The organism is Oceanospirillum sp., assembly GCF_048265165.1.
Lineage (GTDB): Bacteria > Pseudomonadota > Gammaproteobacteria > Pseudomonadales > Halomonadaceae > Oceanospirillum.
Genome location: NZ_JBLXCD010000006.1, coordinates 170,925 through 216,108, shown reverse-complemented (window position 1 = coordinate 216,108; position 45,184 = coordinate 170,925). Strand labels below are relative to the sequence as shown.

39 protein-coding genes (1 of these 39 running past the window's edge) are annotated in these 45,184 nt (G+C 47.2%); 14 read left to right on the top strand and 25 right to left on the bottom strand.

Annotated elements, in window-relative coordinates; genetic code table 11:
* Positions 1-189: 189 nt before the first annotated feature.
* Positions 190-801 (bottom strand): FKBP-type peptidyl-prolyl cis-trans isomerase, encoded by a 612-nt coding sequence (locus ACN0R8_RS12995; protein WP_417598080.1) that lies wholly within the window; start codon positions 799-801, stop codon positions 190-192.
* A gap of 400 nt (positions 802-1,201) precedes the next feature.
* Between ACN0R8_RS12995 and ACN0R8_RS12990 the strand changes: the two genes are divergently transcribed.
* From ACN0R8_RS12990 to ACN0R8_RS12975, 4 genes are all read left to right on the top strand, one after another.
* Positions 1,202-2,404, top strand: a complete 1,203-nt coding sequence (locus ACN0R8_RS12990; protein WP_417598078.1) for a thiamine pyrophosphate-dependent dehydrogenase E1 component subunit alpha — start codon at positions 1,202-1,204, stop codon at positions 2,402-2,404.
* A complete protein-coding gene (locus ACN0R8_RS12985; protein WP_417598076.1) occupies positions 2,397-3,374 on the top strand; it encodes an alpha-ketoacid dehydrogenase subunit beta in 978 nt (325 codons plus the stop codon). Before ACN0R8_RS12990 ends, ACN0R8_RS12985 begins: the two co-directional genes overlap by 8 nt.
* An 18-nt stretch (positions 3,375-3,392) precedes the next feature.
* Positions 3,393-4,961, top strand: coding sequence for a dihydrolipoyllysine-residue acetyltransferase (locus ACN0R8_RS12980; RefSeq protein ID WP_417598074.1), 1,569 nt, complete (start codon positions 3,393-3,395; stop codon positions 4,959-4,961).
* A 175-nt stretch (positions 4,962-5,136) separates the two neighbouring features.
* The gene (locus tag ACN0R8_RS12975) at positions 5,137-7,014 is read left to right on the top strand and encodes a protein kinase domain-containing protein (protein WP_417598072.1); all 1,878 of its coding nucleotides are present in this window, start codon (positions 5,137-5,139) and stop codon (positions 7,012-7,014) included.
* Positions 7,015-7,173: 159 nt separating this feature from the next.
* Here ACN0R8_RS12975 and ACN0R8_RS12970 read toward each other — a convergent pair whose 3' ends face one another.
* The 7 genes from ACN0R8_RS12970 to ACN0R8_RS12940 all read right to left on the bottom strand — a co-directional run bounded on the left by ACN0R8_RS12970 (position 7,174) and on the right by ACN0R8_RS12940 (position 11,755).
* Entirely contained in the window at positions 7,174-8,352 is a 1,179-nt protein-coding gene (locus ACN0R8_RS12970) for a hypothetical protein (RefSeq protein ID WP_417598070.1), read from the bottom strand.
* Positions 8,353-8,522: 170 nt separating this feature from the next.
* Complete coding sequence (locus ACN0R8_RS12965; RefSeq protein ID WP_417598068.1) at positions 8,523-8,708, bottom strand: hypothetical protein; 186 nt, start codon at positions 8,706-8,708, stop codon at positions 8,523-8,525.
* Positions 8,709-8,812: 104 nt separating this feature from the next.
* Positions 8,813-9,043 (bottom strand): hypothetical protein, encoded by a 231-nt coding sequence (locus tag ACN0R8_RS12960; RefSeq protein WP_417598066.1) that lies wholly within the window; start codon positions 9,041-9,043, stop codon positions 8,813-8,815.
* Between the two features lie 312 nt (positions 9,044-9,355).
* Positions 9,356-9,925 carry an NAD(P)H-dependent oxidoreductase gene (locus tag ACN0R8_RS12955; protein ID WP_417598064.1) on the bottom strand — a complete coding sequence of 190 codons (570 nt, stop codon included), beginning with the start codon at positions 9,923-9,925 and terminating at the stop codon, positions 9,356-9,358.
* Positions 9,926-10,002: 77 nt separating this feature from the next.
* Positions 10,003-10,824: a helix-turn-helix domain-containing protein gene (locus ACN0R8_RS12950; protein WP_417598062.1), complete on the bottom strand. Its 822-nt coding sequence runs from the start codon at positions 10,822-10,824 to the stop codon at positions 10,003-10,005.
* Between the two features lie 270 nt (positions 10,825-11,094).
* Positions 11,095-11,307: a hypothetical protein gene (locus ACN0R8_RS12945; RefSeq protein WP_417598060.1), complete on the bottom strand. Its 213-nt coding sequence runs from the start codon at positions 11,305-11,307 to the stop codon at positions 11,095-11,097.
* 73 nt (positions 11,308-11,380) lie between these two features.
* The gene (locus tag ACN0R8_RS12940; RefSeq protein ID WP_417598057.1) at positions 11,381-11,755 is read right to left on the bottom strand and encodes a YybH family protein; all 375 of its coding nucleotides are present in this window, start codon (positions 11,753-11,755) and stop codon (positions 11,381-11,383) included.
* Between the two features lie 193 nt (positions 11,756-11,948).
* On the opposite strand from ACN0R8_RS12940, the gene ACN0R8_RS12935 reads away from it, so the two are divergent.
* The gene (locus tag ACN0R8_RS12935) at positions 11,949-12,848 is read left to right on the top strand and encodes a LysR family transcriptional regulator (protein ID WP_417598055.1); all 900 of its coding nucleotides are present in this window, start codon (positions 11,949-11,951) and stop codon (positions 12,846-12,848) included.
* 159 nt (positions 12,849-13,007) lie between these two features.
* Here the strand turns inward: ACN0R8_RS12935 and ACN0R8_RS12930 are convergent, their stop codons facing one another.
* Complete coding sequence (locus tag ACN0R8_RS12930) at positions 13,008-13,415, bottom strand: RidA family protein (RefSeq protein WP_417598053.1); 408 nt, start codon at positions 13,413-13,415, stop codon at positions 13,008-13,010.
* A 260-nt stretch (positions 13,416-13,675) separates the two neighbouring features.
* Between ACN0R8_RS12930 and ACN0R8_RS12925 the strand changes: the two genes are divergently transcribed.
* Complete coding sequence (locus tag ACN0R8_RS12925; RefSeq protein WP_417598051.1) at positions 13,676-14,614, top strand: LysR family transcriptional regulator; 939 nt, start codon at positions 13,676-13,678, stop codon at positions 14,612-14,614.
* A 701-nt stretch (positions 14,615-15,315) separates the two neighbouring features.
* On the opposite strand, the gene ACN0R8_RS12920 is transcribed toward ACN0R8_RS12925, so the two are convergent.
* The 5 genes from ACN0R8_RS12920 to ugpB are packed head-to-tail and all read right to left on the bottom strand — an operon-like array spanning position 15,316 to position 20,319.
* Positions 15,316-16,128, bottom strand: coding sequence for an HAD family hydrolase (locus ACN0R8_RS12920; protein ID WP_417598049.1), 813 nt, complete (start codon positions 16,126-16,128; stop codon positions 15,316-15,318).
* A complete protein-coding gene (locus tag ACN0R8_RS12915) occupies positions 16,121-17,221 on the bottom strand; it encodes a sn-glycerol-3-phosphate import ATP-binding protein UgpC (protein ID WP_417598047.1) in 1,101 nt (366 codons plus the stop codon). Before ACN0R8_RS12915 ends, ACN0R8_RS12920 begins: the two co-directional genes overlap by 8 nt.
* On the bottom strand, positions 17,222-18,070 hold the full coding sequence (gene ugpE / locus ACN0R8_RS12910) for a sn-glycerol-3-phosphate ABC transporter permease UgpE (RefSeq protein ID WP_417598045.1): 849 nt from the start codon (positions 18,068-18,070) through the stop codon (positions 17,222-17,224). It lies immediately after the preceding gene.
* Entirely contained in the window at positions 18,070-18,951 is an 882-nt protein-coding gene (gene ugpA, locus ACN0R8_RS12905) for a sn-glycerol-3-phosphate ABC transporter permease UgpA (RefSeq protein ID WP_417598043.1), read from the bottom strand. Before ugpA ends, ugpE begins: the two co-directional genes overlap by 1 nt.
* 60 nt (positions 18,952-19,011) lie before the next feature.
* A complete protein-coding gene (gene ugpB / locus ACN0R8_RS12900) occupies positions 19,012-20,319 on the bottom strand; it encodes a sn-glycerol-3-phosphate ABC transporter substrate-binding protein UgpB (protein WP_417598041.1) in 1,308 nt (435 codons plus the stop codon).
* Positions 20,320-20,552: 233 nt separating this feature from the next.
* Here ugpB and ACN0R8_RS12895 point away from each other — a divergent pair, with 233 nt between their 5' ends.
* Positions 20,553-21,272 (top strand): glycerophosphoryl diester phosphodiesterase, encoded by a 720-nt coding sequence (locus ACN0R8_RS12895; RefSeq protein ID WP_417598039.1) that lies wholly within the window; start codon positions 20,553-20,555, stop codon positions 21,270-21,272.
* An 86-nt stretch (positions 21,273-21,358) separates the two neighbouring features.
* Positions 21,359-22,120, top strand: a complete 762-nt coding sequence (locus tag ACN0R8_RS12890; RefSeq protein WP_417598037.1) for a DeoR/GlpR family DNA-binding transcription regulator — start codon at positions 21,359-21,361, stop codon at positions 22,118-22,120.
* A gap of 392 nt (positions 22,121-22,512) precedes the next feature.
* Here ACN0R8_RS12890 and ACN0R8_RS12885 read toward each other — a convergent pair whose 3' ends face one another.
* From ACN0R8_RS12885 to ACN0R8_RS12860, 6 genes are all read right to left on the bottom strand, one after another.
* Positions 22,513-23,685, bottom strand: coding sequence for a DUF262 domain-containing protein (locus ACN0R8_RS12885; RefSeq protein ID WP_417598035.1), 1,173 nt, complete (start codon positions 23,683-23,685; stop codon positions 22,513-22,515).
* Positions 23,682-24,425, bottom strand: coding sequence for an FRG domain-containing protein (locus ACN0R8_RS12880; protein ID WP_417598033.1), 744 nt, complete (start codon positions 24,423-24,425; stop codon positions 23,682-23,684). Before ACN0R8_RS12880 ends, ACN0R8_RS12885 begins: the two co-directional genes overlap by 4 nt.
* 312 nt (positions 24,426-24,737) lie before the next feature.
* Positions 24,738-25,358: a hypothetical protein gene (locus ACN0R8_RS12875; protein WP_417598031.1), complete on the bottom strand. Its 621-nt coding sequence runs from the start codon at positions 25,356-25,358 to the stop codon at positions 24,738-24,740.
* A 941-nt stretch (positions 25,359-26,299) separates the two neighbouring features.
* Positions 26,300-26,770, bottom strand: a complete 471-nt coding sequence (locus tag ACN0R8_RS12870) for a hypothetical protein (RefSeq protein WP_417598029.1) — start codon at positions 26,768-26,770, stop codon at positions 26,300-26,302.
* A gap of 120 nt (positions 26,771-26,890) precedes the next feature.
* Entirely contained in the window at positions 26,891-27,121 is a 231-nt protein-coding gene (locus tag ACN0R8_RS12865) for a hypothetical protein (protein WP_417598027.1), read from the bottom strand.
* A gap of 508 nt (positions 27,122-27,629) precedes the next feature.
* On the bottom strand, positions 27,630-28,697 hold the full coding sequence (locus tag ACN0R8_RS12860; RefSeq protein ID WP_417598025.1) for a TRAP transporter substrate-binding protein: 1,068 nt from the start codon (positions 28,695-28,697) through the stop codon (positions 27,630-27,632).
* A gap of 197 nt (positions 28,698-28,894) precedes the next feature.
* On the opposite strand from ACN0R8_RS12860, the gene ACN0R8_RS12855 reads away from it, so the two are divergent.
* The 3 genes from ACN0R8_RS12855 to ACN0R8_RS12845 all read left to right on the top strand — a co-directional run bounded on the left by ACN0R8_RS12855 (position 28,895) and on the right by ACN0R8_RS12845 (position 32,195).
* Positions 28,895-29,986 carry a YjgN family protein gene (locus ACN0R8_RS12855; protein ID WP_417598023.1) on the top strand — a complete coding sequence of 364 codons (1,092 nt, stop codon included), beginning with the start codon at positions 28,895-28,897 and terminating at the stop codon, positions 29,984-29,986.
* Between the two features lie 28 nt (positions 29,987-30,014).
* Complete coding sequence (locus ACN0R8_RS12850) at positions 30,015-31,106, top strand: M48 family metallopeptidase (RefSeq protein WP_417598021.1); 1,092 nt, start codon at positions 30,015-30,017, stop codon at positions 31,104-31,106.
* Positions 31,107-31,187: 81 nt separating this feature from the next.
* Positions 31,188-32,195, top strand: coding sequence for an MsnO8 family LLM class oxidoreductase (locus ACN0R8_RS12845; RefSeq protein WP_417598019.1), 1,008 nt, complete (start codon positions 31,188-31,190; stop codon positions 32,193-32,195).
* 42 nt (positions 32,196-32,237) lie between these two features.
* On the opposite strand, the gene ACN0R8_RS12840 is transcribed toward ACN0R8_RS12845, so the two are convergent.
* Complete coding sequence (locus ACN0R8_RS12840; protein ID WP_417598017.1) at positions 32,238-32,927, bottom strand: substrate-binding periplasmic protein; 690 nt, start codon at positions 32,925-32,927, stop codon at positions 32,238-32,240.
* A 199-nt stretch (positions 32,928-33,126) separates the two neighbouring features.
* Between ACN0R8_RS12840 and ACN0R8_RS12835 the strand changes: the two genes are divergently transcribed.
* On the top strand, positions 33,127-36,627 hold the full coding sequence (locus ACN0R8_RS12835) for an AraC family transcriptional regulator ligand-binding domain-containing protein (protein ID WP_417598015.1): 3,501 nt from the start codon (positions 33,127-33,129) through the stop codon (positions 36,625-36,627).
* A 93-nt stretch (positions 36,628-36,720) separates the two neighbouring features.
* On the top strand, positions 36,721-37,815 hold the full coding sequence (locus tag ACN0R8_RS12830; protein ID WP_417598013.1) for a response regulator: 1,095 nt from the start codon (positions 36,721-36,723) through the stop codon (positions 37,813-37,815).
* A 154-nt stretch (positions 37,816-37,969) separates the two neighbouring features.
* Here ACN0R8_RS12830 and ACN0R8_RS12825 read toward each other — a convergent pair whose 3' ends face one another.
* From ACN0R8_RS12825 to ACN0R8_RS12815, 3 genes are all read right to left on the bottom strand, one after another.
* Positions 37,970-38,401 (bottom strand): universal stress protein, encoded by a 432-nt coding sequence (locus ACN0R8_RS12825; protein ID WP_417598012.1) that lies wholly within the window; start codon positions 38,399-38,401, stop codon positions 37,970-37,972.
* Between the two features lie 172 nt (positions 38,402-38,573).
* The gene (locus tag ACN0R8_RS12820; RefSeq protein WP_417598010.1) at positions 38,574-41,207 is read right to left on the bottom strand and encodes a TRAP transporter permease; all 2,634 of its coding nucleotides are present in this window, start codon (positions 41,205-41,207) and stop codon (positions 38,574-38,576) included.
* A 164-nt stretch (positions 41,208-41,371) separates the two neighbouring features.
* Complete coding sequence (locus ACN0R8_RS12815) at positions 41,372-42,373, bottom strand: TAXI family TRAP transporter solute-binding subunit (protein WP_417598008.1); 1,002 nt, start codon at positions 42,371-42,373, stop codon at positions 41,372-41,374.
* A 425-nt stretch (positions 42,374-42,798) separates the two neighbouring features.
* Between ACN0R8_RS12815 and ACN0R8_RS12810 the strand changes: the two genes are divergently transcribed.
* A complete protein-coding gene (locus tag ACN0R8_RS12810) occupies positions 42,799-44,448 on the top strand; it encodes an ATP-binding protein (RefSeq protein ID WP_417598006.1) in 1,650 nt (549 codons plus the stop codon).
* A 4-nt stretch (positions 44,449-44,452) separates the two neighbouring features.
* On the opposite strand, the gene ACN0R8_RS12805 is transcribed toward ACN0R8_RS12810, so the two are convergent.
* On the bottom strand, positions 44,453-45,184 hold the 3' portion of the coding sequence (locus ACN0R8_RS12805; protein WP_417598096.1) for a TAXI family TRAP transporter solute-binding subunit. Its footprint extends 240 nt past the window's final position; the window shows 732 of its 972 coding nt (coding positions 241-972); its start codon lies beyond the right edge, outside the window; the stop codon is at positions 44,453-44,455.

Genomic DNA, 45,184 nt, shown 5'->3' with positions numbered 1-45,184 from the left:
CCCTGACAACGAGGGCGAATTATACGCACAAAACGGAGCAGCACAACCCCTTTTGTAAATTAATTACAAATTAACGAAACCGGCTCAGATCTGAAAGCAAAAAGCCCCGATTCTGATTTCAGAACCGGGGCTTTCAGCAGTATATAGACGATGCAGTAACGTCTTCTATATAAGCTGAGTGTTCAGCTATTAAAGAATGGCCAACAGCTCTACTTCAAATACCAGCACGGAGTACGGAGGGATTGCACCCGCGCCGCGTTCACCGTATGCCAGGTTCTGAGGAATCGTCAGGCGCCACTTGGAGCCAACAGGCATCAGCTGCAATGCTTCAACCCAACCCGCGATAACACCATTAACAGGGAACTCAGCAGGCTGGTCACGAACAACAGAGCTATCAAAAACCTCACCGTTGATCAGCTCACCGTGATAGTGAACACGAACTTTATCTGTCGCAGCAGGCTTCTCGCCCTCACCAACTGTCAGCACTTCATACTGCAGACCGGATTCAGTGATAGTAACGCCTTCTTTCTTAGCATTATCTGCCAGATAGTTGTCGCCCGCCTCGACTGTTTCTTTATGGGCTTCTTTCTGCTTTTCTGCCAAACGCTGCTGAATAACCTCAAAAGCTTCATGCAGCTCCATATCACTCAACTGACTTTCTTTACCTTCATAGGCCTCGCGTAAACCCAGAACGACCTGATCCAGCCCTAAACCTTCAATACCACTGCTTGCCAGCTGCTCGCCCATCTGACGACCAATGCCGTAACCTACTTTTGCTTCAACTGTATTCAGTTCGCTCATTTTAAGGCTTACCCTTTGATTTTATTAAAATTCTATTCTACCACCCCTTTCAGGCATATTCACCCGCACCCTTGAAAGCGAACAAAACCAGCATTCGCATAAAACAGATGATTTTTCTGTTTTTATCTTTTCATGCAGTTCAATAAACCAATGAAGTTTACTTTTACGTAAACGTCTCTTATATTCCGATACACACGACACGGCTCCCAGACTATAAAAAGCCTATGCATTGGCTATATTAAAAACTGGAAAGCCTGTTTTGTGTACCTTACCGGGTACCGCGCAATCAGGTCACAGGCAGGCGGCTTTCGCCATACTGAGCCGTCACTGACAAAATCGGTACCGCCTGTATTTCTGACACAATCAGATGACTAATGACAAAAACAATAAAGGAAAGCTTATGGCTAATTTAAAACAGTCCGCAAAGCAGTCCGAGGCTCCGGTGGTTCACAATCCTGTCTTTATCGATGGCAGCGATCTGACAACCCCTACTCTCAAAATCCTTCGTCAGGATGGTTCTGTCTACGAAGGCGCTGAACTGCCAGATATCAACAAAGAACTGGCACTGAAGATTTACGACACCTTTCAGTTTATCCGGGCTCTTGATGAGCGTATGGTTGCGGCACAGCGCCAGGGCCGCATCAGCTTCTACATGACTGAGATTGGTGAAGAAGCAGCGGACATCGGCAGCACCGCTGCCCTGGCTGATGACGACATGATCATGGCTCAATACCGTGAGCAGGGTGCACTGGCATTCCGCGGCTTCCCCCTTGAACAATTTATGAACCAGATGTTCAGTAATGAAAAAGACCTTGGCAAAGGTCGCCAGATGCCGATCCACTATGGCTCAAAAGACCTTCATTACATGACCATATCTTCTCCTTTGGGCACCCAGTTGCCTCAGGCCGTTGGTTACGCTTACGGCTATAAGCTGGAAGAGAAAGATAACTGCGTCATCTGTTACTTTGGTGAAGGAGCAGCTTCCGAAGGCGACTTCCATGCCGCTATTAATATGGCGGGCGTGTTCAAGGTGCCTGCAATCTTTTTCTGCCGGAATAACGGCTATGCGATTTCAACACCCTCCAGTGAGCAGTTTGCCGGTGATGGCATTGCACCTCGCGCCGTAGCTTATGGCCTCAAAGCGATCCGCGTTGATGGCAATGATGTTCTGGCTGTTTTGAAAGCCACCCAGGAAGCCCGAAAGCTGGCGATTGAGCACAATCAGCCCGTTTTGATTGAAGCGATGACTTATCGCTTAGGCGCACACTCTACCTCAGACGATCCATCCGGTTACCGCAGCAAGAAAGAGGAAGAAAAGTGGCGTGAAAAAGACCCGGTTCTGCGTTTCAAACACTGGCTGATTCAACAGGGCTGGTGGAGCGAAGAACAGGATGCTGACATTGCCGATGCCAAACGCAAAGCGGTTATGGCAGCCATGAAAGAAGCGGAAAAAGTAGCCGCCCCTCATCTTGATGATCTGATTACTGATGTCTACGACACCCCACCTAAACATCTTCAGGAACAGCTGGCTGAGCTAAAAGCTCACATCCGACAATATCCAGATGCCTACCCGAAGACCGCAGGGAGAATCGACCATGAGTAATATGAATCTGCTCCAGGCGGTGAATAACGCGCTGGATATCGCCATGGAAAAAGAGCCTAAAACAGTCTGTTTTGGCGAAGATGTTGGTCACTTTGGTGGCGTGTTCCGTGCCACCAGTCACCTTCAGGAAAAATACGGTAAAAGCCGCTGCTTTAATACGCCGCTGACAGAGCAAGGCATTATTGGTTTTGCTAATGGCTTAGCCGCTGGTGGACATAAGGCGATCGCTGAGATTCAGTTTGCCGATTATATCTTTCCTGCTTTCGACCAGATCGTGAATGAAGCCGCCAAATTCCGTTACCGTTCCGGTAATGAGTTTAATGTTGGCGGCCTGACCATTCGATCGCCTTATGGTGGCGGTATTCACGGAGGCCTGTATCACTCCCAGTCACCGGAAGCCTATTTCACCGGTACTCCGGGTCTGAAAGTGGTTATGCCACGCAACCCGTACCAGGCAAAAGGCCTGTTGCTGGCTTCGATCCGTGATGACAATCCAGTTATTTTCTTTGAACCAAAGCGCCTCTATCGCGCCTCTACCGGCGAAGTACCGGAAGAAGACTATGAGCTCCCGCTGGGCAAGGCAGACGTCATGCAGGAGGGTCGCGATATCACAGTTCTGGGCTGGGGAGCTCAGATGGAAGTACTTGAGAAAGCCGTTGCCATGGCTGCTGAGGACGGTATCTCCTGTGAACTGATCGACCTGCGTACGCTGATGCCTTGGGATGTGGAAACCGTCACCCAATCGGTACAGAAAACCGGCCGCTTGCTGATCAGCCACGAAGCGCCGCTGTCCGGTGGTTTTGCCGGTGAGATCGCGGCGACTATTCAGGATACCTGCTTCCTCTCTCTGGAATCTCCAATCGCCCGGGTTACCGGTTTGGATACCCCCTTCCCGCTGGCTCACGATAAAGAGTATATGCCGGATCATCTGAAAAACTACGAAGCGATTAAACGCAGCGTCTCATTCTGATAACCGCAGGAGATCAACATGATTCAGGAATTTATTCTGCCGGATATCGGTGAAGGCATCGTTGAGTGTGAGCTGGTCGAATGGCTGGTCAAAGAAGGTGATATTATCTCGGAAGATCAGCCCGTGGCTGATGTGATGACCGATAAAGCCTTGGTTCAGATCCCGGCTATGCACCACGGCAAAGTGGTGAAGCTGCACTATAAGCAAGGCGAGATCGCCAAAGTACATGCGCCGCTTTTTGCCGTAGAGATTGAAGCCGAAACCGAAGAAACAGGCACCTCAACCGAAACAGCTGAAACCCAAAGCACGACGACACCGGCCACAACAACTGCAGGCAAGCGCAGTAAAGACTTTATCCTGCCGGATATAGGTGAGGGTATCGTGGAGTGCGAACTGGTAGAGTGGCTGGTCAAGGAAGGTGACTGGGTAGAAGAAGACCAACCTGTTGCCGATGTGATGACCGATAAAGCACTGGTGCAGATCCCATGTATGGATCAGGGGCGCATCAGTAAGCTCTATTATAAGCAGGGCGAAATCGCCAAGGTACACGCACCGCTGTTTGAAATCGAGATTGAAGATGACTCCCAGCCAGCTGCACCGGTAGCCGTAGCCGCAAATGCCGCTGCCGAGACGGTTCAGTCTGCACCGGCAGCAAGTGCGTCGCCGGTTGCCCAGGGTAAAGCGCTGGCTAGCCCTGCGGTTCGTCGTATCGCGCGGGAGCATAATGTCGATATCAGCCAGGTTCAGGGTTCCGGCAAAGATGGCCGTGTGCTGAAGGCCGATATGCAGGCTTATGTCGATGCCGGTCACCAGAACCCGACAGCGGCTGAACAGGCTGCAACCTCTGCGCCTCAGACAGCAACCGCCCAAACCGGTGGCAAAGAAGATCGCGTTGAAGCGATACGCGGCATTAAAGCGGCCATGGCGAAGCAGATGGTCAACTCAGTATCCACCATTCCGCATTTCACCTATGCAGAAGATATGGATATTACCGACCTGATCGCCCTACGTAAGAAGCTGAAACCGGGCATGGAAGCCAAGGGTGTTAAGCTAACCCTGATGCCGTTCTTTATGAAGGCAATGGCCTTAGCGATTCAGGAATATCCTGTGCTGAACAGTCGGATTAATGACGACTGCACCGAGCTGACTTACCTCGGCAGCGTGAATATCGGTATGGCAGTGGATACCCCAATCGGTCTTTTGGTGCCTAACGTGAAGAATGTTCAGGATCTGAGCATTAAAGAGATCGCGCAAGAAGTTTCCCGCCTGACCGAAGCCGCTCGGGCGGGTCGTGTCAGTCAGGACGACCTGAAAGGTGGCACCATCAGCATCTCCAATATCGGAGCGTTAGGTGGCACGGTGGCCACACCGATCATCAATAAGCCGGAAGCCGCTATCGTGGCACTGGGGCGTACCCAGTCTCTGCCACGGTTTGATGCTGCAGGTGCGGTGATCGCAAGGGATATTATGCAGGTCAGCTGGTCGGGAGATCACCGAATTATCGACGGTGGTACCATCGCCCGCTTCTGTAACCTCTGGAAAGAGTATCTGGAAGACCCCACCGCGATGCTGGTCGATCTTCACTGATCGAGTCGCCTGACTAAGATGCAGATCAGTGCATAAGACGCGGAGCAAACAGGCACCTGAAGCAAATTCCGGTGCCTGTTTTGCTTTTACCGCCAGGCAAAAGATAGCAATATTAAGCCGCTATCTTAGAAGAAAAACATTAAGCCGCCACCTTAAACCAGAAGCAGGGTCGCTTATGCCAGAACATACCAGAACACAGGCAAACAAGAAGACTGAATACGACTCTCAGTTACAGCACTTCTATATCAACGAAGAGCAGTCGATCTACCTGATGAGTCATCAGGATGCCCAGAAAATTAAAGATTGGGTCGACCTTTGCGAAAGCCAGCTGCGCCAACATGGCTTTAGCCAGATCGAGTTTATCGGCAAGGGTGCTTATGGCTTTGTCTTCGGCGGCCTGTCACCAGCAGGTAATCACTACGTCTTTAAATTCTCCCGTATCAACCTGCCCCAGCATATTCAGGACAGGCTTGAAGAAGAAGCCTGGATGCAACAACAGCTGGGCCATGCCAATATCCCCACGGTTATTGAATACACCCGAATCAAGAAGCAATCCATACTTATTATGGAGCGTGCAAAAGGGATGGATCTGGAGCAGTTCAGCCTGAAACATGGCCCGTTACCGCCCCGGCTGGTGGTGAGCATCGCCGCGCAACTACGGGATATTCTCTGGGCGATGCGTACCTTTCAGGAACAAAAACCGGATGGACAAGGTGATATTAAGCCCATCGTTCATGGTGACATCAAACCTTCTAATGTCGTCATCGACCCCGAAACGGAAACTGTAAAGCTCATCGACTGGGGCTCCAGTGTTTTTGCGCAACTGGATGCACAGGGGCAACCCGTCGGTGATACCGGTATCAGCATGATGAGCGCCGACCATCAGCACACCAACGCCAAACTGGGTGATGTCTATTTTATCGGCGAGGAACAACTAAGCGGCGCCCTCTCCTCTCCCCGCTTTGATGAACAAGGTGCAGCAGGGACGCTGTACGCTATCGCCTCGGGCCAGTCCTGCCGTTATGGTCATAAAGCGATACCGGCAACCTCCCTAGGGCTTCCCATCGAGTTTGCCCGCACCCTGCAAACCCTATTGGATGATGACCTGCGAAAGCGCCAGCAGGCCGGGGACTACTTTATCCGCGAGATGCCCAGGATGCAGCATCTGGTTTTTGGCGCAGATCAGTGGCCCAACCACAAACCCCTGGTGCCGGTGTGGAGCCACCAGAAGACCGTCGCCATCGATACCGTAGTCTACAACTCCCGCAAAACCTTTCTGCGGGAAGAGCAACAGGATCACTATCTGGCAGATGTGAACGATGTCGAACTGGAGAAATACTATAAGAACTTTATGCACGGCATGGGCAAAACTGAGCGAGCCTTCCTAGCCAGTATCAGCCGCTTAGGTAAGTACCCACTTGTGGGTGGGCTAGGGATTCACTGGAATGAGAAAGGCGTGCATATCGATTCCAGCCTTAACCTCTATGAACCTGAGCTGCAACCGGCGTTTACCGCAGCAGTGAACAATATGGTGCATCTGGCCCGCTCAATTCATCGGGTAGGGATCTTTAAATGCTGTATGTTTAACGCCCGTGTCACCCTGCATATGGAGCGGGACAATCCGGACGAGCCGTTTAAGGTCCCAGACAATGCGGAAATTCCCTTTGAGGTCACACCCGCACCACCGGTGGAGGAGCCCAGCCGCCTGCACTCTTATTTTGAAGATGGTGAAGACCCGGAAGAGCTACTGGTACTGCCCGACCCGATCCGGAAACAGGTGGAACGCCTGAACCAGATCCGCCATACCGGTTGTATTATTTTTGAGAGCCTGCCCAAGCACCTCAAACTGCACAGTTATTATGTGCTGCTGGATGAGAGCAAAGAGGAAGAGTTTCGGGATGCACTGCGGATTATTCTGGAGAATATTCCCCTGATTGATGGTCAGGGGATTTCAGGGTTTATGAAACTGCCCTATAAAAATACGCGCAGCTTTAGCCATCTGGAGTGCCAGCCGGATCATTTCTACCCGAGAAACCCGAAAGAGCAGCTGTGAGTGGTGTTGAGATGGGAAAATAACCTCTCCGGTTGGAGAGGTTATTTTTTAGCTCTTAAGCTTAACACCGGATTGTGAATATTGGCGACTTTTAGAGTTTTTCCAAAAAGCAGCAGGATTTACAATCTCATTACTTTAATTTTTTATATTATATTGATCTCAGTTAACCTTTATTGTAGCTATTAACTCTTTAGCCACTTGACGAGCTAACTGAGACCTAACCTCTATAGAGTTAGTCCATTGTTGCTCACAGCGACCTGAGCTAATAGATGGTTTTAACAGGTCCACGTTATATTTGAAATCAGGAAAATCGACAGACTTACCAAACCTACCTTGTCGGGCAATAGGAGTATTGTTTTTTGATACGAATCTTTTTATCTCATTTTCATTGGAAACATATTCTCTACTGCCCATTTCGACAGATAAATCATGAACCCCTGAGCTGAACTCATTAAGCTCGTGCTCTCCAATCCAGGTAATCGCTCCCGTTTTAACATAAATCAATTTTGCATTTAACTGAGATGAAATTACAGCGCAGCGAACAATAGAATTATTATTGCTTTCAAAATATTTTTTGATTCCCGGGTTATTTCTGACAAACTCTCTGACACTGCTGATATGTCGAAGATCTTTATTCACACTTGTTTTTTTCTCGGTATCAAACAAATTGATTTGAAGTATATAGTCCGCTTTAATATCACCAGATTCTGCAGCCCTAATGACTTCGGATATATCAGTTAGCTCTCGATCGCCTTCTCGTCTTGTCTTACCAGCCGAGGCTGATTGCAGCTTATCTTTAAATAGTTTTATTTCATCCGCATATTCTATTGAGTTTATTTCTTTATTATCATACTTTCTTTTTAACTCTGCTAGAACAGGCTGGATTTCAGGGGCAACTTGAGAATGAAGGCATCTATATTCATTTAAATTACAACGAGATTCATCACGAAGGGTTCTAAGCTTAGCTTCAAACTTTGATCTACTTAGAACATCGAAGCCTTTCCTTATTAATTCCTTTTCAATTTGCTGCTCTGCTAAATTGAAAAAATCCTTCGTTTTAAAATCTTGATTTCCGGCATTTTTCATAGATCTTTCTTCGAATAGTTTCGAAGGGACATTAATTACAATAGAGCTACCCAAGTCAATATCACGAGATAAGTTCTGCACCACATTATCGTAAATATCGGATTTATCATCAAATTTCACACTTACATCAATTACCTCAACCTTATCTTCTGGTATATCAGGCATTGATAACGGCGGAGCATACTTTGGAGTACTGCTACAGCCTGCAAGCAGAGCCAGCAAAGCAATCATTATTATTTGATAATTTTTCATATATTTCTCTTAAAGTTGTTTTAATATAACGCCGCCAGTAGCGACTGAAAAGCTGCTCACGGGTTTGAGGTCCAGTGACCAACGAAAGCCTTGCAGACTAGCCCTATTAAGTTTCATTTTCTGAATGCTTTTTCAGCTCCATCGCTTTCAGCTAGGCACCTGATCAATATTCAGGCGTTGCACAATGGGCAGAAGAGCTCTGGGGTAAAGCTGTGCTTATCTTCCCGCTGGCAGCGCCCTGCCCAGTCGAGTAATTCAAGATAATCGGCATAATCAAAAAAAATCGCGTGAGCATACGGAGTATCAACGGTACTGATCTTCTCATTACAGGCACGGATCATAGTGTGATCCTCCATGATTTCGCCAGTGACTTAAGTCTAGATCAGGTATCTGATTTTAGAAATCATAGGACACCCATAATTTAATTCAGCCATATTAACACGCTAAACCTGCTTTCTGTTTACCTGAAAAGAACCTGCAGCTGCTGCCCGGATGAGATCCATGCCAGCCTTTTATCCCGCCCGGCATTACTGGAGCATTCACCCTTTTGATAACGCTCGATCAGAAGCGGCCGCTTTAAACAGCGGATTACCTCATCCTCAGCCCCAACCTGATTGATATAAAGCACCAGATGGTAATGATTGGACATAATGGAGTAAGCGCACACATCTACCGCGAACATCTGACCCAAAGCGGTTAAACGATCCGGAATTCATTGGCGGTGGTGTTTATAGGACTAGCTGGAAAAGAAAAGGTATCTTCACCGCATAAAAATGCCCGCTGAACACAGCGGGCGATGCAATGGTAATACAGGGTGTTAGCAGTGCTGATCTACTCATAGCGGGCACGAGTCATAGTGTAATCTTCCATAATTTCACCAATGACTTAAGAATAGATCAGGCGGCTGGTTTTGGTAGGGCCAAATTATGAACTTATAGGCCTGGTTCGAAATAAAATTATTGGAATATATTTTTCTAACTCGTTATTAATTATAATAAAAAAATCAATACACTGACTTTATTTTATCACTCCATGCTTCAATGGTCCCTGCGGTTGCCCTGTCAGCATTATCAAAGTAAAAATGCTGCTTTACAGCCAAACCGCAATAAGTGTAAATACCTCTATCTGATGTTAGCGACAGTGCTTTGTCCATTCCAATTGTTTCATATTCAGTACGTGATTTTCCATGTGTATTGATAATGACAGTTTCTTTTCCTATGAGTAAACCGTTCTGAACGCCTTGGTCGTAACGATAGGCAAACCCATAACTGAGCACTCTATCGATATAGCCTTTCAGTATTGCGGGCAAACCTGTCCACCAGATCGGATAAATAAGCGTAATACAGTCTGACCAAGAGATAAAAGCCTGCTCTTGTTCCACATCACTTGCCACTTGTCCTTTCTTTTGCCCATTAATATCATTTAAAGATAAAATAGGGTTGAAATTCATATGGTACAAATCCCTGACTTCTACGTCATGCCCTTTCTCCAGCAAATGCTCGACAAGCATTTTTTTTAATCTACCATTTAAACTTTCATGATTGGGATGAGCGAAAACAATCAAATGTCTCATAGTTATATCTCCTATTCTAAATGTGACAATTCAAAAATAAGAGATCGCTATTCATAATGATTGTAAGAAAACGAAAATCAGGTTACGGGGTTGCATATGTTCTGTTGAATTTTAAGGTATTGTGACGGGCTCAGATTGAAATAATACTTAAAATCACGAATGAGATGACTCTGGTCATAGTAGCCACACTCGAATATGACTTCAAACCAATCCATTTTTAGCCCATTCGCTGTAATTTTTTGTATAAGATTTAAAGCTCGTAAAAATCGTTGATAGCGATTAAATTCTTTTGCTGAATATCCGAAATATTTCTTATGATGCATTTGAATGGTACGTATTGTCTTATTATGCCTATCTGCTATGGTTTTAATTGGGTCTGATGTTAGCTCCTTAAAATTAGAAAGTTGTTCGGCAAGCGAGGTGCGTTGACTCAGGTGTTGCCTGCAAAGGTCTAGGATATAATTAACACGATTATTTGTGTCATTTTCTTTTTTTAGTTCACTCCACATAGCCGTAAAGCAGTCGTTATAAAATAATTCATCATGATGTATTGTTAAATTTTCTGAAACGAATGAACGCCCAAATAAGCGATAAAATGCATCATTTTTAAAATTCACGACTAAAATCTCAGAATTTGCAGGCAAGGAATATTGAAAGGCGTATTTTATCGGCCCCAAAATGAGGTACTTGTCCAAAATAATTTGCAAATTTTGTTTTTTTTCAAACAAAATACTTGTTCCAAAACTGAAAATCAGAATTGTCTGAAAAGAAGGCAGTAAGGTTTTGGTAATGTTTTCGTTCGATTTGTTTTCGGAATAATAAAAATGAGAAAATACATCCTCAAATTCTTTCGGGACATCTATTCGGTAGCTGGTGTGTTTAGAATTATTTTCCGCCATGTTTTCCTTAATATTTCTGTGGAGTAGTTTTTTATAAGACTGTATTTACTCTGTGTCACAGACTGACCTATCCGTATTTTGCCAGTTTTTCTATATTGTGCACCAGTCAATACAGTTGCCATTGTACCCGCACTATATTAACGCGTTAAATCCGCTTTCTGACCTATCTGAAAATAGCCTGCTGCTAACCCGATGAGATCCATGCCAGTCCTTATCCTGAGCAAACGGCTGCAGCTTTCTGAACTGCCCTACCGCACGGCAGCGTCCAGCTCAATCGACCAACGCCAGATAGTCCGCATAATCAAAAGCGATCACCTGTTCGCTGCCCGTCTGAGTGGAGGATAAGGCTTTCAGTTTGGGTAGGTCGCCATCGTCCCGGGCTTGAGTCCCTTGCCGGATACGTTGCTGAACTGAGGTAAAATCCGAGTGTTTCAGGCAATCAGTAAGCCCCGCCCTCACCGGATTCAGGTCGACATAGGCCATGCAGGTTAACAGCGGCTGGTTTGGGCAGTATCAAATTATGGGTGTCCTGGTTTTTTGTGATAAACCACGTCGCTTAGCGTTCGCCTTTCACTTCAAAATCATCTGCTGCTAACAATGCACTGCCGTCCGCTTGAATACGCCATTGTTCATGATGAACGACGCCGAAGGCTTTGTTCATTGTCCATTTAGCAGTTAATACATAACTATCATCATTCATTGTCACCCATTCAACATCGGTGTAATCGACGTCGCTAAAGCCTTGATCAATGATACCTTGCCAAAATGACTGGATCGCTTCACGACCAGTGAATGTGCCAAATGGACGGGCGTGCATGACGCTATCTTCTTCATATTGCGCTGCGCAACCTGCTGCATCTTGATTGTTAAAGGCCGCCTGCCATGCCGCGATACCAGCTTTACAGGCCAATAGAGTTTGTTCTTGTGTCATTGTCTTTCTCCGATAAGTGTCTTGCGAATTTATAACGCTGTGACCGTTGTCTAGGTGTATGGCGGCACTTTAGCGCCATAACTAACAAACAAAAACAGACCAATCAGAAAACACTGTTAAGATAAACAGAACAATAGTCATAACCGACGACCAGCAGCAATCTACGCGAGACGATACCAGGTAAGCATAAATAATGAGTAAACTTAAACAAATGACGGTATTTATGTACGTCGTTAAACTCGGTTCGATAACCCGCGCAGCGGAAAAACTCGACGTCTCGAAGTCGGTTATCAGTCAGCATCTTAAGCAACTGGAAACAGAGCTTGCGGTCACTTTGCTTAAACGCACCACACGTAAACAAAGCCTGACACCTGCAGGTGAGCATTTCTACCAACAGTGTTGCACCCTGCATGAACTAGCAGAACAAGCTTGGCAAGACGCCCAGCAATTACAACTTACGCCTAAAGGGCTAATCAAGATAACCGCTCCGCATGCATTAATGGAGCACCTGGTATTACCGGCCCTGCACGATGTGTTTTATGCCTATCCCGAGGTCGAGTTAGAGCTGATTAGTCATGATGGGCAATTAGACTTGATGCAAGAAGGTATTGATATTGCGATACGGGTTGGCGAATCAAAAATAAGTAATCTGAAACAAAAGCGTATTGGTGATTTTAGAGATGTGCTTTGTGGCTCACTGCAAACGGCTAAAGCCTGCCAGAGTGATATTGAAGCATTAAAAGTCGATCAGGTCAGATACGTCGCTAACCACTGGCAAGAAAAGTCGATCCATCACAGCTTTAGCCGTAAAGACGGTCACAGTGATAAAAATAGCACACCAGCCTTTGAACTTAATTTTAAAAACCATCACAAGGCTAATACCCTATCCACTTGTTTGAGTATGTTAGAGCAAGGGTTTGGTGTTGGTATAATTCCAGACTTTATCTTTGCCAAGCACCGCCAGTCGTTAGCGGAGCTGTTTCCTGATTATCAACTCGATAAGGTCAATGTCTATGCATTGCACCCTTATCAGGCTGCGGTGCCTATTGGCGTAAAGATGGCGATAGAGGCTATTGCTAAGCGGCTTAGTTAAAGTTAGCTTTTTGGCGGAATTATGTGGGACATCCATAATTTCACCATTGACTTAAGAGTGGATCAGAGGGCTGATTTTGGTAGAGTCAAATTATGGGTGTCCCGGTTTTCCTGCTATTTAGCTAGCACCGACAAGCAATGCTGGACTCTTAACTTAAACTCATGATGCGTTAGGCAGTCTTACAACCATTTCCATTTCGACCAAAAACTCAGGAGAAGCCAATGCCTGAACACCAACACCGGTTATACACGGCTTTTCACCTTCAAAAATAGACAGTAACACTGGCATCAATACCTCCATTTTTTCAGGCATCAGATCAACAACATAGATCCTTGCTTGTACAATCTCTTTGGGTGACGCTCCCAAAGCAGTGAGTGCCGCTTTTATGTTTTCGGATACAACTTCCATTTGCGAAGCCAGATCACAGGGTATCTCATCACTGTTCCGTTGTGTTGCAACTTGCCCTGAAATGTAGGCCATCCTTCCCGGATTGACTATCGATATTTGCGAATAGCCAATGGCTTCGCTATTTGGCATTGTTGGCGGGTTTAATCTTTCGATTAACATAAGTGTTCTCCTGCTTTAATTAGGACATAAAATCTTTATATAACAACGGAGTAGTAATGATTTATCTGATAATTCTTAATAAATGACACCGCACTATCCATTGCGAGTTCAGACTCTGGCAGCATTCCTGCAAAAGATGCAGAAGCATGGAACCAACCGCATAAAACCTCATTTTCTTTTTGAGTTAGCATATAGAAACTACAAGAAACCTCTTCTACAATTGAAACCATATCAAATAAATTGGAGAATAGTTTTCCCCTATGAAATGCAGAAATTTCCCGAATGCCGCTCCCTATGGTACGTCCTTAGACTTAACCGCTATCCGTATTTTTGTTGCTATCGCAGACACTGGAAGTTTTGTTGCCGCCGGAAAAAGCATGGGATTAACACGCTCTGCAGCCGGTAAAGCACTAACCCGTTTAGAAGAATATTTGGAAACGCGGCTTTTTCAACGAACCACTCGTCAAGTGACACTGACAGCCGAAGGCCAGGAATTTTATGAGCGGTGTGTTCAGATACTTAATATCCTCGAAGTAGCAGAATCCAGTCTGCGCTCTCAACCAACACAACTTAAAGGAATACTACGAATCACTGTTTCTGAAGGATATGGAAAAACCGTCATACTTCCGTTAATTTACAAGTTTCAACAACAGTTTCCTGAGCTTTCTTTTGATATTAGCTTTACTGACCGCATTGTTGACTTAGTCGAAGAAGGCGTTGATTTAGCCATTAGGGTGGGTGACTCTTATACGAGTACACAATATATTTCACGTGCTATTGATAGGTCGAGACTGGGGCTATATGCCTCACCTGGATATTTGGAAAAAAATGATGCGCCAACGAATCTCGCTGATTTAAGTGCCCATCAATTATTAATTTACGGCTCATCAGCAACCCCAAACTACTTTCAGTTAAACTGCAAAAATAATCATATTGTTAAGTCTCAAGGGAAATCATTTTTAAAATTTGATAGTGGCGATGCAATTCGCATAGCTTGTTGCACAGATATGGGCATCAGTTTGTTGCCTGAGTTCTTAGTTGAAAATGATGTAAACGCAGGACGACTTATTCCTTTGTATCTCGATGACTTACAACTTGGAGAGATTAAAGTACATTCGATTTATCCAAACCGCCAATTTCTTTCGAATCGTGTTCGTATCTTTCTTGATACATTAAAGGACTATTTAGAACGGGATTAGATTAATTGTCACTGCTTTAACAACATTACCGATAGTCTAAGAAACAGGGATTTTCCCCTATTTAGATCTTAGGCTGGGCGACCTTCTCTATCATTCTTATAGGACTGGTGAAACGCGGAAAGACCCAGCTTTTCTGACTCTTTATAAAAAATGGGGATAATGCAGTGCATGCTAAAATGACCCCGGCTGCAACTGATCCTGATAATTAATGACCATCATCGACGTTTGATTGTAGTCATCTTGCTTGAATCGAGCCATCACCGCCTCCTGCGTTTGAACTTCATGATGCTGTGCTTGGTGTAGAGCCCTAAAGCCATGATTAAAATAGAGATCAATATTTAAGCTCTCGCATTGCATGTACAGTGTTTTAATACCCAAATTCAAAGCTTTTCTTTCGCTGACGCTAATAAGTGATGAGTAACACCTTTGCGTCTGTGATTACTGTGGGTAAACACACCACCAATCCAACTTTCATATTCCGATCACATAGACATAATGATCCCCGGAGAAAGTGCCGACCGCCTGCGTTTATCGTGAGTTAGTCAAACAAGAGCCACACTGTTAGGTGCAAGCCTTATCAGAACAGGAGGTCGACATGTCTAAATCTAGCACGTTTCTCATTGGGCTAGATGTTCACACAGAGATCACAGGCATGCATGGTCGTCACATTGGCCTTTATAAGTATCTTTAACTCATTGAAGTTAATTTTTTCTCATTTCAGCACTTATTATGTTGGCTAATTCAGCAAACCCATAACCACCAGGACTCTTTGTAATGAAAGCAGGTTGTGTGCTTAGTTTTTGTAGAATAGAGTGAATATTGCTTACGCCAAATGTAGTCGGTAACCATTCAAACATCGATTCATCGTTGAGTGAATCACCAATATAGCCAATATTCTCCAGTCTCAAATCGACAAAATCAGCATTGTGTTTCAGGTACTTCTCGCTTGTATAGCGTTTACTATGCTCACCAACCCAAACATTGATATGTATAGAACTTTGCGTCGCTTTTAAGGGTTGTTCATCGAGTGAGAGTTGGAGAATATCATTGAGCAATCGCGTTGCGATTTCTGTATCAACCTGTTCACGGTCTTGTCCGAGGTTGATTGCGACATCGCAGTAGCGAAAGCCTTGGTCATTCGCGAATTCAATGTCAGGATAACGCTCTAAAACTTGCTCGAGCAGTTCTATTAGCGCCTGCTGTTGTGATCGCATCTTATCCATTGGGATCAGTGAATGAGTATGAAAACCTGCCTCGTTCTTTTGCATCCAAAATGCGCCGTTCTCGCCAATCACGCCGTGAACTGGCCACATCTTAGCAATTTGGTCACACCAACCAGCACACGCACCGGTAACAGCAACCACACAAATACCTGCATCTTTGAGCTTACCCAGCGCCTCCAGAGTTTCAGGAGGGAGTTGCCCCTCCCAAGTGAGCGTGTCGTCTACGTCGGTCAATAACCATTTAATCTCTTTTACCTGAGCGTGAGATAACGCCGTTAAGGGCTTAGGCATTAACAACCTCTTGCGGATTTGTGGTATCTAAATGAACTCGCTTGGATGTTTCACTATCAAATAGATGGACATGATCGAGGTCGACACCAACACCAAACTGATCGCCGATGTTAATTTTCGAGTGTCCCTCTACACGAATGACCATCTCTTGCGCGCTCGAGCCCAGCGTTTTGCAGTAAAGTAACAGATCCGCGCCCAGGGCCTCGATGAGTTCAACCTCAACATAGAACCACGGGGTATCGACGGACATAACTAAATGCTCTGGTCTTAAGCCTAGTTTCACTCTGCCAGGGTTAAGGTTTTTGGAGTCCAATTCAAATAATGCGTTATCGAGTTCGATACCCTCAACGGTGATATTAGCATCAAGGATGTTCATCGATGGAGAGCCGATAAACGTTGCAACAAACAAAGACGCAGGGTTGTCATAGAGCTCGAGTGGAGTACCGACCTGCTCGATATGACCTTTATTTAAAACCACAAGCTTGTCGGCAAGTGTCATTGCCTCAATCTGGTCATGGGTAACATAGACCGATGTGGTTCCAAGGCGGCGCTGCAAGCGTTTGATTTCCAATCGCATCTGAACGCGTAGTTTTGCATCTAGGTTGGATAGTGGCTCATCAAATAGAAACACTTTAGGTTCTCTAACGATGGCACGGCCCATGGCAACACGCTGCCTTTGCCCACCGGAAAGTTCCTTGGGCTTGCGATCCAACAATCCGTTGAGCTCGAGCATATCGGCGGCCTCAGAAACCAAGCGCTGTATTTCTGTTTTAGGTGTTTTGCGGTTTTTTAGCCCGTAAGCCATATTGTCGTAAACAGACATATGCGGATAGAGCGCATAGTTCTGAAACACCATGGCGATATCTCGCTCTCCTGGCTCAAGGTTGTTGACGATCTTGTCATCGATCTTAAGCGTGCCTGAGGTGATCTCCTCAAGGCCGGCTAGCATACGCAACAGTGTTGATTTACCACAGCCACTTGGGCCAACCAACACGACCATTTCGCCATCTTCAATATCAAGGTTAATGTTTGGGATCGCTTGGTAGCCGTTTGGGTAACATTTAGCGATGCTTGAAAGAGTAAGTGTCGACATTTATTTCTCCGAATCTACCAAGCCTTTGACGAATGCTTTTTGCATAGCGATAACGACGATAACTGGTGGCAGCAAAGCGATGATGGTGGTTGCCATAATTTTATTCCATTCAATCACGCCATCAACAACACCTAGCATCTGTTTGATGCCCATAACAATGGTGTAATACTGAACGTCAGTAGTAATGAGTAACGGCCAGAGGTACTGGTTCCAACCATAGATAAAAGTAATCACAAACAATGCAGCGATATTAGTGCGCGAAAGGGGCAGCAAAATATCAAAGAAGAACTTAATTGGACCGGCACCATCGATACGGGCAGCTTCGACAAGTTCATATGGAATCGTCATGAAGAACTGACGGAACAGGAACGTAGCGGTAGCACTTGCAATAAGAGGAATGGTTAATCCATAAAAGGAGTTCAGCATGTTGAGATTAGTAATCACCTCAAACGTCGGCATGATACGTACTTCAACGGGCAACATAAGCGTAAAGAAAATCATCCAGAACGCAATCATGCGGCCACGAAAGCGAAAGAACACAACAGCATAGGCCGACATAATTGAGATAACCAACTTACCAAACGTAATGCATAGGGCCATGATGAGTGAGTTGGTCAGCATATGGGTAATCGGCAGCGCACTATTGTTATATGTGCTTTGATTACTTAACAGCTCACCAAAGACACTAAAGCCCAGGTCACCAAACCACAAAGGTGAACCTGTCGCGAATGCCGTGTTTTCATGTGTGGTTGCGACCAAAGCTACCCATATAGGTAGAGCGATAGACACGATGCCCAGAGCCAAAATTACATGGCAAAAGATCGTAAATAGAGGTCTTCTTTCTACCATCAGTACGCCACCTTTTTCTCTACAAATTTAAACTGAATCACCGTGAGTAGGGCGACAAGAATCATGAGGATGACTGATTGAGCAGCCGACGAACCAAGGTCAAGACCGATGAAACCATCGTTATAAACCTTGTACACCAGAGTAGAAGTGCTGTTGCTCGGGCCGCCCTGCGTCATAGCATGAATAACCGCAAAGGTATCAAAGAACGCGTAGACGAAGTTCACCACCAACAAAAAGAAGCTCGTTGGTGAGATCAACGGGAAACTAATGGTTAGGAAACGCCTCACCGGACCACTTCCATCAATAGCTGCTGCTTCGAGCAGCGATTTAGGCACCGCTTGTAGAGCGGCTAAGAAGAACAGAAAGTTATAGCTGATCTGCTTCCAAGTAGACGTAATAACGACCATCCACATTGCATGTGTGCCGTTGAGAGTTGGATTCCAATTGATACCAACCCATTTGAGGAGATCAGTAATTACGCCAATGGTCGGGTCAAACAGAAACAGCCATAGCGAGCCTGCCACTGCCGGCGCAACGGCATATGGCCAAATCAAAAAGGTACGATACATGGTCGAGCCGCGTACGATGTGCTCTGCAAAAGCGGACAGCACCAACGCACTGACCAATGCCAAAACTGCAACGCTGACGCTAAACTGCAGCGTGGTGAACAGTGAATCCAGGTAATAACTGTCATTGAACAACTTGGTAAAGTTCTCCAATCCAACAAACTCACGGCTAAAGCCGAAAGCATCTTCCAATTGCGTGGATTGGAAAACCGCCTGACCAGCAGGCCATATGAAAAAAACAATAGTAATAATCAGCTGCGGCGCAATGAGCGCGTAGGGCAGCCATTTATTTTTAAATACAACCTGTGAGGACATATCAGATACCGAAAGGCCGCCAGCCTCTATAGGAGGTGGCGGCGAAGAGATGACAACGGGCTATTTCTGTGTGCGTTCGAAGCGACGGAGCTGCTCATTCCCGCGGCGAACCGCATTGTTGAGTGCAGATTTAGCCGATGCGTTCCCAGCCCATACTGCTTCAAGTTCTTCGTTGATGATGTCACGAGTTTGTAAGAAGTTACCAAAACGTACACCTTTTGAGTTCTCAGTTGGCTCTGTAGACGTCATCTGAATAACCGCAGTATCCGTACCTGGGTTTGCTTTATAGAAGCCCTGTTCTTTGGTGAGTTCATAAGCTTGTTTGGTAATTGGTAGGTAACCCGTGAACTGGTGCCAATCTGCTTGAACTTCAGGGCTTGATAGGTAGCTAAAGAACTTCGCTACACCTTTGTACTCTTCAGATGAGTGACCACGAAGCACCCAAAGCGACGCGCCGCCAATGATGGTGTTTTGTGGTTTAGCGATCAGCTCATCGTCATATGGCAATTGCGCTACGCCAACATTGATACCCTTCATGTTCTCTTGGATACCAGCAAGGCTGGCAGATGAGCCCATCGTCATGGCGCATTCCTGAGTATAAAACAAAGGCATACCATCAGACTGGCGACCACCGTACTTAAAGAGGCCCTCTTTAGACCACTCGCCCAGTCGCTCGACATGCTTAACGTAAGGCGAAGCATTGAACTTAAATTCTGTGTTGAAGCCACCAAATCCATTGTTTTCGGTTGCGACCGGGATGTTATTACGCGCACCAAAGTTCTCGATCTGCGTCCATGATTGCCATGTAGTGGTAAAGCCACATTTAGCACCCGAGGCCAACAGCTTGCGAGAGGCCTGCTCCATTTCTTTCCACGTGGTCGGTGCTGATTCAATACCTGCTTTTGTGAACATGTCTTTGTTGTAGTACATCACAGGAGTTGAGCTGTTGAAGGGCATAGACAGCATGTGACCATCGTTAGTCGTGTAGTAGCCAGTGACAGCAGAGAGATAGCTCTCTGGGTTGAACGGCTCTTTGGTGTCTTCCATCAACTCATAAACGGGGTAGATTGCTTGTTCCGCACCCATCATTGTCGCTGTGCCCACTTCAAACACCTGTACAATCGCAGGTTGTTCTTTAGCACGGAACGCAGCAATAGCGCTGGTCATCGTCTCAGCGTAGCTACCCTTAAAAACAGGTTTAATCTCATATTCAGACTGACTAGCGTTGAAATCAACAGCGATTTCATTGACTTTCTGACCCAGCGTGCCACCCATTGCGTGCCACCACTCAACCTCTGTTTTCGCGTGAGCCCCTGTGCTGATAAGCGCGGCTGCCACTGCAATTCCTGTGAGGTGCTTAATAGACATATCTTTTCCCTTCAAAAAATTTGAGTATAAGTAAGAACAGATGTTCACTTATGTTCTGATGTTCTCTCTAAATATTCATATGAAAATTAGACTAGAAAAATGACGATTAAATGACATTAAAATGAACTTATTTGAAAGATTTGTTTTCACAATTTGTTGTTTTTACTGCAATATTTTTGTCATATTGGGTTGCGATGCTACAGGTGGATACAAATGAACATCTTGAGGTAAAAATGAAAACAACAGCACACCGTGGCCTATCCAGTCTTGCGCCCGAAAACACCATCGCGGCCTTTGAACTTGCGGTTAAACAAGGCGCAGAATGGATAGAAATAGACGTCCAACTAAGCCAAGAGAAAGTGCCTGTTGTGATTCATGACAAGACTGTAAATCGCTGCACCAACGGTAGTGGTGCCGTTGCAGAGATGACGATCAGGCAACTGAAAGCACTCGATGCGGGGCTGTGGTTTGGTGAAGCCTATCGGGATGAGTGCGTACCGACACTGGCAGAAACCTTGTTGTTTGCTCAGCGCCATCATGTGAAACTGAACATTGAACTCAAAGTCTACAAGGGCGATGATATTAAGCTGTTATGTCAGCAGGTTAAAACGGTGATAGAAGACGTGGACGTTGCACCAGACCAGCTTCTGTTTTCCAGTTTCTCAACATCAGCATTGCAGCAGATGCAACATATTATGCCAACAGTTCGTCGCGGCCAGCTTTGGCAGAAGATCCCGGATAACGCCTTGAGCCTTCTGGATGACATAGAGGCATATAGTGTTCACTGTGATTATCGTTTCTTGGATGAAGCCACCGCCAGGACGATAAAATCGAAAGGTTATCAGTTGTATTGTTACACACCTAACTTTCCTGATCTGGTAGCCGACTATTGGGATTGGGGCGTGGATATGATGATTACCGATGTCCCTCAAGACTATAAGGTAGCGTCTTAAGTTCTCATCTAAAGAGTTAGACTAACTAACAGCGTTTTCTCTAAAGGAAGCGGGTCTTGAGGGAAGTTAAGGTAACAATATCTACCATGCACAATCTGAGCTTACGCCAAAAAAGAATTATTGATCTTATTCAGCACCAGGAATACTGCACTATCGATGCGCTCTCCTCCCATTTCAATGTCACGACGCAGACAATTCGAAGGGACATTAATAAGCTTTGCTCGTACGGCTTGGCGAGAAGACACCATGGTGGAGTAAGTTTACCGACGACGTTGAGCAATCGTAGCTTTGCATCCCGCAGCGCGACTAATTTGGATGAGAAACAGCTTATCGCTAAGCAAGTCATCGCCCAGATCCCTGATGGCTGTACCTTATTTTTAGGCATAGGGACCACTATTGCAGCTATTGCGGAAAAGCTGGGAAATCACCAGCAATTGCGAGTGGTAACCAATAATTTCCAAGCGGCTCATATCCTTTCCCAACACGACCACATCGAAACCTGGATTGCAGGTGGCAGACTGCGTACTAACGACGGGGATGTGGTCGGTGATAATATTAGCCATTTCTTTGGTCAGTTCTCTGCAGACATCGGTATCATAAGCTGCGCAGCGGTATGCTTAGTGCCAGTGCCCCCAGACTCGCAAGACCCGCCCCAGCTTGACGTAAAGCAAGAAAATTTCGCCATGGAACATGAACTGCACGAAGCCATAGTTAGTAAGGCGATTATTGCTGGTTCACAAAAAAAATGGCTGGTGGTGAATGACAGCAAATGGCAAAAAAAAGCAAGTGCGCGTGTTGTTCCTATACGATGTTTTGATCGTGTATTTGGTCAAGATAAGAATATATAGCACCTTAGCGGCGAACAATAAAATTTGATCAGCTTTCAACCCGTATTTAGACAGCAATGACTTACGGTGATTGCTTGTGTAAAAGCATGCTGGATTAGATCAAATATCGCTGAGTCAGAGATAACGAGCCTGTAGAAAAACCTGTTTTCAGCCAGCTTTTCAGCCTCTTTATGAAAAACAGGAGTAGTACAGAGCATGCTCAAAAGTACCGGGCTGCAACTGATCCAGGTAATTAATGACCACCATCGACGTTTGGTTGTCGTCGTAGCGCTTGAATCGAGCCATCACCGCCTCCTGCGTTTCAAAACCCGATCAGATCATAGTTCGGGAGGTTTTTCTACAGCCTGAACGCTTGGTTCAGGTGCGCCGTAGGCGTCACCTGGAACCACTTGTTATGCGGGCACTTTAAAATCAAAGTCATCTACTAACCTCGCAATTTCTGCGGGATTAGTTGTTGAGGCACTATATTCAGGATCTTCTAGATATGAATTACTTAGAAGATCCTTTATGTAAGTTGCAAAGTTCTTAAAGTTTTCCTCTTCATCAAGCAATTCAAAGTCAAAATCTGAATTTTTCAACTTCCTAAATATTGCTGAAAGTATCATCGAGATAGAAACTTGAAACTTATTTCCTCTTTGTGACACACCATATATTTCCCTTGAGAAAGGAAATTCAGTAATCTTAGCCAGCCTAGAAATAAAGGCATTGAACTCCGAAAAGTTCTTGCTCGATACTTCATAAGAGGCATCAGTATTATTTTCTGACTTTGCTTTCATATAAGCTTCAGCAAATTGTGGTGATTTAACTACCTTTTGTTCTTTTCCCTGATCATTTAAAAACCTCTGATCTATTCCATGCTCGATAATACTTAAGATTACAAAAATGTTTTCTTGAATAGTTTTTTTCTGAAATCGATCTTTTGATACGGAGTAGGCTTTACCTAATACTGATTTAGGATCTTTAATTAGATCAGAACAAAATATATTAACTAAATCATTAGTTTTTGAATCATATACAGCATGCCTAATTTCCTGAGGAGTAAGAGGCTTTGTACCTTTGTTGTACCTACTGAAAATTTCCAGCTCAAATTCTTTGCCAGGAAAGTCACGGAATGTGATGCATGTTATACCCTTGCTCAAGAGAGACGTCTTATTATCAATTTCAAGATCATTAAATGATTTGTCGATGAGGCCAGGCAATAGCTTTAATCCTTTTAGGGAATAAAGGTTGTTTAAATATCTATAAAAGGCTCTCAATCTGTGCTGCCCATCTACAACATTTAATACCTGAACTCCTCGATATTTTTGAGTCGCCAAAAAAATGGGAGGAATAGGGATTTCTAAAAGGGCTGATTCTATTAATGAGCTCTCATCAGTAATTGAAGATCTATACTCCCGTTGATAGTCTGGATCAATAACCACAGCATCATTAAACTTAAGTATTTGATCAGGTGTTAATTCACCTTCAACTTCCTGTAGCTCAAAACCCAGTGCAATCCTTTGAGTTACTGTTTGCCAAGTAAGAGTTTCGTCTTTTCGATTTACATTGAAAACCCCAGCCATCATTCTTCCTCCCTAAGGAAATCGTCAATATCTTGCTGTAGTAAAATATCCTTAGAAACAGAGGAAAGCTCTGGATATATGTGAGAAAAGCTAATTCCCATGGAGAAAAGTGATGACAGAATGTCTTTAGTCGCATCTCCGGGGATTACTAATTTTTTTAATATACTTTCATCTGCGGTATTTTCTAACGGCTCGTCATCATCTTGAAATAAAACGAAGAGTCCCTTTTGGGCATTTATTCTGGAATTTACTTTTCGTCCTTGAACAACTATTGGTCCGTCATGTCCTTCCGCTTTAACATCATCTGAGCCTGAAACATTGACAATCGAAGCTTGCTCCATATTTTTTTGGTTCAGTTCAGCTGGATTCAAAAAATAAACTACAGCATCCTTTTCTATATCGGTTTGAAATGCTTTTTCTACGGCAAACAAAAGAGAGGTTATGTGTGATATCGTAAAGTCCATTAGTTTTGTAGGAAGCCCATAGTGTTGAGCGTACAGCATCCACTCTATGTCATTTTTGATATCCCAAGGTGCTGGCATGTACTGGTAAGAGTTTATTTTGAACTGCGTAAGAAAGTTCCTAATAGCTCTCTTTGGAAACTTTCTATTTCCCGTCTCTCGGTCTTTTCTAAGAGCGCTTGGCAATAGGGGATAATCTCCCGATTGCCCCCTTGAAAGGCTGAACTCCTTTGGTAATTCTTCTACAAAAGAAGTGTACTCACTCAGTTTACTGATTTTCATTCATTTTTATCCCTACAGTTCTATATTTCCCAGTCCATCGACTTAAATCACATAACGAGGCTATAGGAAAACTTCAGCCTCAAAGGTTGATCATTTTTTGTACTAGAAAATGACGCTTCTACGTGAATTCTAGAGCAGTTTTCATCACCAAATACTCTTAAATCAACGTAGACGCACGATAAATTCTCAATAACCAGAACCCGTTAGGTTTTTCTACAGCCTGAAGCCGCTGTATGAGGCATTTTTTGTGTAGTGGAGTTTTGGGGTAAAGTGGCGCAGCCACCCCAAAACGAAGCGAAGCAAAAAATGCCCCTATGACAGCTTTGTTAGCTTTTCTCTCGCCCATTTATAAACAGTCTCCGAAAACTCCAGGTATGAAGGAACCGTTTTAGGATTATAACCACCGACCATATAATGGTTCCCGTTAGACAACCTTACAGTTAGATCTGAATCAGAGCTTTTTATTGGAGTTGGATATTTTCCACTCCATATTCCATATCTAGTTAAAAATGTGAGAATGTACTCCACGTCAATATCTTGTTCATAACCTGCCTTAATGGAAAGTTCGTTCAAATCATGGCCAAGCACACCGTATGGAATTTTACCCTTTTCCAATATGTGGCTTTTTACCTGACTCGAATCATGAGCAACAATTACACCTTTTAATGAATTTTCTATAGCAAGAGCACAATGAAAAAAGAATATGGAAGTCATAACTGGAGGAACAGACGAAAAGCCTCCTGACTGCCTTAAAGACTCCATTCTTTTCTGATGTTCGAGGATCGACGGTAGTAAGAGATGCCCCGCATGTATATGTTCTGCCGATGACCCTAGCCATTGTTCCCAAGTGATAACCACATCTGGGAATAGGGAAAGATCTGATTCCCATCCTGAGTCTCCGTGATACCTGTTATTTTCAGCTTGGATCTTCATATTTTTAAGCTAACGCCACTGTTCAGCGGAAGCCTTGGCAGAGCGAAGCGGCGACAAGGCTGTCCGGTGGAGGGCCGTCAGGCCCGGAATGTACTGAAACTATTGGTTAAGCGGCAAGCTCACCAAATTATAGGGTGGCCGTGGGTGAAACAACCACCCACGGCCAATAGTGCCTGCAAGCAGCATTTAGGCTTGCTGCACGCCTTATACTATAGACAGCATACCGTTGCTGATAATGCAAACCCAAACGCTGACAGCGGCTCTAGTAGGCAGCTGTACAGCATCAGGTAAAGGCGTCCAAATGCTGTAAGTCTTGCTGACAAACTATCTGAGCGCCCCAAGTTAGATTTATTTTTCATAAACCCTCCAAGGAGATATCCGAGTGGCTCTTGAAGAGTTAGGACTCGGATGTTCAGACCTCCCACCAATTTCCTTAATGCCAGTTGTGACGGTGGTGGGACCTAACTGGACGGGATGAAGGACTAACCCTCAAATTCTTTGCTGCTTAACGAGCCTGTAGAAAAACCTGTTTTCAGCCAACTTTTCCCGCCAGCAGCTCGTTTTCTGTTGTTTATTTTTGATGGCTGTTTTTTCAGCAACCCTTTGTTTATTCTGTGTTTTCCTGCCTTTTTAAGCTTTGGCTGCCTGTAAGCTCGACTCCGTACTACTTACCGAGGTAGTGCAGAGCATGCTCAAAAGTACCGAGCTGCAACTGATCCAGGTCATTGATCACCACCATCGACGTTTGATTGTAGTCGCAGCGCTTGAATCGAGCCATCACCGCCTCCTGCATTTCAAAACCCGATCAGATCATAGTTCGGGAGGTTTTTCTACAGCCTGAACGCCAATATTCAGCGGCGGCCTTTGCGTAGCGAAGCGGAGAAAAGGCCGTCCGGTGGAGGCCCTTCAGGGCCGGAACGAACTGGAATGGTTGGTTAGTTTTATTGAAGCTTACGCTGTTCGTTGATCGCATCTTGCAGACTCTCAAGCTGAAGCTTATGAAGAGCCTCCCACACGTCGGCATCTGGCGAAGACACCTTATCGGGTGCTTTAAATTGGCTCCAATCAAAATCTCCGGTCAAAAGCGGATTTTCACTGTCAGAGGCTGATGCGGTTTCAACAACTCTTACTCGTTCCGCAAGATTCGCAACATTATCTGCCAGCACCTCGGTTTCGACTACGAGATCCAGGACCTGCGACAATTTCTGGTCCCTGAGCTCAATCTGATCTTTAAGTTTTTGATTAATTTCAACCTGTTTTTCAAGCAGATTTCTAGTTTTTCTCAACTCATCCGTCGCATGGCTCATTGAGTTGTATACACCCAACACTATTGCTACCCCAACGCCAATCACCAACCCCTCGCCCAGTCGGAGCAAGTTACGCCTAAAGAGTCCTTGATTCCCAGGTTCCATGCGACAAATCCTATTTACCTATATCTCTGAAAACTAACGCCCGCAGCACGCGCGGCTTTGTAGTGAAAGCGCAGCTGCAACGAAAAAGCCGTCGCCGTGACTGCGATTGTTAAGGGCTACTTACCGGATTTTTCTGGCATATCCCTTTTTGACTACTCTACCGATATAGCTATTTAAGCCTTGCCCAGCTCTTGCTAGCCTATGCATTTCATTGATGCTAGGAGCACCGGCACTTTGATTCGTGTACAGATAGACTGAACCATCACCGAACTGAACGGTGATTTCGCCTACTCCAATTTCGTATGCAACCACATTTGAGTTACCACCCAAGTTTTTATAACGTTCCATCATCACTTCCTCATTAGTTGATACTACTTCAATTTGGAGCCAAGGCCCCTTAACATTTTAATCATAGGCATGCTTATTTTGCCGATTTCAATATACCGACAGATATCGAGGGAAGAGTTTGATTAGAAAGGAAAAATCCATTTTCTGATTTGACTGCTTCCCTGCTAAACGCGCATGCGCATAGTCGCAATAACCGTGCGCCTGTACTCTTAAAAGAACAAAGGGCGGCCACGATTTCCATAATGTATCAAATTTAAATCTTATCCAATTTCTTCGCACCAGTAAACCGAGCATTAAGTCGGACAAACCGAGCATGGTTAATCCGAAAACGGCAAATATACTGTATAAAAAGCCAGCTTTTATTTACGGTCTGACCTGTCGCGTCTGTCGTAATAAACCTACCCTCTCCTGTCTGTCTCGATGGCATATTTCACTGTCCCGAGTCTCCCACAGGCACAAAAAAAGGAGCCGTGATGACTCACGGCTCCTTCTGGTGGATCAGATCAGATAATTACTCTGGGCGGCGGGGCATAAAGGCGTTTTCTTTCCAGATTTTGTACTCTTCCCGGAAGCCCTGCAGATCTCCGTAGGCTTTGGCGAAGAAAGGATCAGCGGCGGATTTCTCTGCGGCGACTTCTTCCCATGTGGTGCGGAACAAGTCCAGCATTTCGTCGCTCCAGCGCAGATTATGGACGCCATTTTTCTCAATATTTTTGTTCATTGCCGCGAACTGAAGCGCTTCACCCTCGGCAAAGGAAACCGCCATGGCAGAACGACAGGTGGTTTCTACCAGTGCCTGCTGGGTTTCGCTCATTTTGTTCCAGGTTTTCTTATTTACCAGCAGTTCCAGCAGGGTCGCTTGCTGGTGCCAGCCCGGATAGTAGTTGTATTTAGCCACCTTGTGCAGGCCGATCATCTGGTCGATCACCGGCATGGAAAACTCGGTTGCATCAATCGCGCCCTTTTCCAGCGCGGGGAAGATCTCTGCACCGGAGAGTAAGGAGGTGTTCACACCCAGTTTCTGCATCACCTCGCCACCTAAGCCAAAGAAACGCATTCTCAGGCCTTTCAGATCTTCTGCACTCTCAATGGGTTTACTGAACCAGCCCGAGGTTTCCGGTGCCACCACGGCACAGGGAATCGCATGCACGTTATAGCCATTGGTGTCGTACATCTCCTGCCAGAGCTTACGGCCGTTACCGTGATAAACCCAGGCCATATATTCTCCGGCTTCCGGGCCGAAGGGCACAGAGGAAAATACCGATGCCGCCGGAATTTTACCCACCCAGTACCCTGGCGAGCCAAAACCGGCACTGACTTTACCGGCAGAAACCGCATCCAGAATTTCAAAAGGCGCGATTAGCTTACCCGGTTCATATTTTTTCACTCTAATACTGCCACCGGAGGTGGTGTTCAGTGTTTCTTCGATATAGGTTGCCGTTGTACCAACGCTGGGCAGCTTAGAATTAAACGCAATTGGCATCTTCAGCATAATTCTCTGTTCTGCCCCTTGGGCAGGCAGCACAACAGAGGAAGCAAGACAAACGGCCAACGAAAGGGTTTTAATCGGATGTTTCATTAGGATTAGCTCCGGTTTTTCTTTATATTTATTGGGTAAGCTCTTTTCTGAGCAAATCAACGAAGTCTAATCGGGCTACGCCTTATCTGAAAAATGATTAGATTGAATACCATCATTAGCTTTTTTGATGTCAGGTAATTTCAATACCAGCTGAGGCATCGCCACTAAACTCAGGATATACCTACAAGGACGTTACCATGCCAGAACCTACCCCAAGTACAACACCTCAAGCCAACCACCTGGTCAATCAGGTGCTTAACAGCAAAACAGTACCGATCCGCTTTTCCGGAAAAAAAATGGAGTACTTTAAGCTTTGGCTGGTTAATCTGCTGCTCAGCATCCTGACGCTGGGTATCTACAGCGCATGGGCTAAGGTCAGAAACACCCAATACCTTTATGGTCATACTCAAATTGATGGGCATCGTTTCTCATTTCTGGCTAAGCCGCTGCAAATTCTTATCGGGCGGATTCTGGCCGTCGCCATTTTTGCTGTTTATGCGGTGATTTCCGGCCTGAACCCGTTATTAAGTCTGCTTTGCACCCTGCTACTGCTAGCGGCCACCCCGTGGCTGATCAATGCAAGTTTGCGTTTCAATATGCGAAATACGTCTTACCGGAATGTTCGCTTCTCTTTTAAAGGCAGCTACGGCGGAGCTTTTGTCACTTTTCTGCTATTACCCATTCTGGGAGCCATTACCGCCTGGCTGGCGATGCCCTGGGTTCTGAAAAAAATCCATCAGTATCTCTACCGGAATATCAGTTACGGCGGCCGACCTGTGCAGCTTGCTACGTCAACCAGCTATTACTACAAAGCATCACTTATCGCTCTGATAATTGCTGTGATAATCCTTGGCGCAGGCTATCTGTTTGTTGAAGCATCCAATCTTATTTACCAGCTCCAGAATGGCCGCTGGTCACTGCCGGCGTTAATGCCAATGTTTCTGGCGTTCTATCTGATCACATTCAATCTGGTTGCCGGGCTTTTTTATGCCCTTATGTTCAATCATCTGACCAATGCCATGAAAATCGATCAGATCGCTTCCCTGAGAGCCCGGCTGAGTATTCCGGCTTATTGCTGGCTCAACCTGAGCAACAGCCTTCTGTTGATCTTTACTATCGGGCTGGCTTTCCCTATTACCCAGATACGTAAAAACGCACTACTGGCCAGTGCGACGGAAGTAACACTTCAGCCCGGCATAGAGCAGCTGATCAATACTGAGCAGGATGATGGCAAAGCCTTTGGTGAAGAGGCCGCAGGTGTATTTGATATTGACCTGTCGCTGACCTGATGAATAAACGAAACACAGAAGGTGGATTATGACGCTACCTACGGAGTCAAACCCATTGGTCGATGCGTCATGCCCGCCGACAGAAAGCATTCAGGGAATCCTGCAGGAAGCCGGTCGTGCCTCTGCACAGCCGGCCTTTATCCTTGAAAACGCCAGTGGCGGTGTGAAAATCTTCAATATGACCCAGCAGAATATCGCTGAGTATTGTGCCGGTGAACTCAGTTACAGCGCCATCATACCCGGCTTACCTGTTGAGTTGCGCCTGCCCAATGGGGCACGTTTTATTCCTGATGATGCCAGTTACCGTTGGTCAGGACTAAAACCGAAAGCCCATATCCTCAACTGGCTGGAAACCCGCTGGCTTGTGGCTCTTGTCGCTGTGATCGCACTTCCACTGTTTATATGGTTAATCACCTTCAGATTAATTCCTGCTGCTGCCGGTATCGGGGTCGCTTTCCTGCCAGAAAGTGTTGCCGAAGAGTCTGGTCAACAAACGCTGGCGATTCTTGACCACATCTATATGAAGCCCAGTCAGATTCCTGAAGCGCAACAAGCCGGAATCCGTGAGCAGTGGCATAACACACTGGAAGCCCTCAGCCTTCCAAAAGCGAATTACCAGCTGCATTTTCGCAGCGGGCCTATGGGCCCCAACGCCATGGCTCTGCCTAACGGCGATGTGATTCTGACGGATGATATTGTTGAACTGATGGGCAATAGCCCCAGGCAACTAACGGCTGTGATGCTGCACGAAATAGGTCATGTCGAGCACCAACATGGTTTGAAGATGATGGCTCAGGCAGCGGCAACCTCCATGCTGTTTGCCCTGATATTAGGTGATATTGAAGGCGCTGGCGAGATGGTCATTGGTGCCGGAGCCAGTCTGACCCATAATGCTTTTTCAAGGGATATGGAGCGTGAAGCTGATACCTTTGCTTACAGCAAACTGCATCAACTGGGGCAATCACCAAAAGATTTTGCCGAGGCGATGAACCGCTTAATGCATAGCCAAACAGCGTCAACCTCTGCAGATGGCAACAGTGTTCTCAATAAGTATCTGAGCTCCCATCCCGCTATCAAAGAAAGAATCGAGGCGGCTGAAAACTGGTCACCGGCGCACTAAACGTGCAGGCCACACAAGCTCGTATTTCAAATTCTCCGACATTTGTTTAACATGTTAACAAAATAAATAACGGAGTTATCCATGAGCATCAAACTGTCTGTTGTTGACCAAAGCCCCGTTCACGGCTCCCACTCCAGGAAGGAGGCTCCCTCCCTTACCGTTGAACTGGCGCAGTTATGCGATCAGCTGGGTTACCACAGGTACTGGGTTGCCGAGCACCATGACAGCCTGCACTTCGCCAACCCTTGCCCGGAAATCCTAGTCGCCCATATTGCCAGCATCACCAAAAACATCAAAGTTGGCAGCGGTGGCGTCATGCTTTCTCACTACAGTCCGTTAAAAGTGGCTGAAACCTTCTCTATGATGGCCAACCTTTTCCCTGGCCGCATCGACCTTGGTATTGGCCGCGCTCCGGGCGGAACAGGCCTGACCTCCAGTGCACTGGCTTTTCCCAACGCCCCGCTTCAAGGTGAGTATTACGCGGATCAGGCGGCTCTGCTGGCAGGCTTTATCAATCAGTCACTGGATAAAGAACACCCTTATCGTAATATCCATATTCTGCCCGACAGCAGCGACAAGCCGGATCTCTGGATGCTGGGCTCCAGCGGAGGCAGTGCCGCACTGGCCGGTGAACTGGGCTATAACATCGCATTGGCGCGCTTTATTGACCCGGATAATTGCCGCCCGGAAATTTTTGCCGCCCACCAGAACGCCTGGTATCAGTCCGGCCACCCGCACCCGCCCAGCCGCATGTTGGCTATCGCCTGTATCTGTGCTGAAACAGAAGAACAGGCACATCTAAGAGCCGGTACAGCCGTCTACCGTAAGTATTCAGCTCAAATAGGTCAGCGTGAAGACTTTCTGAAACCGGAAGAGGTGAAAGACCGCTACCACCACATGTCAGCGTCCCACAAAGCCATGTTTGACAAAATAGCCTCAGGTTACACCATAGGGACACCGGAGCAGTGCTGGGATGAGATCAGCCAGTTAGCAGACCAGTTCGGCACAGAAGAGATTGCAACAGTAACCGTCACTTATGGTCAGGACGAACGCATTGACAGCTATACAAGGTTAGCGCAGTTTTTGTAGAGACTGTTCCAACAGCCGAAAGCGTGGTGGGGCCTGGCCAGATCATGGCGAAGACGGTGCCGTGCCACACAGATAGTCACAAACCAACTGATCAAGCTTGCCTTCGGCTTCCAGATTAGCGAGGGCCCGATTGAAGGGATCGAGTAAAGGTTTCAGCTCTCTGTGCAACCGAAAAGACACTGAGTTACTGGCGTAAGGCAGTGAAATCCTGTAACTCAGTCTCCCACTAATCTGATAATAGAGGGCGACCGCCTCCGTCATCAGGCCAATGTCATTCCACCCACGGTGTACCCGCTGAGCTATTTGCCATTGATTGGAAAAATCTTCCCGAATCAAACCATTGGGTACAGGACTTCCCCGCACCGTAGCAACCCGACGCCCCTTCAGATCCGGTAAAATAAAGAGCGGAAAAGAGAGTTCCGACTGGTAAATAATCACATTATTCACCACCCCATAAGGTCGGGTAAAAAGAGACAGTTCCGCCAGCCTTATACTGGGATCTGCACCGGGGGCAGGCTGAACAGGCACAACGCCGGCTTCCACATTAATATCTCCGGCCTCAAACTGCCGCAATAGCCTGGCCTGTGACAGGGGGATAAATTCAAGCTTAACCGGCCGCTCCAGATCCAATGCTATACGCGATACGACCAAACGCAGGGTATCCGCATAAATACCACGGAAGTCCCCTTGCCGGTCCTGCCAAAAAAAAGGCACAACACCCGGCTGAGGCATCCCTACCTTTAAGATGATCGCGTCAACCGCCCTTGAGCCTGAATCCGAAGCGGCAAGAGGCCGGACAAGGCAGAAAAATAGCATGAAAGCCAAAAAAGCCATGGGATTTATGGCACGGAAGGAATAATCAGTCAAAGCTCTGTGATACCCTTAAAGCGAAACAACATTCAAAATCAACCAGCGCATTATCACTCATTTTATGCCAACCGCCACAGCTTCCAGTAAACTTCTTGAGCCCATTCTGCAACTGGCAAGGCACTATACTGCACTGCCTGAATCCGGTACGCCAGACGCCGACATACCCACACAGACACAAACCGGCATACCCACGCAGACACAAAATGCCTCCCCCTCTCCAGGCTCACTCCAGCAGCAGCTTATGGATGACGTGGGTTTAAACCAAGACGATTTTACCCGACCAGACACCCGCTTTCCTGCTGATAAGTTCTCACAGGTTCTTTCCCGGTTGGCCAAAGCCAGTAGCAATCCTTATATCAGCCTGAGACTGGCCGAAGCTACCCAGCCCAGAATGCTGGGCTCGACAGGCTTTCTTATTTCAACTGCGGATACACTGGGAGACGCCCTGGAAGTTCTGGAAGAGTATCTGCCCATTTTATTTGAGAGTGCCACATTAAGACTTACCCAGGACAAGCAGTTTACCCGTTTGACACTGGACATCGAAGATGAAACCCGCAACGTAGCGGAATTTTTTCTGGCCTGCCTGCTGAACTGGCCTCGCTGGCTCACGGGTCAGCAGATTCCCGTACAGCAAGTCGATCTGGCTTACCCTGAGCCACCAAGCGGCCACCGTTACCACCAGCTATTCGCCGCTGAGGTGAACTTTGAGGCCGGGAATAACAGCATACTTCTGGCTAATCAGTACCTTTCTCTCCCCTGTACCGACGCCAACCGCGAGATGCACCAGTTACACAGAGAGTTTGCGGATGCTTTATTAGGTGCCAGCCATAAAAAGCTGGCCCTGACCGCTCAGATTCGTCACCTGATCCGGGAGCAGATACTGTCACAGGGGGATGTTATCCGACGGGAAGAGGTTGCCCGGCAGCTGGGGCTGAGCCTGCGTACGCTACAGCGCAAGCTGGGCGAATTAAACACCAACTTCCAGACCCTTTACGACCAAACGCGAAAAGAGCTTTGTCTGCAGATGATCCGTAAGGGTGAGCTCAGCTTTGGGGAGATCGCTTTCCAGCTGGGCTTCTCCAATCAATCTGCATTTCAGAAAGCGTTTAAACGCTGGGCAGGAATGCCGCCCAGCCGCTACCGCCAGCAGCTTAATGATCAACGGCACAGCACAGCGACTTCACCCGAAGGCTGGTCAGTTGAGCCTGACCCCGCTTTGGTGCCCTCTCCTCCTTTTTCACCGGCATCCCTTGAAGCATCTTTATTGCCGGGTGAGGATACGGCCCAGCTGCACGCAAACGTTACCGCCAGCAATATATGCAATCTGTTGCCGGAAAAGCTGCAGAAACTCAATCCATTCGGTCTAAAACACCTGAGGCGTGCGGCGATCTTCGGTGAGACCTTTAGCCTGAATCATCTGGCAGCCATCAGCTCAGACCCAGAAGCCCGGTTAATCATCCACTTATGGCCTGCACAACAGGAAGGCCTTATCGAGCCGGTCTCAGAGCAGGAGGAAGCACTGGAGTTCCGTTTCAGCCAACCAGCTATACGTGAGCAGCTGTTGCAAAATATTCCGACAGCGGAGCAACAGGAACTGCACCGGAAATTTGGCCAGTTCTTAGCTAAAGCGCTGATTAAAACCCTGCCTATCCCGGAAACAAGCCGCCAGGAAGATATAAATGAGGATATTGGGCTCACCTCAGACGCTCAGCAGCAGCTGACAGAAACGCTTTATCATCTAAACAGAATCCGGCCAATCCCGGAAACTGAAGCAGCAGAGCTCAACCCTCAGTTTATTGCCCGGCTAAACCAGATTGCGGCCAGAAACATTCTGAAGCAGACGGATACGCACCACGCCCTTTACTATATCACCCAGGCCGGGCAGCATCTGAGTCAGTGCCTGCCAAAACCGGGCGGTGCAGCACTGCCTTCGAAACAGAAGATGACTCCCCCTCGGACGCACCAGATACTAGCGGAGCTATTGGCACAACAGGCACTGCTCTGCTTAAAAATCAATAACCTGAAAACAGCACTGTTAGCCGCAGATCAGGCCATACTCCTGCACGAGACCAAAACAGAGATCGCAGAGCCCCAGAGCTATGACCTCTTTCTGCTTAAAGCTCAAATTCTGCAACGGCTGGGGCAGCCTCAGGAGGCTCTGGATCTTCTGCTTGCGCATCTGCAACCGGAGATTCCACAAGGGGATCAGGACCGGTTGCTTTATTTACTGCAAACACTGGAAAGGATTCAGGCTTTGCGCAAAGTGCCGCCGAAGAAAAAAGCGCCACCAAAGAAAACGGAGCACTCTGTTGCAGATACCATCGGTAAGCTCTCTCTTCTGGAGTCGGTCAGCCAATTGGCCCGCCAACGGTCTGAACCACTACTGGCCGCCTGTGCGCTCAGCTCGATGACAGAGCACTGCCTGAGGTTTCCGCAGCTCGTCAGCAGCACCTCACAGGAACCCTCCGATAACCGCCGCAACCCTGATATTGATACACTTCGGGCCTTAGCCCGCTATGCATTTGTTGGCTATGCATGGGTCGCCAGCTGGTTCTGTGGTGACTACACACTCTGCACTGAGATTCTGCAGCAGGGTTTAAACCTTGAAGCCGCACACAAGCCGCCGAATCCACACTCGCCGACCAGTATCACCGCCCACCAGACCCGTTACAGAGCTACATCAGAAGCCACCGATCTCTGGTATTGCAGCCAGATTCAGCACTGGCTGGAACCGGTCAGTCAGGTCATGCATACGCTACGAAAACTGGGGGATAGTGTCCGCCGGAAAGGCGACCCACTTCTTAGCCATGAGCAACGCCTTACTTGGTACCAGTTAAACACTCTTAATGGCGAATCCTCCCTTAACCGAATTCGCCAGCGCTGTCTGCAGGATATTCAGTCGCTGCCGTCATTGAACCCGGCCTTTGCTCAAACACTGCGTACAGCAGGTACCTTGCTGGCGGACTATCTTCAGGACAAAGCTCTGCTTCCGGCAGTGCCGGAATACCATCATCCACTACAGGCCGCAAATCTCATTCGCGCTGCATTACTGCTGAATAAGCAACAGATCTGGCCCCAACTGTATCACTGGCAGGCACAGCTTGAGAAAGATCTTCCCGGTCACCTGATGATCAGTGAAACACTCTTTTGTCTTGGCCTGATGCGTCTGATGCAATCCCAACAGGAGCAACAACTTAGCCCACGGCGGCTTAGGATCATCGAGCAAACCGAATCCCGCTTTGAGCTTTGGAGCAGCCATTGTCCGGAAAATTTCTCCGGGCAGTATTTACTGCTTCAGGCAGAAAAAAACCGATTGACCGGGAAAAGTCCCGAGGACTGCGTCCCTTTGTATGAGCAGGCAATCCAAGCTTTTAGCGACAGCAAAATGCAATGCCATCGGGCCATTGCCTTTGAACGCTATGCGGATCTGTTATCAGAGACAGGTCAGAGAGTGCTGGCAGAATTTTGCCTGAATAAAGCACGCCAGCTTTTCCAACGCTGGGGGGCAAGCTCTAAGGTTAAGCAGATTGAGCAGCAGAAAGTTAAAATAATTTCAGACTGATCCTTATCGGTCGGCTGATACGTAAAACTACAGCCAAAAGAGCCATTTACTGGCACAATATGCCACCTTTTCACACAGATATGATACCGGCCTATGATTCCCTGGAAAATATTGATTGTTGATGATGAAGAAGGCATTCACGGCATCACCCGGATGATTTTTCGTGATTACGAGTTTGAACAGCGACCGATTGAGCTGATCAGTGCTATGAGTAGTATCGAAGCAAAAGCTCAGCTGGCACAGCACCCTGATATCGCTCTGATTTTGCTTGATGTTGTGATGGAGACAGAAAGCGCCGGGCTGCAGCTGGTAAAGCACATTCGCGAAACACTGAACAAACCTGATGTCCGTATTATTCTGCGCACCGGCCATCCGGGTTATGCCCCGGAAGCACAGGTCATTATTGATTACGATATTAACGATTACCTCAGTAAAGCTGAGCTGTCGGCATCCCGATTACTCACATCGGTTATTGTCGCGTTACGCTCCTACCGGGATATAAAACTTGCCCGCGAGCAGATAAAACCCATAAATGGCGGCATTGCGATGCACGGCGAAGCCTCACCTCAACCCGAAGCCAACGCTTTCTCAGAAGTCTTACCTGAAATCGCAGGTACGCTACTGCAACATGTTGCACCGGCACTGAAGCAAAGCAAGCGTCTGAGCAAGCTGGAACTGAATCCTGTTGCCAATGAGCTAGCCCGCGATCTTTATGCCCACCAGCAAAGGCTCCATTATGCCCTTTCGCTCTGCCTGAATGATAAGCTACCGGCCACAGAGCTTCAGGCCGCCTCTATTGCAGAAACGATAAACGCTACACTGCTGAACTACCTGCCCCAAAGCCGACAGGATGGCTGGGTTCTGGACTATCATCTGGCCGCTGAACTACCCGAAGTTGTGACATGGGATACCGCACGATTTCAGCTTATGCTCACCGCCGCCATTGAGCTGGCGTTGCTCCAGGCACAGGGCCATGACCTGAAAATACGGATTCAGAAAGGTGAAAAAGCTCAGGAATTACTCTTAAAGGTGGAACAGAGCGAGGGGCAACCTTTGTTTAACCATTCCCACTGGGCTGAGCAGCTGCGCCAGAGCCTGCAACAGATCTGTCAGCAACTACAGGGAAGATTTACTGAAATAGATGAAGACGGCCAGCTCTGCTGCCGCATTCCTGTTCAGGGGCTATAGCGTCTCATTAGCTGCAGCAGATACTCTCCCATAAATCCACGCAGCACAGACTTACACAATATAAAAAAGCCCAGTGCAAGTACTAACTAATGTACCTTGCACCGGGCTTTCGATCTGATATCTGAACTTAATGCCGGGTTAGGGCATACCAGGTTTAGTTGCGTATCAGCATCACAGAACAGTGGGAACGCTCTGCCACACGGGCGGAAACTGAACCCAGCAAAAACTCATCCAGACGGGATCTGTGGTGAGCCGCCAATATAACCAGATCAATATCATGATGCTTGATATGCGAAAGAATATGCTCAGCGGGTGAGCCTTCATATACTTTCATCACCGGATGTAAATTCTCAGGCAGTTTGTCATGGGCAAACTGCTGCAGCTGTTCGGCAATACGATGAACCGCCTGATCGTGCTCATCTTCGCTAAAATACCCGGCAACAATCGGGTTACTGTACCCAGGAACAACGGTAATCAGATGCAATTCAGCCTGGTTATCCCGTACTTCCCGCAAGGCAAGATCAATAGCCTTCTGGCAGAAACCCGGCTCTCCCAGGTCCACTGGCACCAATACTTTCTTAAACATTCGCTTCTTCTCCTGACAACCTCTTATAGCGCCCTAAGTCGGAAGACAAAGGGCACCTGAATATGGAGCTGTAACCAGCCACTCTGACGGTAACTTTATAATTAAGACTAATTAATATTAAAAGTTAAGCCACAGTGGCTGCAATCCCTGTTATCGATATTAAGAGCAGATATTAAGCAGCCTGCTGTTGCAGTGCCGGATGCCGCCGGCGCTGCAGCCAAATAATCAGGAACAAAAGCCCCAACGTTGGAATATAGATTAGCTCACGGGGTGGCTGGGCCACAGGAATCTGAATCCCTGTGATCTGTTGATCGAAAGCCAAACCTGCTTTCTCAGCCACACTGTCAAACCCAACGTAATCGACAATCAGGCGCTCACCATCCTGCAGCAGCTCAAGTCCGGTATCCGCTAAGCGATCAAAGCCTGTCTCACCACTTCCCAGAGACATTACCGTCACAAAGGAACGGGGGTTACCAACCGCATCAAACCCATCGATCCAGAAACGTAACTCCGTGCCCGGATCAACCTCAGCCATCTTGGCAACTACAGCGTCAGGCTGCACCATCGCATACGGCTCCACGATCCGGTCCATCCAGAATCCCGGACGGAACAGGGAGAATGCAATAACCAGAAGGAGCGCCGACTCATACCAGCGGCTTCGGCTAAAGAAGTAACCCTGTGTCGCTGCGGTAAACACCAGCATCGCAATCGTCGAAACGATAAAGATCTGAATCCCTTCAGCCCAGGTCACATCAATCAGCAGCAGATCCGTATTAAAAATAAACAGGAAAGGCAGTGCTGCAGTACGCAAGCTATAAGCGAAAGCCACAAAGCCGGTACGAATTGGATCACCACCGGATACAGCCGCTGCGGCGAAGGAAGCCAAACCAACAGGCGGAGTTACATCGGCCATGATACCGAAGTAGAACACAAACAGATGCACCGCAATCAGAGGCACAATCAGTCCCGCCTCCTGACCCAGGGTAATCACCACAGGCGCAAGCAGAGAGGAAACGACGATATAGTTTGCTGTCGTTGGCAGACCCATACCCAAAATCAGGCTCAGTACCGCAATCAGCAGCAGCATCAGTAAAAGATTACCCATAGAGAGCACTTCCACCAGATCTGCCAGTACCGACCCGACACCTGTCTGTGATACCGCACCAACAATAATACCTGCAGTGGCGGTCGCAATACCGATACCGATCATGTTGCGGGCACCGGTAATAAGACCATCAATCAGCTCATCAAACCCCTGACGAATCTTAACATTAAGACCCGTCTCACCTCTGAAGAAAGCGATCAAAGGACGTTGAGTCAATAAAATTGCAATCATCAGAACCGTTGCCCAGAACGCTGACAAACCGGGGGAAAGACGCTCAACCATCAGGCACCAGACCAGAACCACGACCGGTAATAAAAAGTGCAGACCGGATTTAACCGTCGGCGCAACTTCCGGTAACTGAACCATGGGTTCATTGGGATCATCCAGTTTCAGGTCCGGCACTTTCGCAGCAATACGAACCAAAGTGACGTAGACACCAATCAAAAGAACGGTAATCACCGGAGAAGCAAAATCACCCAGAGCAGGTTTCATCCAGCCAATACCATAATACACAATGGCCGCTGTACCACAGGTCAACAGAAAGCCTGTCAACATCCCGATCAGGCGCAGGTGCCAGGCTTTAACCTCTGTGCGCCGGGGCAACCCCTGCATATTTTGTTTCAGTGCTTCAAGGTGCACGATATAGATCAGCGCGATATAGGAGATCAGGGCTGGCAGGAAAGCATGGGTGATCACCTGAACATAGGAGATTCCCACATACTCGACCATCAGAAAAGCCGCTGCCCCCATGACAGGTGGCATAATCTGACCATTAACAGAGGAAGCCACCTCAACAGCACCAGCTTTTTCAGAGGTAAAACCCACCCGTTTCATCATCGGAATGGTAAAGGTACCGGTTGTCACCACATTGGCAATGGACGAACCTGAGATCAGGCCGGTCAGACCGGAAGAAACCACTGCCGCCTTTGCGGGGCCGCCGCGCATATGACCCAGCAGAGAGAAGGCAACCTGAATAAAATAGTTACCGGCCCCCGCTTTATCCAGTAAAGCGCCAAAAAGCACAAACAGGAAAACAAAGCTGGAAGAAACCCCTAGAGCAATACCAAATACACCTTCTGTCGTCAGCCATTGGTGATTGATCAGAGGTTCAAGGTCAATCCCTTTGTGGGCGATGATATCCGGCATATAAGCCCCGGCCAGCGAGTACGCCAGAAAGACCATAGCCACAATCATCAGCGGCGGCCCCAAAGTACGACGTGTCGCTTCCAGCAGTAGAACCAAACCGGCTACTGCCACGGCAACATCCTGTGTATTTGGCAACCCCGGCCGACTGAGCAGCTGGTCGTAAAACACAAAAATATAGGAAGCCGAAAATGCGGCTAAAAGCGATAACACCATATCCCCAATCGGAATCGCACGACGGGAGGATCCGGCGAATGCAGGATAGGCCGTAAAAGCCAGAAAAGTAGCGAATGCCAGGTGAATAGCGCGGACTTCTGTGTCATTAAAAATGCCGAAACTGCCGATAACCGGCCAGTCATAAAACGGCAATGGCGAAGCTATCCATAGCTGAAACAGAGACCAAAGCAGCGCGACACCTAGTAGAACTCTTCCTTGCCAGCCATGGGGAATACGCGCCCCGGTATCATTGGCTGACACCATCTCCTGCAGCTCCTGCTCACTTGCGGCTTGGCTGTCAGGCAGAGGAAGATCATTCGGTCTGTTGTCATGAGTTGACATATCAGCTCCTTAAAAAAGATCAGGCTAAGGACAAAAAAAGCCCTCTCCCGTCAGACATGGCACGCAGTAGTCTGACGGCAGAGGGTTTAAAAAAGGTAAACCTTTAAAACAGTACTCAAAGGCCTGCCATTCAGGCAGGCCTTTGAGTTGCGCAAGTGAACGGATTACATCCAGCCGCGCTCTTTGTAGTAACGGATCGCACCTTCATGGAGGGGTGCAGACAGACCGTCAGAGATCATGGTCTTAGGATCAAGGTTTGCAAATGCAGGGTGCAAACGCTTGAAGCGCTCAAAGTTGTCAAAAACAGCTTTTACAACCTGATAAACAGAGTCTGCATCAACGTCAGCAGACGCTACCATCGTTGCTGTATTACCAAAGGTTTTTACATCGTTGTCCGTACCCTTGTACATACCGCCCTTGATGCTCGCCTCAGCATAGAAAGAGTTGTTGTTGATCAGCTTGTCGATCACAGGGCCCGTTACCGGAATCACTTTAGCATCGCAGGATGTGGTCGCCTCTTTGATAGCGCCGGATGGGTGACCCACGTTGTACAGCATGACATCAATTTTGTTGTCGCACAGCGCCTGAGCCTGCTCAGATGCTTTTAACTCAGCAGCCAGCTTGAAGGTATCTTTTGTCCAGCCTTTCTCATCCATGATCAGTTCCATAGTACCTCGGGTACCGGAACCTGGGTTCTGCAGGTTAACGCGTTTGCCTACCAGATCATCAAAGTGCTTAATACCGGAATCAGCACGAGCTACAACGGTGAATGGCTCGCCGTGAAGAGAGAAGAGTGCACGCAGTTTTTTGTATGGACCCTGCTTGATGAAGGATTCATGCTTCTCACCTTTCATGGCGTAGTATTGCCAGTCAGACTGAGCAACACCCATATCCTGCTGACCCTGACGGATCGCATTGATGTTAACCACGGAGCCACCAGTAGATGGTGCCGTACATTTAACACCATGATCACTGGTTCCACGGTTTACCAGACGGCAGATCGACTGACCTACAACGTAATAAACACCTGTTTGACCACCGGTACCAATATTTACGAATGTCTGTGCACTCGCCGTTACCGGAGCCAGAGATGCTGCCATACCTACAGCTGAGAACAGCGCAGTAGCAGCCAGTTTCGTTTTGAGAGACTTCAATTTCTGTGACATAGCAACCCTTCTTATCATTATCAACCAGCCGTAGCCGGGAATCGGTTTCATCCGCTATCGAACGATGTAGCCAAGTTACCCTCACGAAGCTTGGTTACATCGTTCCTCTTGTCCAGACCCGACATATAAAGTCGGCTATAACAGGAGGCCATCCAAAGGTACTTTAAAGCCAGGCATGCCATGACCGCATTTCACGCCAACTAAACCTCCTTTCGTGCCAGGCGATGCATAAATATTCCACTTTAAGGAAAAAAAACCGACAATAGAGCGAGCAATCCATCAAACAGGCACGCATCAGCTACCAACATACAGCGCAGTCTCATGGATAAATCCAGTGTCAGGCCATGGCCAAAACAGCGCCGGTCACAGCACTATGCTTTTACAACGCAAAACTTTTCCCTATTCTGCCCTAAAAGGTTATCCGGATGCAGCGAATAAAGACCTTTTATCACCACAACCCTCTGGGTGTGCGCCTGCTGGCAGCCATTCTGATTTACAGCTCTTTAATCACTCTTTTTGCCACAGGCTTTCAGCTCTGGAGTGACTACCGCTACGAACGCTCCGATATTGATAAGCGCCTGTACCAGATTGAAACCAGCTCCATTCGCAGCCTCTCTAACAGTCTGTGGGAGATTAATCCTGCTCAGGTTCAAATTCAGTTGGACGGCCTGCTACAGCTGCCGGATGTCCGTTACCTGGAGATCACGACCCCCTATGGCGAAGCTTTTTTCGCCGGAAGTAAGCCGCAAAGTGGCCAGCTACTACAGCATAATTACACGCTGACCCATCAGGATCACAACGATAAAAGCCATACCGTTGGAAAGCTGACTCTGATTGTCAGCCTCGAAGATATCTATCAGCGCCTTGCAGATAAGGTATTACTTATTTTAGCGACACAGGGTGTTAAAACCTTCCTGGTTTCTGTATTTATTCTGACTCTGTTCCACCACCTGATCACCCGACACCTCAGTACCATGGCGCTATTTGCCCGGCGCTTAAAACTCGATCATTTGGATCAGACTCTGGAGCTGAAACGCGGACCTCACAACGATGAACTGAACGATGTTGTCTCTGCTTTCAACAGTATGCGCCGCACCATGCTGGATGATATAAAAAAGCGCCAGCAGGCAGAGCAGGCACTGGAAAGTGCCAACCAAGCACTGGCCGATCTGAACAAACAGCTGGAACAACGGGTTGCAAAACGTACAGAACAACTTGAAGACCGAAACCGGGAACTACAGCAAACCCTGAACCAGCTACAAAATACACAAAAGCAGCTGGTCGAGTCAGAAAAGATGGCCGCTCTCGGGGGGCTTGTTGCAGGCGTGGCCCATGAAATCAACACCCCCATCGGCATCGGCTTCACTGCAGCAACGTTTCTGGCGGATGAAGCGAAACGCATTGAAGCACGGCCTGGCGCTGAAAAGAGTGACCCTGACTCAAAAAAACTTCTAGCGTTAACACTGGAAAGCAGTGACCTGATCTGCAGAAACCTGGAGCGGGCCGCCCAACTTATCCGTGCCTTTAAGCAAGTATCAGTGGACCAATCCAGTGAACAGAAACGCTCCTTTGACCTGATCAGCTACCTGCATGAGATACTACTATCCCTTCAGCCAAGGCTTAAAAATTGTCGACCGAAAATCCAGATTATCGGCCCGAATCAACTGATAATCGACAGCTATCCCGGCAGCTATTATCAGGTTTTTAATAATCTGATAATAAACTCTGTGATCCATGGCTTTGAGCAGCTACCCGGAGGGGAGATAAATATTAGTATTATCCTGCTCTCAGAAACGAAGCAAAGAGTTGGAACGGTGCAGCAGGCTGCCGCCATACAGATCGACTATACCGACAATGGCGTCGGAGTACCGGAGGGTTGGCATCAGAAACTATTTGAGCCCTTTGTCACCAGCAAACGGCACCAGGACTGTAGCGGTCTGGGCATGCATATCAGCTACAATATTGTTCATCAACTGCTTCATGGGCAGATTGAGAGTCTGTCGGGACATAAGGATAATTCCGGTGCCCACTTCAGGCTAATCCTGCCAATGAAACTGCAACCGGATAAGAGCTAAGCCCTCAGTTCAACCAACCTTTCTCGTGAAAATAGCGCCGAGCTCCAGGGTGCATCGGCGCGGCTAAGGGCGTCCGCACCATAGCTTCAGCATTTAATGGTTTAAAAGCCGGATGTAACTGTCTGAAGTGCTCAAACTGCTCAAATAAAGACTGCACAATAGCGTAAGCTGCATCATCAGAGAGATCGCTTCGGGTAAACAGAGTCGCGTTGACTCCCACCGTCCGCACATCTGGCTGAGAAGACGAGTAGAGGGAGCCAGGCAGGGTCAATGCCTGATAGTGAGGACTGTAAGCAACCAAAGCTTCAATATCTCTTTTTTCAAGACCAATCAGAAGACTATCGCAATCACGTATCGCTTCTTTAATAGCACCGTTAGGATGACCCACTACATATAACGTCGCATCAATCCGGTTATCACACAGCGCTTTAGCCTGCTCCACGGGAGCCAGCTCTTCAAGCACAGAAAAGTCTTCACGTTGCCACCCTCTGGCTTGCAGCAGAATATCAAGGGTAACTCGCTGACTGCTTCCCTTTTTACCCAGGTTGAAGCGCTTACCCTTCAGGTCTGCAAAACGTTTAATGCCGGAATCCCGACGAACCAGAATAGAAATATGCTCAGGATAAAGCCCCACCAGAGTTCTCAGGTCCGATCCTGACAGCCCCTTTGTCCCTTTAGCCTTATATGTGTTTTCAAGCTGCCCCGCTTCAGATACCCCCAGATCGAGGTGACCTGC

Excerpts from the sequence above, each read along its gene's own strand:
- ACN0R8_RS12835 (WP_417598015.1), top strand. The coding sequence starts at position 33,127 with ATGCCAACCGCCACAGCTTCCAGTAAACTTCTTGAGCCCATTCTGCAA.
- ACN0R8_RS12820 (WP_417598010.1), bottom strand. The coding sequence starts at position 41,207 with ATGTCAACTCATGACAACAGACCGAATGATCTTCCTCTGCCTGACAGC.
- ACN0R8_RS12995 (WP_417598080.1), bottom strand. The coding sequence starts at position 801 with ATGAGCGAACTGAATACAGTTGAAGCAAAAGTAGGTTACGGCATTGGT.
- ACN0R8_RS12815 (WP_417598008.1), bottom strand. The coding sequence starts at position 42,373 with ATGTCACAGAAATTGAAGTCTCTCAAAACGAAACTGGCTGCTACTGCG.
- ACN0R8_RS12925 (WP_417598051.1), top strand. The coding sequence starts at position 13,676 with ATGAAATGCAGAAATTTCCCGAATGCCGCTCCCTATGGTACGTCCTTA.
- ACN0R8_RS12945 (WP_417598060.1), bottom strand. The coding sequence starts at position 11,307 with ATGGCCTATGTCGACCTGAATCCGGTGAGGGCGGGGCTTACTGATTGC.
- ACN0R8_RS12965 (WP_417598068.1), bottom strand. The coding sequence starts at position 8,708 with ATGGAGGATCACACTATGATCCGTGCCTGTAATGAGAAGATCAGTACC.
- ACN0R8_RS12860 (WP_417598025.1), bottom strand. The coding sequence starts at position 28,697 with ATGAAACATCCGATTAAAACCCTTTCGTTGGCCGTTTGTCTTGCTTCC.
- ACN0R8_RS12985 (WP_417598076.1), top strand. The coding sequence starts at position 2,397 with ATGAGTAATATGAATCTGCTCCAGGCGGTGAATAACGCGCTGGATATC.
- ACN0R8_RS12810 (WP_417598006.1), top strand. The coding sequence starts at position 42,799 with ATGCAGCGAATAAAGACCTTTTATCACCACAACCCTCTGGGTGTGCGC.
- ACN0R8_RS12825 (WP_417598012.1), bottom strand. The coding sequence starts at position 38,401 with ATGTTTAAGAAAGTATTGGTGCCAGTGGACCTGGGAGAGCCGGGTTTC.
- ACN0R8_RS12870 (WP_417598029.1), bottom strand. The coding sequence starts at position 26,770 with ATGGAACCTGGGAATCAAGGACTCTTTAGGCGTAACTTGCTCCGACTG.
- ACN0R8_RS12890 (WP_417598037.1), top strand. The coding sequence starts at position 21,359 with ATGCACAATCTGAGCTTACGCCAAAAAAGAATTATTGATCTTATTCAG.
- ACN0R8_RS12920 (WP_417598049.1), bottom strand. The coding sequence starts at position 16,128 with ATGCCTAAGCCCTTAACGGCGTTATCTCACGCTCAGGTAAAAGAGATT.
- ugpB (WP_417598041.1), bottom strand. The coding sequence starts at position 20,319 with ATGTCTATTAAGCACCTCACAGGAATTGCAGTGGCAGCCGCGCTTATC.
- ACN0R8_RS12935 (WP_417598055.1), top strand. The coding sequence starts at position 11,949 with ATGAGTAAACTTAAACAAATGACGGTATTTATGTACGTCGTTAAACTC.
- ACN0R8_RS12880 (WP_417598033.1), bottom strand. The coding sequence starts at position 24,425 with ATGAAAATCAGTAAACTGAGTGAGTACACTTCTTTTGTAGAAGAATTA.
- ACN0R8_RS12990 (WP_417598078.1), top strand. The coding sequence starts at position 1,202 with ATGGCTAATTTAAAACAGTCCGCAAAGCAGTCCGAGGCTCCGGTGGTT.
- ACN0R8_RS12840 (WP_417598017.1), bottom strand. The coding sequence starts at position 32,927 with ATGCCTCAGCCGGGTGTTGTGCCTTTTTTTTGGCAGGACCGGCAAGGG.
- ACN0R8_RS12845 (WP_417598019.1), top strand. The coding sequence starts at position 31,188 with ATGAGCATCAAACTGTCTGTTGTTGACCAAAGCCCCGTTCACGGCTCC.
- ACN0R8_RS12885 (WP_417598035.1), bottom strand. The coding sequence starts at position 23,685 with ATGATGGCTGGGGTTTTCAATGTAAATCGAAAAGACGAAACTCTTACT.
- ugpA (WP_417598043.1), bottom strand. The coding sequence starts at position 18,951 with ATGTCCTCACAGGTTGTATTTAAAAATAAATGGCTGCCCTACGCGCTC.
- ACN0R8_RS12975 (WP_417598072.1), top strand. The coding sequence starts at position 5,137 with ATGCCAGAACATACCAGAACACAGGCAAACAAGAAGACTGAATACGAC.
- ACN0R8_RS12865 (WP_417598027.1), bottom strand. The coding sequence starts at position 27,121 with ATGATGGAACGTTATAAAAACTTGGGTGGTAACTCAAATGTGGTTGCA.
- ACN0R8_RS12915 (WP_417598047.1), bottom strand. The coding sequence starts at position 17,221 with ATGTCGACACTTACTCTTTCAAGCATCGCTAAATGTTACCCAAACGGC.
- ACN0R8_RS12850 (WP_417598021.1), top strand. The coding sequence starts at position 30,015 with ATGACGCTACCTACGGAGTCAAACCCATTGGTCGATGCGTCATGCCCG.
- ACN0R8_RS12970 (WP_417598070.1), bottom strand. The coding sequence starts at position 8,352 with ATGAAAAATTATCAAATAATAATGATTGCTTTGCTGGCTCTGCTTGCA.
- ACN0R8_RS12940 (WP_417598057.1), bottom strand. The coding sequence starts at position 11,755 with ATGACACAAGAACAAACTCTATTGGCCTGTAAAGCTGGTATCGCGGCA.
- ACN0R8_RS12930 (WP_417598053.1), bottom strand. The coding sequence starts at position 13,415 with ATGTTAATCGAAAGATTAAACCCGCCAACAATGCCAAATAGCGAAGCC.
- ACN0R8_RS12830 (WP_417598013.1), top strand. The coding sequence starts at position 36,721 with ATGATTCCCTGGAAAATATTGATTGTTGATGATGAAGAAGGCATTCAC.
- ACN0R8_RS12875 (WP_417598031.1), bottom strand. The coding sequence starts at position 25,358 with ATGAAGATCCAAGCTGAAAATAACAGGTATCACGGAGACTCAGGATGG.
- ACN0R8_RS12950 (WP_417598062.1), bottom strand. The coding sequence starts at position 10,824 with ATGGCGGAAAATAATTCTAAACACACCAGCTACCGAATAGATGTCCCG.
- ACN0R8_RS12855 (WP_417598023.1), top strand. The coding sequence starts at position 28,895 with ATGCCAGAACCTACCCCAAGTACAACACCTCAAGCCAACCACCTGGTC.
- ACN0R8_RS12895 (WP_417598039.1), top strand. The coding sequence starts at position 20,553 with ATGAAAACAACAGCACACCGTGGCCTATCCAGTCTTGCGCCCGAAAAC.
- ugpE (WP_417598045.1), bottom strand. The coding sequence starts at position 18,070 with ATGGTAGAAAGAAGACCTCTATTTACGATCTTTTGCCATGTAATTTTG.
- ACN0R8_RS12980 (WP_417598074.1), top strand. The coding sequence starts at position 3,393 with ATGATTCAGGAATTTATTCTGCCGGATATCGGTGAAGGCATCGTTGAG.
- ACN0R8_RS12955 (WP_417598064.1), bottom strand. The coding sequence starts at position 9,925 with ATGAGACATTTGATTGTTTTCGCTCATCCCAATCATGAAAGTTTAAAT.